Below are 45,024 nucleotides of genomic sequence, written 5' to 3' on the forward strand. Positions count from 1 at the left end.
ACCGCTCGTACCACGGCAACACGGGAGCGGCGATCGTCTCGACCGGCGACTGGCGCCGCATCCCCAACGAGTACTCCCGCGGGCACGTGCACGCCTTCGGGCCCTACCTGTACCGCAGCGAGTTCTGGGCCGAGACCCTCGAGCAGGAGTGCGAGCGCGCCCTCCACCACCTCGAGCGCGTCGTGCAGGCGGAGGGGCCGGAGTCGATCGCCGCGTTCCTCCTCGAGACCATCCCCGGCACCGCCGGCGTGCTCACCCCGCCGCCCGGCTACCTCGCGGGTGTGCGCGAGATCGCCGACCGGTACGGCATCCAGCTGATCCTCGACGAGGTCATGGCGGGCTTCGGCCGCACAGGGGAGTGGTTCGCCTTCGACGCCTTCGATGTGCGCCCCGACCTGATCACCTTCGCGAAGGGCGTCAACTCCGGCTACGTCCCGATCGGCGGCGTCGTCATCTCGGATCCGATCGCCCACCACTTCGACGAGCGCGTCTTCCCCGGCGGCCTCACCTACTCGGGCCACCCGCTCGCCGCGGCCAGCGTCGTCGCGACGCTCCAGGCGATGGAGGAGGAGGGGATCGTCGACAACGCGCGCACCATCGGCTCGGAGCACCTGGCCCCCGGCCTGGCGGCGCTCGAGGCGAAGCACGACCTGATCGGCGAGGTCCGGGGCTCCGGAGTGTTCTGGGCCCTGGAGCTGGTCACCGACCGGGCCGCGCGCACCCCGCTGCCGGCGGCCTCCGTTGCCCGCCTCAAGACCGACCTGCTGTCGCGCGGCCTCCTGCCCTTCACCGCCGACAACCGGATCCACGTGGTCCCGCCGGCCGTCATCACCCCCGCCGAGGTCGCCCGCGGCCTCGGCATCCTCGACGACGCCCTCACCGCCTTCAGCGGCTGACCGCACTCCGTTCCGCGGGAAGCGGCGTTCTCGCGGGGCGTATCCGGGGATCCGCGTTCCAGCGGATCCGCGTCGTCGTGCGCGACCCGCTCCTCGGGACCCGGCAGCGCGCTGGAGCCGACTGCGGGACGCCGCGCGGGGGGCGGCGTTCTCGCGAGGCGTATCCGGGGATCCGCGTTCCAGCGGATCCGCGTCGTCGTGCGCGTCCCGCTCCTCGGGACCCGGCAGCGCGCTGGAGCCGACTGCGGGACGCCGCGCGGGGAGCGGCGTTCTCGCGAGGCGTATCCGGGGATCCGCGTTCCAGCGGATCCGCGTCGCCGTGCGCATCCCGCTCCTCGGGACCAGGCCCCGCGCTGGAGCCGACTGCGGGATGCCGCGAAGGCAGCGGCGCCCTCGCGAGGCGTATCCGGGGATCCGCGTTCCAGCGGATCCGCGTCGCCGTGCGCATCCCGCTCCTCGGGACCCGGCCATGCGCTCGAGCCGACTGCGGGACGCCGCGCGGGGAGCGGCGTCCTAACCAGCACTGTGCAAGGCGAACGCCGTCACGAACCCGAGCACCGCGTACAGCCCGGTGAGCACGTCGTCGCGGTCGAATGCCTCGGGGATCATCGTGTTCGAGATCATGGCGAGGATCGCGCCGGCGGCGACGGTCGTCACGAAGGCCACGACCGCGCCCGGTGCGGTGGCGAAGACCAGGAAGCCGACCAGCGCCGCGGCGGCCGAGATCGCGGCGATCCCGCCCCAGACGGTGACGACGTAGCGGGCGGAGCGGCCGTCGGCTTTCATGCCGACCGTCGAGGACAGGCCCTCGGGGAGGTTCGAGATCGCGACCGCGGCGACGATGGGCACGCTGATCGCCGCTCCCGCTCCGCCCTGGGCGACCGAGAGGCCGAGCACGATCGATTCGGGGACCCCGTCGATCAGGGCGCCGGCCGCGATGGCCGCGCCTCCTCCTCCGCCCGACCCCTTCGCGCTCTTGCGGTTCCCCGCGCCGGCGCGGGTGAGCAGCGCGTCCGCGCCGACGAAGACGACGGCTCCCGCGAGCGTGCCGAGGATCGTCGGGAGCAGTCCTCCGTCGTCCGCCGCCTCCTGCACGAGCTCGTAGGCGAGCGCCGAGATCAGCACCCCTGCTCCGAACGCGGAGATCGCGGCGGTGAGCTTCGGGGGCACGCGCACGAACCAGGCGAGCGCGGCGCCGATCAGGAGGGTGGCGCCGCCGATGGCGCCGCTGGCGAGGGCGAGGGTCCAGGGAGGCACGGCTCCACCCTGGCACCGGCGGCGTCCCGTCGCGGCGGGCTTGACGGGGGCCCTCCGGCGGCGCTCGACCCGCCTCCGCCCGCCCCGACAGCTGTCGTGCAGGCGTCGGGCCGCGATGCCCGGCCGATCCTCGGCGATGGAGGGCCGCTCGGGCCGGGCGTCCCCGTAAACTGCCGGAATGGCGGAGTTCAGCGCGAGTGTTTTCCAGAACGAGTTCCTCTCGGACGGCGCCACCGACGTGCACGCCATCGTCACGGTGACCGCGTCCGGCACGGGGGTCGCCGGGTCCGACGGGGCCGCGGCCGAGATCATCATCGTCGACTGCTCCGGATCGATGACCGGCGAGAACATGACGGCCGCGAAGCGCGCCGCCGCCGTGGCCGTCGACCAGATCCTGGACGGCACCTTCTTCGCCGTCGTGGCCGGGTCCGAGCGCGCCGACCGCGCCTTCCCGTACCCCAACGCCACCGTCTCGATGGTGCGGATGGAGCCGGGGGCGCGGGCCGCGGCGAAGGAGGCGATCGGCTACCTCCAGGCCGACGGCGGCACCGCGATGGGCACCTGGCTGACCCTCGCCCGCCAGCTGTTCGCGACCGTGCCGGAGGCGACGCAGAGGCACGCGATCCTCCTCACCGACGGCAAGAACGAGCACGAGTCGCGGATGCAGCTGGACGCGGCGATTCGCGCGGCGTCGGGCGACTTCCAGTGCGACGTGCGCGGCGTCGGCTCCCGCTGGATCGTCGAGGAGGCGCGCACCATCGCGAGCGCCCTGCTGGGCACCGTGGGCCTGATCGCGAACCCGGCCGACATGGCTGCCGACTTCGAGTCGCTGATGCGGGCGTCGATGGGCCGGGGAGTCGCCAACGGCGAGCTCCGCGTCTGGACTCCGCAGGGCGCGCAGCTGCTCTTCGTCCGTCAGGTCGCTCCGAACCTCGAGGACCTCAGCTCCCGGCGGAACGCCGTGAACCCGCTCACCGGCGCCTACCCGACCGGCGCCTGGGGCGACGAGTCGCGGGAGTACCACGTGGCGGTCCGGGTCGCGTCGAAGCCGGTCGGCTCGGAGCAGCTCGCCGCGCGGGTGCAGCTCAGCGTGCGCGACGAGGTGGTCGCCTCCGCCCTGGTGAAGGCGCGCTGGACGGACGACTCCGCCCTGACCGCCCGCATCGACCCCGCCGTCGCCCACTACACCGGCCAGACCGAGCTCGCCTCCGCGATCCAGGACGGGCTCGCGGCCAAGGCGCGGGGCGACGAGGCGACCGCCACGGTCAAGCTCGGGCGGGCGGTGCAGCTCGCCTCCGTCACCGGGAACGACGAGGCGACCGCGAAGCTGCGGAAGGTCGTCGAGATCGACAACCCGAACGAGGGCACCGTGCGGCTCAAGCGCGGCGTGGACCGCCTCGACGAGATGGCGCTGGACACCGCGTCGACCAAGACCACGCGGGTGCGCAAGTGAGCTTCCGCTGCCCCGAGGGGCACACCTCGCAGTCCGGGGACTACTGCGACGTCTGCGGGGCGCCCATCGGTGCCGCTGCGGCCCCGTCGCCCGCTCCCGCCGCGCCGACCACCGCGATCCCGACCGGCCCCTCGGTCTGCCCGCACTGCTCGTTCCCGAACGAGCCCGGCGCCCTGTTCTGCGAGAACTGCGGCTACGACTTCACGACCGGCTCCCTCCCCGAGGCCGATCCGTTCACCTCCTCCGGCGCCGTCCGCGCTCCGGGCGAGGTCGGCGGCTCCGCGACGCCGTCGGGGGACCCGGCCCAGCACCTGGGCGAGGCGCCCGCGCCGCAGGCCGATCCCGCGGCTCCGACCGAGCTGGTCCCGGAGCAGGAGGCCGGCTTCGACACCCCCGTCGCGACCGCGCCGCCCGCAGCTCCGCCGACCGAGGTGATCCCGGAGGCCCCTGCACCCGAGGCCGCAGCCCCCGACGCGGCACCCAGGGCCTCAGCGTCGGAGGAGGAGGCCGCGTCCGCGCCTGCCACCGGCTCCGCCCACCCCGCCTCCGCCTCCGCGGACCCGGACCGCCCGTGGATCGCCGAGCTCTGGGTCGACCCGGAGTGGTACGCCGAGCAGCGCGCCGACGACCCCATGCCCTCGCCCGGCCCGCCCGCGACCGTCGTCCTCCGCGAGCGCACCCTGCTCGTCGGCCGCCCGTCCGTCTCCCGCGGCATCTCGCCGCAGGTGGACTGCGGCTCCGACTCCGGTGTCTCGCGGCGCCACTGCCAGCTGAGCACCGACGGCTACCGCTGGTGGGTCGAGGATCTGCAGTCGGCGAACGGCACGTACCTCGCCCCGGCCGGGGCTCCGCTCCCGCAGTCGCCGATCGCCGCCGGTCAGCGCCGCGAGGTCGAGGAGGGCGACCGGATCTACGTGGGCGCCTGGACGCGGATCGTGCTCCGTCCCGCGTTCCCCGGCGAGGCCTAGGGCCCCGCGCCCGGTCGGTCAGCGACCGGCGAGCGCTCCGAGCATCCACGACAGCGCCGCGATCGCGCCGACGCCGACCACGCTCGAGCCGATGATCACGGAGCGCCGGATCCGTGCCGCGCGCGAGTCCGAGGCGGTCGGCGCGCCCGAAGCCGAGCCCGTCGTCATCCCGCCGCGGAGCCGGTGCGCGACCTCGTCGGCGGTCGGCCGCTTCTCCGGGTCCCGCTGCGTCATCGAGGTCAGCAGCGCCCGCCACTCCGCCGGCAGGGTGTCGGGCACGGAGGGGCTGCGGTGGAGGCGGGCGATCGCCGCCTCGAGGACGGTGCCCGAGTACTCCCGGTGACCGGTGATCGCCTCGAGGAGGACCAGGCCGAGGGAGAAGACGTCGCTCGCACCGCTGATCGGCTCGCCCGCGACCTGCTCCGGGCTGACGAAGCTCGCGGTGCCGATCACGACGCCGTCGCTGGTGAGGCGGGAGCCGTCCATGAAGTGCGCCACGCCGAAGTCGGTGAGCTTGGCGGTGCGGGCGTAGCCGCTGGAGGCGACCTCGCTGACCAGGATGTTCGCGGGCTTCACGTCGCGGTGCACGACGCCGCGCTCGTGCAGGTAGGCCAGGGCCTCGGCGAGCTGCGTGCCGATCGCCGCGACCTCCGCCGCCGGGAGGAGGCCGGACTCAAGCCGCGCCTCCATCGTGGGGTCGGCGACGAGCTCCATCACGACGTAGCGGCGGACCTCGCCGCCGAAGTTGTGCAGCCCCGCGTCGAAGAGGTTGACGATGCCCGGGTGGGCGAAGGAGCTCAGCATCCGCACCTCGCGCTCCTGGCGGGCCACGTCCTCGGGGTTCGAGGCCTCCGCGCGGAACACCTTCACGGCGACCTCGCGCTGCACGGTCTCGTCGCGGGCCCGGTAGACCGAGCCCATCCCGCCGGAGCCGATGCGCTCGATCAGGTAGTAGCGGCCGGCCACCTTCTGCTGGGCGGCGTTCGCGGCGACGGTACTCATGGCGATCCCGCCTTCCGCTCGAACGGTGCGCTCCGGAGCGCACGAGGTGGGCGCCTGCGACGACGGTACCGCGGGGCGGCGCCGGCCGGGTCGGCGGAACGGGGGGATTGACACTCCCGGCCCCGGACGGGGGGACGAATGGCCGCTCAGCGCACCGATATGCATCTCCCGCCGCGGGGTCAGCGGAGGCCGCTGCGCGCGAAGCCCTGCACGAAGTAGCGCTGGAACACCAGGAACAGCACCACCATCGGCACGACGTTCACCAGGGCGAACGCCATGGTCGCTCCGTAGTCGCTGCCGAACTGCCCCTGGAGGAAGAGCAGCCCGATCGGGAGCGTGAACAGCGCGTTCTCCTTCAGGGCGATGAGCGGCCAGGCGAAGTCGTTCCAGGAGCCGAGCAGCGACATGAAGAAGAGCACGGCGATGAGCGGCTTCGAGAGGGGGAGGACGATGGCCGTGAACACGCGGAAGTGCCCGGCGCCGTCGATCCGGGCCGCCTCAATCAGGTCCCGCGGGATCGCGAGGATGAACTGCCGCGCCAGGAACAGCCCGAACGCCGACGCCGCCGTCGGCAGGATCACCGCCCAGTAGCTCCCGTAGAGGCCGAGGTCGGTGACGAGCCGGAACAGCGCCACCATGATCACCTGCACGGGCAGGGTGAGCGTCGACAGAGCCAGGAGGAAGAGCACGCCGGATCCGCGGAACCGCAGCTGCGCGAAGGCGTAGCCGCCGAGCAGGTTGATCGTCACGGTGATCAAAGCGGTGACCAGGCTGATCGCGAGGGAGTTGCCGAACCAGGTCGCCACGGGGAACGACGAGAACACGCGCTCGAAGTTCACCAGCGTCAGCTCGCGCGGCCAGAGGCGGAGGGTGCCGCCGAGCAGCTCGGACCGCGAGGAGAACGCGACGACGACCATCCAGTACAGCGGGAAGACGATGACCACCGAGACGGCGAGGGCGAGGGCGAGGCGGAGCAGGCGCGAGGTGCGCGACGTGCGGATCATTCGACGAGGTCCCTCGAGCGGTTGGTGCGCCACTGCACCGCGGTGAAGATCATGGTCAGGATCAGCAGCACGATGCCGATGGCCGCGGCGTAGCCCTGGTCGCGGGTGACGAACCCGGTGTCGTAGGCGTAGGTCACGAGCACCGAGGTCGCGTTCTGCGGTCCGCCGCCGGTGAGCACGAAGACGATGTCGAACACCTGGAACGAGTAGATGACGTTGAGGATGAGCAGGAAGAACGACGACGGGCCGACCAGCGGCAGCGTCACGTGGCGGAACTGCTGCCACGCGTTCGCTCCGTCGAGCCGGGCCGCCTCGTAGAGCGCCGGGTTCACCCCCTGCAGCCCCGCCAGGTAGATCAGCATGTTGAAGCCGGTGCGCCACCACAGGGTGACGAGCACCACGGAGGCGAAGGCCGCCGCTCCGCCGGACTGCCAGGCGATGCGGGGGAGGCCGATCGTCTGGAGCATGCCGTCGAGCACGCCGCTGTTCTCGTCGAAGATCAGCACGCCCATCAGCGCCGTCGCCACTCCGGAGACCGCCATCGGCAGGATGAGGATGCTGCGGAACACCGGCCGCGCGGGCAGCACCGAGTTCATCAGCACCGCCGCGCCGAGGCCCAGCGCCATCGAGAGCGGGGTCACGATCAGGGTGAACAGCGCCGTGTTCAGCGTCGAGCGCCAGAAGAGGCCGTCGCCGAGCAGCCGCGCGTAGTTGTCGAGTCCGATGAAGACGCCGTCGCCGAAGCCGTTCGTGCGCTGGAAGCCGATCAGGAACGCGCCGCCCAGGGGGACGAATACGAACAGGCCGAGCATCAGCAGGTTCGGCGCGAGGAACGCGTAGGCGGCCGCCGTCTCGCGGGCGGGGGCGCGGGAGGTGCGCCGGGGGCGGGCGGTCACCGCCTCCGGCGCGAGGACCGACCGGCTCACTGCGTCGCGGCCGCGATGCCGGAGGTGAGGCCGGCGATGGTGTCCTCGGTGCTGCGCCCGCCGACGAAGGCCTGCTCCAGCTGCTCCTTGAGCACCGTGATGATCGCGGCCATGTCGGGCGAGGCGACCTGCGCCGAGTCGGACGCCTGGACGGTGCCCGCCTGGCCGAGGAACACCTCGGCGAGCTCGGGGCGCACGGCGAACTCGATGCCCGACTCCGTGAGGTCGCGACGGGTGGGGAGGAGGGAGGCGCCGGCGCAGAAGTCGCGCATCGCCTCCTCCTCCGTCACGAACGCGAGGAAGGAGGCGGCCAGCTCCGGGTTCTTCGCGGCCTTGGTCGCGACGAGGGCGTTGCCGCCGAAGTCGCCGCCTCCGCGCACGTTGCGCGGGGAGTAGGTGGCGCCCCACTCGAAGTCGAGGGTGGAGTCGGCGTCGGGGATGAGGAACGCGCCGGCGAAGGTCATCGCGGTGGTCTGCGAGTACCAGAGGTCGCTGGCGTAGGTGGTCGCCTGCACGGAGCTGCTCGGCGGCACGAGGCCGTCGGTGAAGAAGCTGCGGCTGAAGTCGATCGCGGCGCGGCCGGCGGCGGAGTCGATCGCGGGCCCGGACAGGTCCTCGGTGAGGAAGCGGCCGTCGGCCTGGAAGAGCAGGCTCAGCCAGCGGGTGACGCCGTTGCCCTGCCAGTTGTAGGCGAAGGGGTAGCGCTCGGCGGGGAGCGAGGCGCGCAGCTTCCGCCCGACCTCGGTGAACTCCTCCCAGGTCCACGCCTCCTCGGGCGAGGAGGGGAAGGAGGTGACGCCCGCGTCGGCCAGCACCTGCGTGTTGTAGAGGATCAGCGAGGTGTCGGTGTGGTGGGGGACGCCGAAGGGGCTCCCGCCGCTCTGCACCGCGGCCCAGGCCGGATCGGTGAACCGCTCGGCGACGTCGGAGTCGAGGAAGCCCGACAGGTCCAGGAGCTGGTCGCGGCCGGCGTAGCTGCCGAACGTGTAGTACGGGACCCGGAAGACGTCCGGCGGGTTCCCCGCCTGCAGCTGCGCGTCGATGTTGGTGAACATCTGCTCGTACGGGACCGCGTTGAGGGTCACGGTGGCGCCGGCGTTCGCCGACTGGAACGCGTCGATCGCGCGCTGGAAGCCGGCCAGCTCGGCGTCGGTGCCCCAGGTGGTGAAGGTGAGGGTGTCGCTGCCGGCGCTCGCCGCGGGGCTCGCGGGGGCGAAGCCGCAGCCGGAGAGGACCGGGACGGAGGCGGCGACGCCAAGCGCTCCGAGGAAGCGGCGGCGGTCGAGGACCGCGCGTCCGAGCTGCGAGAGGTCGAGAGCCCCCGAGGGGAGCCCCTTGCTGGTCAGGCCCATGACGGCCTCCTTCCGGGGGCCAGCGGCAGGCTCCCGGGGGCAGGCTATTCCGGCAGGGCCGCGGGTATCGCGGCTGGACGGATCGGCCGATCCATGAGAGGAGCGGCCGATCCGCGCGGCGGGCGTTCAGCCGCGGCGGCTGAGCATCCCCTCGAACGAGCCGTCGAGCGCCCAGGGGTCGGGCGTGGAGCCCGAGCGGGAGGAGCGGGCGGCTTGATCGGCCAGCTCGCGTCCGGCGCGCTCGATGCGCGAGGGCAGCGCCCGTCCGTCCTCGGTCGCGCCGCCCCAGTCGTCCGTCGCCGCGAACACGGTGGTCGCGAGGGGCGCCGCGTGCAGGTAGGTGAAGAGCGGGCGCATCGCGTAGTCGACGGCCAGGGAGTGGCGGGGGGACCCGCCCGTGGCCGCCAGCAGCACGGGCAGGCCGCGCAGCGCCTCCGTGTCGAGCACGTCGACGAACGACTTGAAGAGCCCGCTGTAGCTGGTGGTGAAGATCGGCGTCACGGCGATCAGGCCGTCGGCGCCGGCGACCGCGTCGAGCGCGGTCTGCAGAGCGGGGCTCGCGAAGCCGGTGAGGAGGTTGTTCGTGACGTCGTGCGCGAGGTCGCGCAGCTCCACGACGCTCCGCTCGACGGCGAAGCCCTGCTCGGTGAGGGAGGACTCGGCGGCGTCGGTCAGGCGGTCGGCGAGCAGCCGGGTCGAGGACGGCTGGCTGAGGCCGGCCGAGAGGACGGTGATCCTGCGGGTGTCCATGGAGAGCTCCTGACTAGACGGTGACGGGCTCGGCCGCGGGCTGCGCGTCGCGCGCGGCCACGAGGGAGGCGTGGGTGGGGGCGTCGGGCACGTGCGAGGGGCGGCCCTCGGCGAAGCCGGCGCGGAGGGCGGGGAGGATCTCGCCGAGCATGTCCATCTGCTCCAGGACGGTCTTCAGCGGGAGTCCCGCGTGGTCCATCAGGAAGAGCTGGCGCTGGTAGTCGCCGACGTACTCGCGGAAGCCGAGGGTGCGGTCGATGATCTGCTGCGGGGAGCCGACGGTGAGCGGGGTCTGCTCCGTGAAGTCCTCGAGCGAGGGGCCGTGGCCGTAGACGGGGGCGTTGTCGAAGTAGGGGCGGAACTGCGAGACCGCGTCCTGCGAGTTCTTCGCCAGGAAGATCTGCCCGCCGAGGCCGACGATCGCCTGGTCGGCGGTCCCGTGGCCGTAGTGCTCGAAGCGCTGGCGGTAGAGCTGCACCATCTTCTGGGTGTGCGAGGCGGGCCAGAAGATGTGGTTCGCGAAGAAGCCGTCGCCGTAGTAGGCGGCCTGCTCGGCGATCTGCGGGGAGCGGATCGATCCGTGCCACACGAACGGCGCGACACCGTCGAGGGGGCGCGGGGTCGACTGGAAGCCCTGGAGGGGAGTGCGGAACTGGCCCTCCCAGTCGACGAAGTCCTCGGTCCACAGGCGGTGCAGCAGGTCGTAGTTCTCGATCGTCAGCTCGATGCCGCGGCGGATGTCCTTGCCGAACCACGGGTAGACGGGGCCGGTGTTGCCGCGGCCGAGCATCAGGTCGACGCGGCCGCCGGCGAGGTGCTGGAGCATCGCGTAGTCCTCGGCGAGCTTCACGGGGTCGTTCGTGGTGATGAGGGCCATCGCGGTGGAGAGCGTGATCCTCTCGGTCTTCGCCGCGAGGTAGCCGAGCGTGGTGGTGGGGGAGGAGGACCAGAACGGCGGGTTGTGGTGCTCGCCCAGGGCGAAGACGTCGAGGCCGATCTCCTCCGCCTTCAGCGCGATCGCGAGGGTCGCCTGGATCTTCTCGGACTCGGACGGGGTCCGTCCGGTCGTGGGGTCGGTCGTGATGTCGCTGACCGTGAAGATGCCGAACTGCATCAGGCGCTCCTTCTGTCCTCCGGCCCGGTGGGGCCTGGTCCATGCGTTTGCATGTACATCCTCATTCAACCACGTGCGGCCGGATCTATTCCCGAGGATCCCCGGGCCTCCGCCGGGCTGTCGCAGGACGGCGGAGGCGCCGTGCCCGGACGTCGCCGACCCGCCCCGCTCGCCCCGCGGCCGCCCGAAACATCCCCGCAATACGCCCCGCACTAGAGTCGTGCCATGGGTGACCTCTTCGACGGATACGGGTCCCAGAAGGTCGAGCGGCCCGACACGGGCGCCACCCCCTGGGACGAGATGTTCGCCGACGTGGCGTCGACCGGAGGCCCCGACGGGGTCCGCGGCGCCTACCGCGACATCTACTCCTCGCTCGCGCGGATGACCCAGGAGGAGCTGCGCGGCCGCACCGACGCGCTCGCCTCCTCCTACCTCGCGCAGGGCGTCACCTTCGACTTCGCGGGGGAGGAGCGGCCGTTCCCGCTCGACGCCGTCCCCCGGGTGATCGAGCGCGCCGAGTGGAACGAGGTGCAGACCGGCATCAAGCAGCGGGTCCGTGCTCTCGAGGCGTTCCTCGCCGACGTCTACGGCCCGCAGAACGCCGTGGCCGACGGCGTCATCCCCGCCGGGCTGATCTCGAGCTCGAGCCACTTCCACCGGCAGGCCGCGGGCATCGTCCCCGCGAACGGCGTGCGGATCCAGGTGTCCGGGATCGACCTGATCCGCGATGAGAAGGGCGGCTGGCGGGTACTCGAGGACAACGTCCGCGTGCCCTCCGGCGTCTCCTACGTCATCTCGAACCGCCGGGTGATGGCGCAGACGCTGCCCGAGCTGTTCGTCTCGATGCGGGTGCGCCCGGTCGGCGACTACCCGAACAAGCTGCTGCAGGCCCTCCGCGCCTCCGCCCCCGAGGGCGTCGACGACCCGACCGTGGTCGTGCTCACCCCGGGCGTCTACAACTCCGCCTACTTCGAGCACACCCTCCTCGCCCGCCTCATGGGCGTGGAGCTGGTCGAGGGCCGCGACCTGTTCTGCACGGGCGGCAAGGTGTTCATGCGCACCACCTCCGGCCCGACCCGGGTCGACGTGATCTACCGCCGCGTGGACGACGAGTTCCTCGATCCGCTGCAGTTCCGCGCCGACTCGATGCTCGGCTCGCCCGGGCTGATGCTCGCGGCCCGGCTCGGGAACGTCACGATCGCCAACGCGGTCGGCAACGGCGTCGCCGACGACAAGCTCGTCTACACCTACCTGCCCGACCTCATCCGCTACTACCTCTCGGAGGAGCCGGTGATCAAGAACGTCGACACATGGCGGCTCGAGGACCCGGGAGCGCTCGAGGAGGTGCTCGACCGCCTCGACGAGCTCGTCGTGAAGCCGGTCGACGGCTCCGGCGGCAAGGGCCTGGTCGTCGGGCCGGCCGCCTCGGCGAAGGAGCTCGCGGAGCTGCGCTCCCGCCTCCAGGCCGACCCGCGCGGCTGGATCGCGCAGCCGGTCGTGCAGCTCTCCACCATCCCCACCCTCGTCGACGACGGGATGCGCCCCCGGCACGCCGACCTGCGGCCCTTCGCCGTGAACGACGGCACCGACGTCTGGGTGCTGCCCGGCGGCCTGACCCGCGTCGCGCTCCCCGAGGGGCAGCTCGTCGTCAACTCGTCGCAGGGCGGCGGATCGAAGGACACCTGGGTGGTCGGCCTCGAGGAGGCGCGCAGCGCCGAGCCCGAGGCGCGCGACATCCAGGCGCTCGTCGCCGAGCAGGCCGCGGTCACCAGCTCCATCCCGATCGTCTACCCGCTCAACCACACGCCCGACCACTCGCCGCAGGACGCGCCGAACACCGACCAGGACCAGCAGCAGCAGCAGACGCTCGCGGCGGGGGAGGACGACTGATGCTCTCCCGGATCGCCGAGTCGCTGTTCTGGATCGGCCGCTACATCGAGCGGTCCGACGGCACCGCCCGCATCCTCGACGTCCACCTCCAGCTCCTGCTCGAGGACCCGTGGATCGACGAGGACACGGCCTGCCGCTCGCTCCTGTCGGTGATGGGCTCGACCCCGCCGGACGACATGCGCGAGATCACCCGCGCCGACGTGCTGGCGATCCTCGCGATCGACCGCACGAACCCCGCCTCGATCGCCTACTCGCTCGGCGCGGCCCGCGAGAACGCCCGCCGGGCGCGCGAGATCGTCTCGACCGAGCTCTGGGAGTGCCTCAACACCACGCGCACCCGGATGCCGCGCCGCGTCTCGGGCGAGCGGGTGTCGGAGTTCTTCAGCTGGGTGAGGGAGCGCTCCGCCCTCGCCGTCGGCATCATCGAGTCGGCGACCTCGCGCGACGAGGCCTGGCAGTTCTTCACGCTCGGCCGCTCGATCGAGCGCGCCGACATGACCGCCCGCCTGCTCGCCACCCGCTCGCTGACCGAGGCGAGCGGCCCCTCCTGGACCACGATCCTCCGCTCCTGCGGCGCCTACGAGGCGTACCTGCGCACCTACCGGGGCGTGCCGAGCGCGCGGAACGCGGCCGAGTTCCTCCTCCTGGACCGGCTGTTCCCGCGCTCGATCCTCTTCTCGGTCTCGCGGGCGGAGGCGTGCATGCGCGACATCGAGCCGCGCACCGGCCGCATCGGCCACTCCGGCGACGCGCAGCGCGTCCTCGGGCGGATCCGCAGCGAGCTGGAGTTCCGGCCGATCACCGACATCCTCGAGGACCTGCCGCGGCACATGGACAGCGTGCAGGAGGCGACCTCGGCCGCTTCCGAGGCGATCCGCCAGCGGTACTTCCCCACCAACGTCATGCCGAGCTGGATCGGGGAGGCGCTGTGAGCAGGCTGCGCATCAGGCACACCACGGGCTTCACCTACGCGGGGGACGTGGTCGCGTCCTACAACGAGGCGCGGATGCTCCCCGCCTCCTCGGACGGGCAGCTGGTGCTGTTCTCGAACCTCGACATCCGGCCGGTGACCTCGGTGCACGCCTACACCGACTACTGGGGCACCCGCGTGTCGTCGTTCGACGTGCTCGACGCCCACCGCGAGCTCTCGCTGACGGCGACCTCGCTCGTCGAGATCCGGCCGAAGCAGCACCCCGACCACCCGACCGGGTGGGATCAGCTGTCCGAGCAGGTCGAGACGCGCACCGAGTACGTGGAGCAGTCGAAGCAGACCCACCGCACCGCGCCGCCGGAGGACCTCGCGGCGATGGCGCGCTCGCTCGCGGACGAGGCGGCCGGCCCGTGCGAGGCCGCGCTCACGATCGCCGAGACGATCGGCCGGGCGATGACCTACCGGCAGGGCGTCACCGGCGTGCACTCCACCGCGACGGAGTCGTGGACCGCGCGAGAGGGCGTCTGCCAGGACATCACGCACATCGTCCTCGGGGCGCTGCGCTCGGTGGGCATCCCGGCGCGCTACGTCTCGGGCTACCTGCACCCCAAGCCGCGCGCCGAGATCGGCGAGACCGTGGTGGGGGAGTCCCACGCGTGGGTCGAGTGGTTCTGCGGAGGAGCCTGGCGCGGCTACGACCCGACGAACCTGATCGACATCGGCGACCGCCACGTCATCGTCGGCCGCGGCCGCGACTACAACGACATCGCGCCGCTGCGCGGGGTGTTCGCCGGGCCCCGCTCGTCGAAGCTCTTCGTCCGCGTCGAGATCACCCGCGAGGCCTGAGGGCGGGCGGCGGTCGCGCCCCGCGTCGGGGGCGACCCGTCGAGTGGGCGGTCCGCGGATCCGCCCGGCGTGCGGACCGGCCGACGGAGCCTAGGCGCGCGGGCGCAGCAGGGGGACTCCGCCGGTGGCGGGCAGAGCCTCCGGCCCGGGGGCCGCGAGCCGGGCGGCGCGGCGCAGGCGGAGGTGGAAGGCGAGTCCGATGGCGGCCGCCGCGATCCCGGAGGCGGCACCGACCAGCATCGCCTGGCGCGGACCGTAGGCGTTCGCGACCCAGCCGATCAGCGGTGCGCCGATCGGGGTGCCGCCGACGAAGATGGCCATGTACAGCGCCATGACCCGGCCCCGCATCTCGGGGGCGGTCGAGAGCTGCACGTAGCCGTTGGCCGAGGTCATCAGCGTCTGCGCCGCGATGCCGACGAAGGGGAGCAGGATCGCGAACGCCCAGACCGTCGGCATGACGCCGGCCAGCGCGAGCGCGACGCCGAACGCCGCGGAGGCGCCGACGATGAGCCGGAGCCTCGGGCGATCGCGGCGAGCCGAGAGGAGCGCCCCCAGCACCGAGCCGACGGCGATCGCGGAGGAGAGGAGGCCGAACTCGCTCGCCCCCATGTCGAACTCGACCGTCGCCATCGTCGAGGCGAAGATCGGGAAGTTCAGGCCGAAGGTGCCGATCAGGAACACGATCGCGAGCACCACGAGGATGTCCGGCCGCTTCGAGACGTAGCGGAACCCCTCCAGCAGCGCACCCGGGCCGCGGGTGGCCCGCGGGGCGCTGCGGAGCTGGTCGCGGTGCAGCGCGCGCAGCGAGAGCAGGACGGCGAGGAAGCTCGCGGCGTTGAGGAGGAAGACCCAGCCGGAGCCGACCGCGGCGATGAGCACGCCCGCGAGGGCCGGTCCGATCATCCGCGCCGAGTTGAAGGAGGCCGAGTTCAGCGAGACGGCGTTGGTGAGGTCGCGCTCCTCGACCAGCGCCGAGACGAACGTCTGGCGCACGGGCGCGTCGATCGCCGCGGCGAAGCCGAGCAGCAGAGCGAAGAGGTAGACCATCCAGAGCTGGACGACCCCGGTCACGACGATGAGTCCCAGGCCGAGCCCGAGCGCGCCCATCGCGCCCTGGGTGGCCATCAGGAGCTTCCGCCGGTCGAAGCGGTCGGCGATGAAGCCGGAGAAGGGGACCATCACGAGCTGCGGTCCGAACTGCAGTGCCATGGTCACGCCGAGCGCCGTCGCGTCGTGGTCGGTCAGGTCGTTGATCACGATCCAGTCCTGGGCCGTCCGCTGCATCCAGGTGCCGACGTTCGAGACCATCGCGCCCGCGAACCAGATGCGGTAGTTCGGCACGGCGAGGGAGCGGAACATCGCGCTCATCGGTCGGCCACCGCGCGCAGGACCGCCGCCGCGTCGTGGAGCAGGCGCAGGTCCTCGGGAGGGAGCTCCTCGAGGCGCGCCACGAGCCACGCGTCGCGGCTGCGGCGCACGTCGAGCACCAGTGCGGTGCCGGCCCCGGTGGGGCGGATGCGGGTGACGCGGCCGTCGGCGGGGTCGGCGAGGCGCTCCGCGAGTCCTTCGTCGACCAGGCAGCCGACCGTGCGGGTCATCGAGGGCGGGCGGACCCGCTCCGCCTCGGCCAGCTCGCCGAGGGTCTTGGCGCCCTCGCGGTGCAGGAGTGCGAGCACGCTGAACTGCGGATCGCTGAGCTCGTGCTGGGCCTTCTCCTGCCGGAGCCGCCGTCCGAGCCGGCCGACCGCTGCCCGCACCTCGCCCGCGAGGGAGGTCAGCGGGAGATCGGTCTGCAGGGTCTCGGTCTGAGGGGTCTCGGTCTGCAGGGTCTCGGTCGATGGCACATAGTTAGCCTAACAAAAGAACTGCCGCTCAGGCGGAGGTCCGCGCGGTCCGCACCGCCCCGATGCTCGCGGCGACCACGAGCGCGATCCCGACGGCCTCGACGGCGCTGAGGCGCTGGCCGAGCACGAGGAAGCCCGAGAGCGCGGCCGCCCCGGGGGAGAGCGACATCAGGATCGAGAAGGTGGAGGAGCGCAGGCGCCGCAGCGCCAGCAGCTCCAGCGCGTAGGGCACCGCGGAGGAGAGCACCGCCACGGCGAGCCCGAGGAGCAGCACCGGCGGCACCACGAGGGCGGGCCCGGCGGAGGCGAGGCCGAACGGCAGCGACACGATCGCGCCGGCCGCCAGCGCCAGCGCGAGCCCGTCGATCCCCTGGAATCGCCCGCCGGTGCGGCCGGCGAAGACGATGTACGCGGCCCAGAGTACTGCGGCCCCCAGCGCGAAGCCGACGCCGACCGGGTCCAGCGCCGAGAACCCGCCCTGCGACAGGGTCACCACCCCGGCCAGCGCGAGCACCGCCCAGACCAGGCTCAGCACGCTCCTCCCGGCGATCACCGAGAGCGTCAGCGGCCCGAGCACCTCGAGGGTGACGGCGGCGCCCTGCGGGATCCGGGCGATGGCCTCGTAGTAGCAGGCGTTCATCCCGCCGAGGGCGAGACCGTAGGCGGCGACAGTGGCCCAGTCGCTCCGGCTGTGGCCGCGCAGCCGCGGACGGCAGACCAGGAGCAGCACGACGGCCGAGAACACCAGCCGGAGCGTGACGGTGCCGATCGGCCCCGCGGCGGGGAAGAGCAGTACGGCGAAGGAGGCGCCCAGCTGCACGCTCGCGACCGACCCGAGCACCAGGCCGATCGAGCCCGCGCTCGCCGGGCGCCGCTCCGGAGCGACCGCTGCGCTCAGCTGGAGCGCCGCTGCGTCTGGACGGGCGGGACGTTGTATCCGAGCAGGCCGACGCCGGTCGCGTCCCAGCGCAGCGTGGTCAGCGAGACGTTGTCGACCACCGGGAAGGTGTGCCGATAGGTCTCGGGGTTGATGCCGAGGTAGGCGCACAGCAGGAGGCGGATGAGCGTGCCGTGCGCGACGACGAGCACGCGGCCGTCGGGGTGCTCGCGGTGGATGCGGGCGAGGGAGGTGTTCGCGCGGGCGACGGCGTCGAGGCCGGACTCGCCGCCGGGCATCGGCTGGATGGCCGGCGCCGCGACCCACGCGTGGTACTCGTCCGGGAAGCGCTTCTCCATCTCGTCGGTGGTCAGCCCCTCGCCGCGGCCGAAGTCGACCTCGACCAGGGCCGGGTCGGGCTGCAGCTCGAGGTGGGCCGCCCGCGCGGCGGGCACGGCGGTGCGCACGGCCCGGACCAGGGTGGAGGAGTACACCGCCTCGAGGTCGGCGTCGACGGCCCAGGCGGCCAGAGTCGCCGCCTGGTCCTGGCCCCGGGGGGTCAGCGCGATGTCGGAGGAGCCCGCGAAGCGGTTCTCGGAGTGCCAGACAGTCTCTCCGTGCCGGGCGAGGATCAGGGTCGTCACCCCCTGAGCCTACCGACCGCGCGGGCCCGCGGGCCCCGCGCTCAGGCGGCGGGAACGCCGTAGTGCGCGTCGACCATCACCGGGAGGTGGTCCGAGACGCCCTGGGGCAGCGTGGAGACCCGCTCGATCCGCACGGAGTCGCTGATCGCGAAGTCGAAGTGGCCGCTGAAGTAGCGGTAGCGCGCGTAGGTGGGGGAGTCGCTCCGCGAGACCAGGTAGCCGTTCCGGGTCATCCGGCGGTCGAGTCCGCGGAAGAACCACGGGTAGTTGTAGTCGCCGACCATCAGGGAGGGGGTGTCCGGCGCGTACTCGCGCAGCCGGTTGAGCGCCTCGTCGATCTGCTTGCGGCGCAGGGCGTTGCCGGCCGAGAGCGGGGCGGCGTGGAAGGAGGAGACCGCGATCGATCCGCCGTCGCGGTCGTCGAGGCGGACGGCCAGCAGGCGCTCGTGAGCGGGGGACATCACCCGGTCGTGCATGGACTTGCTGAGCTCGAAAGCGGCGCTGCCGGAGAGCTCGAAGCGGTCCTGCGAGTAGTAGACGGCCAGGCCCAGGCGGTTGCGGGCCGTGACGGACGCGAGCCGGAGCGAGCCCACCTCCTGCGGCAGCTTCGTGGTGTCGCACTCCTGCAGGCACAGGACGTCGATGTCGTGGCGGGCGGCGAGGGGGGCGATCTCGGCGTGCGCTCGGTGCTCCCGGAGGTTGTAGGAGATCACGCGGAGGGCGCGTTCGGTCGGCTGCATTTCGCCAGTGTAGGGCGCGCCGACCGAGCGCCGGCCGACCCTCCGGCGAACACGGAGGGACCTCCTCGGAACGCGGTCGGAACGTTCGCCGACCGGCCGGGGAGGTCCCTCGGGGAGCCGTGTCAGTGCTGCTCGGTGCCCGAGGCGTCGGTCTCGGCGTCGGTGCCGTGGACGCCGTCGGTGGGGCCCCAGTCGGGCAGCGGGGGGTTCTGCTCCTCGCCGTCGGCGCCGACGCCGTCGGCCAGGGGTGAGGCCGCGCCGCCGACCTCGTCGAGGCCCGCGGAGGTGCCGGTCTCGGTGGCGGGGTCGGGCGTGCGGGCGCCGTCGGTCGTGTCGGTGGGGGTGGGCTCGATGTCGTAGTCGGAGCTGCTCATGTCCCGACGCTACGACTCCGCCGCCCGCGGGGGCACCCCCTTGCGCTCCCGCGAACGACGGAGGCCCCCCGCACCGGGAAGGTGCGAGGGGCCTCCGAAGGGGGAGTGCTCAGCGTCCGTAGGCGGAGGCGGCGGGGCAGTCGAACGGGTCGCCGCCGGCCGACAGGCCGACCTTGTTGAGGTAGCGGACGACGATCGCGTACGACTCCATCAGCGAGGTCTCGGTGTAGGGGATCTGGTGGGTGGTGCAGTACTCCTTGGCGATGACCTGCGCACGGCGCAGCGCCGGGCGGGGCATGTTCGGGAAGAGGTGGTGCTCCACCTGGTAGTTCAGTCCGCCCATGTAGAGGTCGGTGAACCAGGTGCTGCGGATGCTGCGCGAGGTGAGGACCTGGCGGCGGAGGAAGTCGACGCGCGCCTCCTTCGGCAGCAGCGGCATGCCCTTGTGGTTCGGCGCGAACGAGGCGCCCATGTAGAGGCCGAAGACGCCCAGCTGCACGCCGACGAAGGCGAACGCCAGGCCGAGGGGGAGGGCCCAGAAGACGACGGCGAGGTAGAGGCCGACGCGGGTGACGAGCATGGTGATCTCGACCCAGCGCTTGTCGACCTTGCCCTTGCCGAACACGGTGCGGAAGCCGTGCAGGTGCAGGTTGAGGCCCTCGAGCAGCAGGAGCGGGAAGAACGCGTAGCCCTGGCGGCGGGTGAGCCAGGCGTAGAGGCCGCGCGAGCGGGCCGCGTCCTCGGCGGTGAAGGAGACGACGTCGCGCTCGATGTCCGGGTCCTTGCCCAGCACGTTCGGGTTCGCGTGGTGGCGGCTGTGCTTGGTCATCCACCAGGAGTAGCTGATGCCGACGAAGAGGTTCGCGAGGGTGCGCCCGGCGACGTCGTTGGCCCTGCCGGACTCGAACACCTGGCGGTGCGAGGCCTCGTGGGCGAGGAAGGCGAACTGCGTCAGCACGATGCCGAGGGCGGCGGCGAGCAGGAGCTGGAACCAGGAGTCGCCCAGCAGGACGAAGCCGGTGACGATGCCGCCGAGCGCGAGGACCAGCGCGCCGAACATCGTGTAGTAGAAGCCGGTGCGGCGGCGGAGGAGCCCCGCGTCGCGGACCGTGCTGAGGAGACCGGAGTACTCGGTCGTCGGGTTGACGCGGCCGTCGGCGCGGGGGCGGGTGCGGACGACGCGGGGGGCGCCTCCGGTGACGGACGTGGTGGTGGGGGTGCTCATCGGCGCCTCGCTCTTCGTGGTGACCGTCGGCGTCGACGGTCTCTCGGTGAGCGATCCCGACGGGGGCGGTCCGCTCATGGTTCACCGCGTCGGTAGGGGCCGGACGCGGCATCAGGGCGACCGGGGTCAAGGGCAACCTGGTGTGAACACTACGGGGACGGCGGCGGCACCGCACCATGGCGATTGCCAGCCTTCGCTCCGCGCGTGTCGGGAAGGGGGAGTGCGCCTCCGGCAGGACCGCCGGAGGCGCACGGGCTCAGGAGCCGATCGAGTCCTGCGGGCGGCCGGACTTGAGCGCGGCGAGGCGCGCCTCCACCTCGGTCATCTCACCGAGGTCCTCGAGCGACTCGAACTGCGCGTCCAGGCTCGAGGAGGCGAGCTCCTCCGCGCCGCGGACGCGCGCCTCCTCGCGGCGGATCTTCTGCTCGAAACGGCTCACCTCGCTCGTCGGGTCCATCAGGTCGATGCTCTTCACGGCGTCCTGGACCTGGCTCTGCGCCTCGACGGTCTTCGAGCGCGCGATCAGCTCGTCGCGCTTGCTCGAGAGCTGCTGCAGCTTCTCGCGCATCTGGTTCAGGCCCGACTTGAGCTTGTCGACGACCTCGGTCTGCGAGGCGATGGTCGGCTCGGCGTCCTTCGCCTCCTTCTCGGACTGGATCTGGCGCTGCAGAGCGACCTTGGCCAGCGCGTCGAACTTGTCGGCGTCGCCGGCGCTCCCGCCGGTGCGCAGCTCGTCGGCCTTGCGGCTCGCGGCGAGGGCCTTGCCGCCCCACTCCTGGGCGTTCTGCACGTCCTCGCGGTAGTCGTCCTCGAGCAGGCGCAGGTTGCCGATCGTGGTGGCGATCGCCGCCTCGGCGTCGCGGATGCTGTCGGTGTAGTCGCGGACCATCTGGTCGAGCATCTTCTGCGGGTCCTCGGCCTGGTCGAGGAGTGCGTTGATGTTGGCCTTCGCGAGCTGCGCGATGCGGCCGAAGATCGACTGTCTCTGAGCCATGGGTGTCTCTCCTTGCGTCGTGGGTGGTGCCGGATGTCGGAGGTGGTGCCGGAGTCGTGGGGGAGGTGGTGGTCGTCGGTCGTGCGCGGATGCCCGGGGGCGCTCAGAAGCGCCCGCCGCCGCCGCGTCGTCCGCCTCCGCCGCTGCTGCGCCCGCCGCCGAAGCCGCCGCCGCCGGAGCGCCGGGACGAGCCGCCTCCGCCGAAGCCGCCGCTGAACCCGCCTCCGCCGAAGCCGCCCGAGCGGTAGCCGCTGCGGCGTCCGCCTCCCAGGAGTGACTCGACCAGGATCCCGCCGAGGAACGCGCCGGTCGTGTCGCCTCCGTAGGGGCTGCCGACGGCGTTCGGGGCGGAGTAGGAGCCGGCGTCGGCCCGCGCCCGCTCGAGCGCCTGCTGGGCGAGCTGCGAAGCGCGCTGGGCGGAGGCGAGAGCCTCGCGGGGGTCGGTGGCGGCGATGCGCTCGGCGTACTCGGCCGAGCGGGCGGCCTCGGCGACGCGGGTGCGCGCCTCCGAGCCGACCGCGCCGCGGCGGGCCGCGATGAAGTCCTCGGCGGCCGAGACGCGGCTGCGGGCGGAGGTGAGCTCGGCGCCGAGGGCGGCCCGCTCGCGCTCGCGCTGGGCCTGCGCGTCGCGGAACCCGCCGACGGCGGCGTCGATCGTGGCGTCGGCGGCGGTGAGCGCCTCGAGCAGGGCGAGCGGGTCGTTCGGCCGCACGGAGGTGGCGCGCTCGACGTCGTCGAGGGCGGCCTCGGTCGAGGCGACCGCCGCGGCGACGTTCTGCGCCTGGGCGGCGGACTCCGCGTCCTGGGAGGCGGCGAGCGCTCGTCCCTGCGCCACGTCGGCGCGGATCTCGGCGATGCGGCCGGCGAGCGACGCCTCCGCCTTCTGCAGCTCGTCGCCGCGCGTCGCCACCGCGTCGACGAGCCCGGAGGCCTGCTCGGCGGCCTGCTGCCCGGCGCGCAGCAGCACGGCGGCGCGGCCGGAGTCGCCGGCCTGCAGCGCCTGCTGGGCGCCGGCGAGCTGGTCGCGGGTGAAGCGGAGGCGGTCCTCGGCCTGGTCGGCGTCGTCGCCCACGTCGTCGATCGCGGTCGGCGCGTAGCGGGAGGCGAGCTCGGCGAGGCGGGCGCGGGCCGAGGGGAGGCGGTCGCCGACCTCGGCGGCGCGAGCCGAGAGCGCGGCGGCGACCTGCGGCGCGTTCTTCTCGAGGTCGCGCAGCTCCTCGAACGCACTCGCGCGCTCGTCGAGCGTCTGCTCGGCGTCGGCGCAGAGCTGGAGGATGCGCTGGTAGCCGTCGCGGCGCTCCTGATCGGTCTCCGGCTCGGCGTCGTCGAGGCGCTGCTGCAGGGTGAAGGCCTCGCCGAGCAGGCGCTTCGCGGTGACGAGCGCCTCGCGGAACGCGCCGGTCGCGTCGGCGCCGAACTGGGCCTCGGCGAAGCCGACCTCCTGCTCGCTGGTGCGGACGGCGTCGTCGGCGTGGACGAGGGCCGATCCGGCACGGGTGGCGAGCTCGTCGATCGAGGCCTCCACCGCCTCCTGGGCGCGGCGCTTCCGCGCGCGGCGGACGAGCAGCAGCACCACGAGGCCGACCACGACGAGGGCCGCGAGCACGCCGAGCGCGATCAGCAGCCCCGAGCCGAGGGACTCGCCGGCGCTGGGCGCGTCGAGGCGCTGCCCGATCCCGTCGGCGGCGGCCACCGCGGCTCCGGCCCAGTCGCTGTCGGCGAGCCTCGGCTCGATGTCGTCGGACTGGAGCGAGGAGACCTGCGCGTCGTCGAGGGCGAAGCCCTGCGCGACCGACACCTGGTACTGGCGGGCGTCGACCGCGACGGCCAGGAGGACGTCGTCGGTGCCCAGTCCGTTGCGGGTCGCGGTCTCGTCCGCCCACGCGGCGCGGTCGGACGGATCCGTGAAGGAGTCGACGAAGGTGACGAACAGCTGCACGCGGTGCTGGTCGTAGAGGGCACGCGAGGCCTGCTCGATCTCGGCGGTCTCTCCGGAGCTCAGCACCCCGACCGAGTCGAGGACGGTGGAGGAGGAGAAGGAGACGGGCGATTCGGCCGTCGCCGCGGTCGCGGGGACCAGCGCGAGGACCGCGGCGATCAGGAGGGCCGCGAGCGCCGGCAGCAGCCGGGAGCTCACGGGGTGGTGGGGTCTCGCCGGCATCGCGCACACTCCTTCGTCGTCGCCTCCCGAGTGTAGACAGCCCGGATGTCCGAGCAGGAGTCGGGAGGCGGCAGGCCGTCGACCGCGTGCCCGGGGCGCGGGGGATGGGAGAACGCCGGGAGGAGGAATGACCGTGCTCCGCTCGCGGTTGCCGCCCGGAGTGCGCCGCAGGTGCACGTGCCTCCCCGCTCAGGGCAGCCCCCTGAGACAGCTCCGTAGAAAGGCGATCCCGTGGATCCGTTCTCCCCCCTCACCGCCGGCGACCTCGACCTCCCCAACCGCATCGTCCTGGCACCGATGACGCGACTGCGCTCCGACGAGCAGGGCGTGCCCGGCGCGATCGTCGCCGAGTACTACGCCCAGCGCGCGAGCATGGGCCTGCTGATCAGCGAGGGCGTCTTCCCCAGCGCCGAGTCCAAGGGCTACGCCGGGCAGCCCGGCATCGAGACCGACGCGCAGGCCGCGGGCTGGCGCGCCGTCGCCGACGCCGTGCACGCCGCGGGCGGGCGCATCGTCATGCAGCTGATGAACGCGGGCCGCGTCTCGCACACCGAGATCACCGGCACCGACCGCATCGTCGCCCCGAGCGCCGTCGCCATCGACGGAGAGGTGCACACCCCCTCCGGCAAGAAGCCCTTCCCGGTGCCGCACGCGCTGACCACCGAGGAGCTGGCGACCGTCCGCGACGAGTTCGTCGCCGCCGCCCGCCGCGCGATCGACGCCGGCTTCGACGGAGTCGAGGTGCACGGCGCCAACGGCTACCTGCTGCACGAGTTCCTCTCGCCCGTCTCCAACGTGCGCACCGATCAGTACGGCGGGACCCCGGCCGAGCGCGCCGCGTTCCCGCTCGAGGTCACCCGCGCGATCGTCGACGAGGTCGGAGCGGGCCGCGTCGGCATCCGCCTCTCGCCGGCCCACAACATCCAGGACGTCGTCGAGACCGACGCCGACGACGTGCGCGCCACCTACGAGGCCGTCGTCGACGGGCTCGCCCCGCTCGGCCTGGCCTACCTCAGCGTCCTGCACGCCGAGCCCGCCGGCGAGCTGGTCCAGGACCTCCGCTCGCGCTTCGACGGCGTCTTCATCGCCAACAGCGGCTTCGGCTCGCCGACCAGCCGCGAGGAGGCGACCGAGCTGATCAGCGAGGGCCACGCCGACGCCGTGGCCGTCGGGCGCCCGGCGATCGCCAACCCCGACCTGGTCGAGCGCTGGCAGGGCGGGCACCCCGAGAACGAGGTCGTCCAGGAGACGGTCTACGGCGGAGGAGCCGAGGGCTACACCGACTACGAGCCCCTCTCGGCGTAGTCGCGACTCACGCGGAAGGCCCGCTCCCTCGAGGGGGAGCGGGCCTTCCGCGTACCGGGGGGATCAGCTCTCGCTGCCCCGGCTCTTCAGCTCGGACTCGATGCGGGCGTCCTGCTCGGGCGAGAGCTCGTGGTCCTCGTCCTCCGGGCCGGCCGTCTCGCCGACGCGGCCCTCGCCGAGGGCGTGGATCGAGGTGATCTCGTCCTCGAGCGCGGCGTCGCGGTCGTGCTCGCTCACGAGCCGGTCTCGATCTCCCCGGCGGAGACGGCCTCGGCGTACTTGCGGAGGTCCGGGCCGGGCTCGAAGTCGATGAAGCGATCCTTGAGGCGCGCGTTCAGCTCGGCGAACACGTCCTCCCAGGGCTCGCCCTTCTTGCTCGTCGCGAGGTCGAGCACCGCCTCGCGGAGGACCCTGTCCGAGTCCTCGAGGATCTTGTCGCGGGCTTCGTCGTTCCAGCGGATGTCCTGTGCGTCCATGCTCCGACCGTAGGCGCGGGGCCGGGACGCCCCAAGGACTTGCGGGCGGGGGGCGGGAGGCGTAGGAGCCCCCGCCGCTCCGCGCTCAGGAGAGCGCCGGCAGCACCTCGCGCTCGAACAGCTCGATGCCGGACCGGTCGTAGGCGGCCTCCGGGAAGTAGAGGATGCCGTAGTCCATCCCGCGCGACTGCATGCCGGCGAGCCGGTCGACGATCTGCGAGGGAGTGCCGACCGCGAGCGCGCCGGGGTTGCGGTACTCGGCGACGAAGGACGCCGCTCCCTCCGCGCCGAGGTACGGGACCACGCGCTCCTCGAGACGCTGCAGCGCCGCCTCGACCTCCGCCTCCGTCTCGCCGATCACGACGTTGTAGTTCGAGCTCCGGGTGATCGCCGAGAAGTCGGTGCCCAGGCGCTCGCAGTGCCCGCGGAGGACCGAGCTCTTGTGGTCGAACGCCTCCGGGGTCCCGGCGAAGTTCGTGTACTGCGCGTACTGGGCCGCGATCCGCAGCGTGACCTTCTCGCCGCCGCCGGCGACCCACAGCGGGATGCCGCCCTCCTGCAGGGGCAGCGGCCGGTTCTGCGCGCCGTCCACCTGGTAGTAGCGGCCGTCGAGGGTCGCGGACCCGGTCGTCCAGGCCTGCTGCAGGATCTGCACTCCCTCGTCGAGCCGGCCCAGCCGCTCGGCGATCGGCGGGAAGCCGTAGCCGTACGCGCGCCACTCGTGCTCATACCAGCCGCCGCCGATGCCCATCTCGACCCGCCCGCCCGAGACGATGTCGACGGTCGTCGCGACCTTGGCGAGGTAGGCGGGGTTCCGGTAGCCCATGCAGGTGCACATCTGGCCCAGCCGCACGCGCGACGTGGTGGCGCCGAACGCGCTCATCAGCGACCACGCCTCGTGCGTCGCCTCCTCCGTCACCTGCGGGACGGTGTGGAAGTGGTCGTAGACCCAGATCGACTCCCAGGCGCCGTCGTCGGCGTGCCGGGCGAGGTCGCTCATGGTGCGCCACTGGTCGGCGGCCGGGACGCCGACGAGGTCGTGGCGCCAGCCCTGGGGGATGAAGAGTCCGAATCGCATGCCGCCGACCCTAGGGCGGCCCGCCCCCGAGGTCGAGGGGGTCGCGGTGCTCGCGTACGCTTCCGACCGATGCTGACCTTCACAGAGGATCTCGGACTCCCCGTCCTCGCGCTGATGATCCTCGCCGCCTTCGCGGCCGGCTGGATCGACGCGGTCGTGGGCGGCGGCGGCCTCCTCCAGCTCCCGGCCCTGCTCCTCGTGCCGGGGATCTCGCCCGTGCAGGCGCTCGCCACGAACAAGCTGGCCTCGATCTTCGGCACGACCACCAGCGCGATCACCTACTACCGGCGCGCGAAGCCCGATCTGCGCACCGCGCTGCCGATGGCGGCGGTCGCCCTCGCGGGCAGCTACGGAGGCGCGACGCTCGCCGGCCTCCTCCCGGCCGCGGTGTTCAAGCCGATCATCGTCGTCGCGCTGATCGTGGTCGCCGTCGTGACGATCGCCCGCCCGGCACTGGGCAGCGTCACGGTGCTCAAGCACGCGGGCCGGCGCCACCTCGTCACGGCGGCCGTGCTGGGACTCCTGATCGGCTTCTACGACGGCCTGATCGGACCGGGCACCGGCACCTTCCTGATCATCGCCCTGATCACCGCGCTGGGCTACGACTTCCTGCTCGCCAGCGCCAAGGCGAAGATCGTCAACGTCGCGACCAACCTCGGCGCCCTGCTCTACTTCGTGCCGGGCGGGCACGTGATCTGGCTGCTGGGCCTCCTGATGGGCGCCGCCAACGTGGCGGGCGCGTACCTCGGCTCGCGGATGGCCGTCGCTCGTGGCAGCCGCTTCATCCGGGTCGCGTTCCTCGTCGTGGTCGGCGCCCTCATCCTCAAGGTCGGCTCCGACGTCTGGACCGAGAACCTGGCGCCGCTGCTGCGCTAGCGCGGGCTGCGGGACCGAGCCGCGGAACGAGGACGGGACCCCCGCCGCAGCAGAAGGTCCCGTCCTCGTTCCGATCGCTCGGCGCTCCGCTCCGCCGACCTCAGCCGAAGGGGATCGAGCCGACCAGCACGCCGACGGCGAGCATGACCAGCGAGACGACGACCGCTCGCCACAGCACCTTGCGGTGGTGGTCGCCGAGGTTCACCGCGGCGAGGGAGACGAGCAGGAGGATCGCCGGGACCAGCGGGCTCTGGAGGTGCACCGGCTGCCCGGTGATGGAGGCACGCGCCATCTCGACCGGCGAGATGCCGTAGTTCGCCGCGCTCTCGGAGAGCACGGGGAGGATGCCGTAGTAGAACGCGTCGTTCGACATGAAGAAGGTCATCGGGATGCTGAGCACGCCGGTGATCACGGCGAGGAACGGTCCGAGCGCCGGCGGGATCACCGCGACGACCCACTCCGCCATGGCGTCGACCATGCCGGTGCCGTTGAGGACGCCGATCAGCACACCGGCCGCCAGCACCATCGACACGACGCCCACGATGCTCGGCGCGTGCTTGACGATCTCGGCCGCCTGGTCCTTCATCTTCGGGAAGTTGATCAGGAGGGCGACCGCGGAGCCGACCATGAACACGTAGGGCAGCGGCAGGATGTCGGCGACCAGCAGCGTCATCACCGCGAGGGTCAGGACCAGGTTCACCCAGATCAGCTTCGGGCGCAGCGTCTCGCGCTCGGGGTCGAGCATCGTGTCGGCCATCGCGGTGTCTGCGTCGTCGGCCTGCACGCGGGCGGCGACCGCCACCTGGGCTCCGCGCAGGGCCTGAGGGCCGCGGAGGAAGGAGAAGCGCTCCCGGGCGACGGTGCGGATGCCCCCGGTCAGCGCCGCGAGGCCGCCGGTGCGGGCGCCGCCCGAGCGGGAGGAGGAGCCGCGGCCGGCGCCGACGAGCTCCTGCTCGAGCATCGGCTCGGCCAGCGCGAGCGAGCCGAGGCGGCGGCGCTCGCCGAGCCCGAGGAACCAGGCGAAGACGAGCGTGACGACCAGGCCCACCGCGAGCGAGGGGAGCATCGGCACGAAGATCTCGCTCGGCGAGACCTGGAGGGCCGCGGCGGCGCGCACCGTCGGTCCGCCCCAGGGGACGATGTTGAGCGTGCCGTTGGCCAGGCCCGCGACGCAGGTCAGCACGACCGGGTTCATCCCCAGGCGCAGGTAGATCGGGAGCATCGCGGCGGTGGTGACGATGAAGGTGGTCGAGCCGTCGCCGTCGAGCGAGACCGCGCCGGCGAGCAGCGCCGTGCCGAGCACGACCTTCGCCGGGTCGTCGCCGAGCGCGCGGACGATGAAGCGGATCAGCGGGTCGAAGAGCCCGACGTCGATCATGATCCCGAAGTACATGATCGCGAACATCAGCAGCGCTGCCGTGGGCGCGAGGCTGCCGATCGCCTCGAGGACCATGTCGCCGATGCCGATGCCGGCGCCCGCGAAGAGGCCGAAGATCGTCGGCACGACGATCAGGGCGACCATCGGCGTCAGCCGCTTGGTCATGATCAGGGCCATGAAGGCCAGGATCATGGTGAAACCGAGTACTACCAACACAGCTGACTCCTTCGTCCAGTGCCTCCGCCCGCGCTCGGCGGGAGAGCCGGCCGGGAGATGGTGGAAACCCTAGGCAGCTCCGCGTCCGGCGCCGGGGTATCGCTCATTACGGCGACATCTGCGCATAGTGTGGCTTCTGCGCATTCTGCGCACGACGACGGCGAGGAGGCCCCGATGCGCTTCGCGACCCACGTCCTGGTCCTGCAGCTCGCCACGGTGTCGGCCGCCGTGCTGGTCTGCGCCGGCCTCGTCACCGCGCTCAGCGTCCAGCAGCTGCGCGGCGAGGCGGAGGGGACGGCGCTCGCCATCGCCCGCACCGTCGCCGAGGACCCCGACGTGCGCGACGCGGTCGCCGAGTCCTCCGCGGTGCCCGGCGCGCCCGCCGCCTCGGAGCTGCGCGGCGGACCGCTCGAGGACGTCGCCGCCGCCGTCGAGCAGCGCACCGGCGCGCTCTTCGTCGTGATCACCGACGATCAGGGCATCCGCCTCGCCCACCCCGACGAGGACCGCCTCGGCGAGCGGGTCTCGACGAGCCCCGACGAGGCGCTCGCCGGGCGCGAGAGCGTCTCGTGGGGCACCGGCACGCTGGGCGAGTCGGCACGGGCCAAGGTCCCGGTCTTCGCCGAGGGGGAGCAGCGGGTCGTCGGCGAGGTCAGCATCGGCTTCGCGCGCTCCAGCGTCTTCACCGACCTGCCGACCGCGCTGCTCGGCGTCCTCGCCGCGGCGCTCGCCGGGCTGGTGCTCGCCGCCGTCGCCTCCGTCTTCATCCGCCGCCGCCTGCTGCGCCTGACGCTCGGCCTCGCTCCGGAGGAGCTCACCTCGCTCGTGCAGGACCAGGCCGCCGTGCTCGACGGGGTCGACGAGGGCGTGCTCGCGCTCGACCGCGACGGGCGCGTCGGCGTCTGCAATGCGCGGGCCGCCGCGATCCTCGGCTCCGACGACCCGACCGGCCGGGCGCTGCACGGGCGGCCGCTCGCGGAGCTCGACCTGCCCATTCCGCTGGCCGACGCGATCGGCGCCGCGCTGCACTCCGTCGAGCCGCCCCGCCCCGGAGGCGAGGAGGGCTTCGTCGTCCGCTCCCGCATCGTCTACGTCGACATCCGCCGGGTGACCCGCGGCGACCGCGACCTGGGCGTGGTGGTGGTGCTGCGCGACCGCACCGACCTCGCCGCGCTGAGCCGGCGCCTCGACGCGGTCGGCGCGATGACCAACGCGCTCCGGGTGCAGCGGCACGAGTTCGCCAACCGCCTGCACGTGGTCGCGGGCCTGCTGGATGCGGGGCGGACCGCGTCGGCGCGCGACTACCTCGACGAGGTGCTGACCCGCGGCCCGCTCAAGTACCCGGTGCAGCACGCCGACCGGCTGCAGGAGCCGTACCTCCAGGCGCTCGTCGGCGCGAAGGGGATCGAGGCGGCCGAGCGCGGCGTGCTGCTGACGCTCGGTGAGGAGACGCTGGTGCGCGGCACCGTCGTCGAGCCGGAGGACGTCGCCACGGTGGTCGGGAACCTGGTCGACAACGCGGTGCGCGCGGCGGTCGAGGGGCGGCGCGACGTGCGCTTCGTCGAGGTCGAGCTGCTCGACGACAGCGACGCGCTCTTCGTGACGGTCGCCGACTCCGGCGACGGAGTGCTCGATCCGGACTCGCTGTTCGACCGGGCCGGCGCGGGCGACCCCGTCGAGGACGACGGACGCGTGCACGGTCGGGGCTTCGGCCTGCCGCTGTGCCGTGAGGTGGCCGCCCGCCGCGGCGGCGAGGTCTGGCTGGCGGACGCCGGCGGAGCGGAGTCGGGGGCCGTGCTGTGCGCGCGCCTCCCCGGAGCGGTGCTGCCGCCGGAGCAGGACGGGGACGGGTCATGAGCGCGGACACGGCGCGGGAGCGCACGGTGCTGGTGGTGGACGACGACTTCCGGGTCGCGCAGCTGCACGCGGACCTGGTCGAGGCGCGGCAGGGGCTGACGGCCCTTCCTCCGGTGCACACGGCGCGCGCGGCGCGGGCGGCCGTCGCCGAGCACGCGCCCGATCTGCTGCTGCTCGACGTGCACCTGCCGGATCAGAGCGGGATCGCGCTGCTCCGCGAGCTCGACACCGACGCGTTCATCGTGAGCGCCGCCTCCGACGGGGCGACGGTGCGGCGCGCCCTGCACGCGGGGGCGCTCGGGTACCTCATCAAGCCGTTCGAGGCGCGCCTGCTCGGCGAGCGCCTCGACGCGTACGTGCGGTTCCGGAACGTGCTGCGGGAGGACCGCGCGGCCGATCAGGAGGCGGTGGAGCGGGCGCTGCGCATCCTGCACTCGGGCGACGCGACCGCCGCGCAGCCCTCGCGCTCGGCGACCGAGCAGCTCGTCCTGGCGCGTCTGGCCGAGTCGGGCGCCGAGCTGTCGGCCCTCGAGGTGGCCGAGCGCGCCGGCATCTCGCGTGCCACCGCCCAGCGCTACCTCTCGGGTCTCGCGGGCCGCGGCCTCGTCGAGATGACCCTCAGCTACGGCACCACCGGCCGCCCGGAGCACCGCTACCGCGCCCGCTGACCCTCCGCGAGCGGAGTCCGCGATCGAGCCGGCGGGACGTTCTCGGCGGTCGGGACCCGCTCTCGGGGACCTGAGCGCCTAGGGGAGCTGACTGCGGAGCACCGGCGTGCGGTGCTCGGTCGAGCCGAACGGGGGATCCGCGTGTCAGCGGATCCTCCTAGGCGGTCGGGACCCGCTCTCGGGAACCCGACCGCCCGTGGGAGCCGACTGCGGTGCGCCGCCCTGCGGCGCACGAGACGGCCCGTCGAACGAGCGATCCGCGTGTCAGCGGATCGTTCTAGGCGGTCGGGACCCGCTCTCGGGAAACCGACCGCCTAGGAGAGCCGACTGCGGTGCGCCGCTTCGCGGCGGTCGGTCGAGCCGAACGGGGGATCCGCGTGTCAGCGGATCGTCCTAGGCGGTCGGGACCCGCTCTCCGGGACCCGACCGCCTAGGGGAGCCGACCGCGGTGCGCCGCTCCGCGGCGCACAGGACGACTCAGTGCGTCGCGTCGACGTCCGCGCCCGCGGCCTCGGCCACGCGGCGGCGCTCGGCGGCCTCGGCGGCCATGCGGCGGCCCTTGGGGCTGACGAGGGAGGCGATCACCGTGATCACGAGGACGCCGATGATGACCGAGAGCGACAGTCCGGTGCCGATCTCGAAGACCTCCACGTGCTCGCCGTTGTTGATGAACGGCAGGTTGTTCTCGTGGAGCGCGTGCAGGATCAGCTTCACGCCGATGAAGGCGAGGATCGCGGCGAGGCCGATGCTGAGGTAGACGAGGCGGTCGAGCAGGCCGTCGATGAGGAAGTACAGCTGGCGCAGGCCCAGCAGCGAGAACGCGGTCGCCGTGAAGACGAGGTACACGTCGCTGGTGAGGCCGAAGATCGCCGGCACGCTGTCGAGGGCGAACAGGATGTCGGTTCCGCCGATCGCCGCCATGACGAGGATCATCGGCGTGAGGACCTTCTTGCCGTCGATGTGCGTGTAGAACTTGTCGCCGTCGTACTGGTCGCTCGTCTTGAAGATCCGCTTGGCCAGGCGCACCATCACGTTGTCGCTGGAGTGGTCGTCGCCCGGCTTGACCAGGTTGAACGCGGTCAGCAGCAGGATCAGGCCGAAGATGTAGAAGACCCAGGCGAACGAGTTGATCAGTGCGGCGCCGAGGAAGATGAAGCCGGTGCGGGCGATCAGCGCGAAGACGATGCCGAAGAGGAGCACCTTCTGCTGGTCGGCGCGGGGCACCTTGAAGCTCGCCATGATGATGAGGAAGACGAACAGGTTGTCGACCGAGAGGGCCTTCTCGGTGATGTACCCCGCGAAGTACTCCGATCCGGGCGTCGCTCCGCCGAAGACGAGGACGCCGAGCCCGAAGAGCACGGCGATGCCGACGTAGAGCGCCGACCAGATCGACGACTCCTTCAGCGTGGGCTCGTGGGCCTTCCGGACGTGGAAGAAGAAGTCGAAGAGCAGGAGCAGGACGATGAAGACGATCGTCAGGGTCCAGATCAGGGGCGATACGGTCATGAAGGGGCTGGCCTCGCTCGTGAAGGGGGGGGTCGGGGGACGGTCGCGGGGGTCGCTCGTCAAGGGAAAAGGTAGCGAGGCACCGTGACGAGCAGGGTGCCCGCCGATGGATCGTGAGTATCTTCTCAGTTCTCCGCGGGTCCCTCGCGCCCAGCGGCCGGAGCGCCACACTGGTCACCATGACCGGCGCCGCTGTCGACAGGACCTTCCAGGACGCCTCCGGCGTCGTCATCCACTACCGCTGGTGGCCGCACCCCTCGCCCCGCGCGATCGTGCAGCTGGCCCACGGGGTCGGCGAGCACTCGGGGCGCTACGTCGAGCTGGCGGAGGCGCTGGTCGCCGCCGGGTACGCGGTCGCGGCGGACGACCACCGCGGGCACGGCCGGACCGGCCTCGAGCAGCACGGCGGCGACTCCTCCCGGCTCGGACTGCTGGGGCCGGGCGGCCTGCGCGCGACCGAGGCGGCGATCCTCCGGCTGACGGAGCTGCTCGCGGAGGAGAGCCCGGGAGTGCCGATCGTGCTGCTCGGCCACTCCTGGGGGTCGCTCATGGCGCAGCGGATCGTCGACCACCACTCCGGCGCCTACGCCGCGCTCGTGCTGAGCGGCACGGCCTACCGCCTCCCGGGGCACATGAACGCGGGCAACCTGGCGAAGCGGCACCGCGTCGCCGGCGGTCTCGGCCTCGAGTGGCTCTCCCGCGACCCGGAGGTCTGGCAGCGTTTCCACGACGACCCCCTCACCTTCACCACGCCGCTCGCGAAGCGGATCGGGCTGGTCGAGACCCTGCGGCTGGTCGGCCGCCCGAAGCGCGGGCCCGAGCATCCGCTGCCCCTGCTGCTGGTCGTGGGCGCCGACGACACCCTCGGCGGCGAGCGGTCGGTGCGCGCGCTCGCCCAGGCCTACCGGCGGCGGGCCGGGTACACGGACGTCTCGGTGCGGGTGTACCCGGAGGCGCGGCACGAGCTGTTCCAGGAGCTCAACCGGGCCGAGGTCACGGCCGATCTCGTGGAGTGGCTGGGCGAGCGCTTCCCCGCCCCGGCTCGCGCCTAGGCTGGCGTCATGCATGGCGAGTACAAGGTCCCCGGCGGAAAGCTCGTGGTCGTCGACCTCGACGTGGTCGACGGGAGGTTCGCCGGGTTCCGCCTGGCGGGCGACTTCTTCCTCGAGCCCGACACGGCCCTCGACGACATCGATCGCGCGGTCGTGGGCCTCCCGGCCGAGACGGACGCGAAGTCCATCGCCGCCGCCATCCGGCAGGCGCTCCCGGCCGACGCGGTCCTGCTCGGCTTCACGCCCGAGGCCGTCGCGGTCGCGATCCGCCGCTCGCTGCAGAAGGCGACCAGCTGGCGCGACTACGACTGGCGCATCGTGCACGACCGGGCCGTCCCTCCCGCGACCCACCTGGCGCTCGACGAGGTGCTGACCGCCGCGGTCGGCGAGGGCCGCCGGGAGCCGACGCTGCGGATCTGGGAGTGGGACCAGCCCGCCGTCGTCATCGGCAGCTTCCAGTCGCTCCGCAACGAGGTCGACCTCGACAACGCGGCGAAGTACGGCGTCGACGTGGTCCGCCGCATCTCGGGCGGCGGCGCGATGTTCATGGAGGCGGGCAGCGTCGTCACGTACTCGCTCTACGTCCCCGGCGACCTCGTCCAGGGGCTGACCTTCGCCGACTCCTACGCCTTCCTCGACGAGTGGGCCGTCAGCGCGCTGCAGTCGCTCGGGATCGACGCGGTCTACCAGCCGCTCAACGACATCACCTCGCCCTCGGGCAAGATCGGCGGCGCCGCGCAGAAGCGCCTGGGCTCCGGCGCCGTCCTCCATCACGTGACCATGAGCTACGACATCGACGCCGAGAAGATGGTGCAGGTGCTGCGGATCGGCCGCGAGAAGCTCTCGGACAAGGGCATCGCCTCCGCCGTGAAGCGCATCGACCCGCTGCGCAGCCAGACCGGGCTCAGCCGAGCCGAGATCATCGAGCGGATGAAGGCGACCTTCGTGCAGCTGCACGGCGGCGAGGCGGGGACGCTGACCGAGGAGGAGTACGCGGCGGCGGAGGAGCTGGTGCGGACGAAGTACTCGACTCCGGAGTGGCTGCGGCGCGTCCCCTGACCGGCGGGTCCGGGGCGGCGGTCGCCGGCGCGTGGACCCGGAGCGGAACGCGGCGGGCCGGTCCGGCGGGCGCCCCTCAGCTCGCGAGGAGCTCCTGGTAGTCCGGGTGCTCGGCGATGAACTCGGCGATGAACGGGCAGGCCGGGACGATGCGCCCGCCGAAGCGCTCGTGCGCGTCGTCGAGGGCCGCCTCGACGAGGGTCTCGCCGAGGCCCTCGTGGCGGTGCTCGGGCGCGATCTCGGTGTGGAGGAAGACCACGTCGCGGCCGCGGACGGCGTAGTCCGCGACTCCGACGGTCTCGCCGTCGAGCCAGAGCGTGTAGCGGGACGAGTCCTCGTCGTGGCGCACCTCGGAGATCATCGCGCCACTCTACGCCGGAGCCTCCCCGGCACCCGTCGAGCGCGGGCGCGAGGCGCGGAGCGTGTCGCCGGGCTCGCGCGCACTGGCACAATTGCCGGGTGCCCAGGACGATCCAGATCGCGGACGGCGTCCCGGAGTCGCGGAGCGCGGTGTTCCACGCCGACAACCTCGAGGTCCTGCCGCAGCTGGCCGACGGGGCCTTCACCGTCGTCTACCTCGACCCGCCGTTCAACACGGGCCGGGCGCAGGTGCGCACCTCGACCACATCGGTGCGCTCCACCACCGGCACGATCGCCGGCTTCAAGGGGCGCAGCTACGAGCGGATCCGCGGCGACCTGCTCCGCTACGACGACCGCTTCGACGACTACTGGTCGTTCCTCGAGCCGCGTCTGGCCGAGGCGTGGCGGCTGCTCGCCGACGACGGCACCCTCTACCTCCACCTCGACTACCGCGAGGCGCACTACGCGAAGGTGCTGCTCGACGCGCTCTTCGGCCGCGAGTGCTTCCTCAACGAGATCATCTGGGCCTACGACTACGGAGCGAAGGCCACGCGCCGCTGGCCGACCAAGCACGACACGATCCTCGTCTACGTGAAGGACCCGCGCGGCTACCATTTCGACTCCGCCGCTGTAGACCGCGAGCCGTACATGGCCCCGGGCCTGGTGACCCCCGAGAAGGCCGAGCGCGGCAAGCGGCCGACCGACGTGTGGTGGCACACGATCGTCTCGCCGACAGGCCGCGAGAAGACCGGGTACCCGACGCAGAAGCCGGAGGGGATCCTCCGCCGCATCGTGCAGGCGTCCAGCCGCGAGGGCGACGCCGTCCTCGACTTCTTCGCCGGCTCCGGCACGACCGGCGCCGTCGCGCACGCTCTCGGCCGCCGCTTCGTCCTCGTCGACGAGCACGCCGACGCGGTCGCCGTCATGCGCCGCCGCTTCGCCGCCCTCGACCCGGCGCCGCTCTTCCTCTGACGCGGGCCCTCTCGACTCCTCAGACGTCGCCGTCCTCGCTCGCCACCCCCGCGACTCCTGCGCACCAGCCGGCTCCCACTGTCCAGAAGGTGTCGCACTCGACATCGATCGCTCCGACTGTCCAGGAGTTGTCGCACTCGACGCCGACTGCGACAACTCCTGGACAGTCGTGGTGGGAGGCGCGCCTCCCCAGGTGCGGGATCAGGGGTTCGTCCACAGAATGCGGATCGCGGGAGTCGGACGAGGATCACGGACCGCCAGAATCGCGGCATGTCCAGCACCGACCTCGGAGCCTTCACCCGGCGAGCGGCACTCCGCGCCGGGATGACGGACGCCCGGCTGCGCACTCCCGCCCTGGCCAGCCCCTTCCACGGAGTGCGCACCCGGGTGGCGCCCGTCACGCACCTGGAACGAGCCGCCGCCTATCTGCCGCGGCTGCGGCCCTGGCAGCTCTTCTCCCACCTGACCGCGGCCGAAGCCTGGGGAGTGCCGCTCCCGGCGCGACCCGGCGAGGACGATCCGATCCACGTGGCGGCGACGATGCCGCACCGGCCCCCCAGGACCCGGGGTGTGATCGGCCACACCCTCACGGAGACGGACAGGGTCGAGCGGCACGGCCTGCCGGTGACAGGAGCGGTGTCGACGTGGATCGCGCTCGCGCCACTGCTGTCCGCCCGCGATCTCCTCGCGGCGACGGACCACCTCCTGTTCGAGCCGCGCTACCCGCGCCGGGACGATCCGCGTCCCCATGTCCGGCTTCACGAGCTGCAGGACCGCCTGGCCTCCCATCGGGGCCGGGGCCGACGCGGCCTGGCTGAGGCTCTGCGGCTGGCATCGACCGGAGCCGCCTCGCGGAGGGAGACCTGGCTCCGCGCTCTCGTCGAGGAGGCGGGACTGCCCGCGCCCGACGTGAACGCCGAGATCAGGATCGGCGGCCGACTGCTCGCGGTCGGCGATCTGGTCTTCGAACGGTGGAAGGTGGTGGCGGAGTACGACGGCGGCCAGCACCGGACGGACGACGCGCAGTTCTCACGCGATCGTGAACGGCTCCTGGCCCTGCACCTCGCGGGCTGGATCGTCGTGGTCGTCCGCGCGGAGGGTCTGACCCGGGGCAGGGCGCGCACGATCGCCGAGCTCCGTGCCGCTCTCGTGGCCCACGGCTGGCGACCGTGATGCACCTCGTCGACGGATCGACCCGCTCGTCCATCCCCGCCCCGCCGCCCGCGTCCGCCTCACCGTCCGGATCCGTTCGCCCGTCCGCATCCGATCGAGCACGTGGAGTTCTCCGACTGTCCAGGAGTCGTCGCACTCGGCGTCGACTGCGACGACTCCTGGACAGTCGCGGGCCGGGGTCAGCTGCTGGCGCGGATGACCAGCGACGTCGGCATCAGCGTGCGGTGCTCCACGGGGAGCCCCTCGATGCGGGCGGTCAGCAGCTCCACCATGCGGGCGCCGAGCTCGTCGGGGAGCTGGCGCACCGTGGTCAGCGCGGGGACGGCGTTCCGCGCGAAGAGATCGTCGTCGAAGCCCACGACGGACACGTCCTCGGGGATCCGGCGGCCGGCCTCGCGGAGGGCGGCGTAGGCGCCGACCGCCATCTGGTCGTTCGCGGCGAAGACGCCGTCCAGGTCGGGGTCGCGGGCGAGGAGGCGGCGCATCGCCTCGGTCCCGCTGGCCGGCGAGAAGTCTCCCCACTCGACGAGGTCGTCGGCGAGGCCGGCGTCGGTGAGTGCTCCGCGCCAGCCGATCAGGCGGTCGACGCCCGGCGGCATGTCGGCGGGGCCCGCGATGGTGGCGATCCGGCGCCGGCCGCGCTCGATCAGGTGCGCGGTGGCGACGGCCGCCCCTTCCGTGTTGTCCACGTCGACGAAGTAGGAGCCGCGCTCGTCGGGCGAGAGCGGTCGGCCGCCGAAGACGATCGGCAGCGTGCCCGAGAGCGCCGCGTAGGAGTGGTCGCCGGAGTGGTGCGATACCACGAGCGCGCCGTCGACGTTGCCGCCGAGCAGGTACCGCCGCGTCTTCTCGCCGTCCGTCTCGGACGCGATCAGCATCGAGAGCGTGTAGTCCGTGTCGGCCAGGCGCATCGCGGCGCCCTGCACGATCGAGGCGAAGAACGGGTCCGCGAAGACGCGCGCGGTCGACTCCGGCACGATCAGCGCGATCGACTGCGTGCGCCGCGAGGCGAGCATCCGCGCCGCGTGATTGGGCACGTAGTCGAGCTCGCCGATCGCCTTCTCGACGGCGGCCACGATCTCGGCCGCCACCTGCGGGGCTCCGTTGACCACCCGCGAGACCGTCGCGCGCGAGACTCCGGCCCGCGCCGCGACCATCTCGAGGGTGGGGGAGCGGCCCCCGCCGCGGACGCCCGTCGGCTCGCTCACGGGTCAGTCCAGGATTGCCGCGGCGCTGCCGCCGAGCAGTCGGGAGTAGACCAGGCCCGAGTCCTTCACGATCCGCTCCTGCGTGTCGTAGTCGACGCGCACGATGCCGAAGCGCTTCTCGTAGCCCCAGGCCCACTCGTAGTTGTCGAGGAGGGACCAGACGAAGTAGCCGCGGACGTCGGCGCCCTGGTCGATCGCGTCGGCGACCTTCTCGACGTGGTCGAGCACGTACTGCGTGCGGTCCGCGTCGTGCACGCGGCCGTCCTCGACGACGTCGTCGTAGGCGGCGCCGTTCTCGGTCACGTAGAGCGGAGGGAGGTTCTCGTACTCCAGGCCCAGGCGGGTCAGCAGGTAGCGCAGCCCGTCGGGGTTCACCTCCCAGTCCATCGCGGTGCGCGGCAGACCGCGCGACGGGAAGGTGATGAACTCGGAGCCGACCCAGGGGGAGCCGACCTCGCGGTCGGTCGCCTGGGCGAAGTCGTCGGCTCCGGCCGGCAGCGGATGCGCCGAGACGTTGTCGTCGTGGTAGTGGTTCACGCCGAGGAAGTCGAGCGGGAGCGAGATGAGATCGAGGTCGCCGTCGACGATCAGCTCGTCGAGCCCGAGCCCTTCGACGTCCTCGAGCAGGTCCTCGGGGTACTCGCCGCGCAGCAGCGGGTCGAGGAAGATCCGGTTCTGGAGCGCGTCGAAGCGGCGTGCGGCGTCGAGGTCGGCCTCGTCCTCGGGGTCGTCGGGGACGGCGTTCGAGAGGTTGAGCGTGATGCCCAGGTTCTGCGCTCCGAGCTGCCGGAGCGTCGAGACGGCCAGCCCGTGGGCGAGGTGCGTGTGGTGCACGGCGGCGAGGGCCTTCTGCTGCGAGATCACGCCGGGGGCGTGCACGCCCGCGCCGTAGGAGAGCAGGGTCGAGCAGAACGGCTCGTTGAACGTCGTCCAGTGCTGCACCCGGTCGCCGAGGCTCTCGTAGACGGCCTCGGCGTAGTCCCGGAAGCGCTCGGCGGTGTCGCGGTTCGCCCAGCCGCCGGTCTCCTCGACGGCCTGCGGGAGGTCCCAGTGGTAGAGGGTGAGCCACGGCAGCACGCCGGCGCCGAGCAGCTCGTCGACCAGGCGGGAGTAGAAGTCGAGGCCCTCGGGGTTCACGGCGCGGTCGCCCGGCTTCACGCGCGCCCAGCTGACCGAGAAGCGGTAGGAGCCGAGCCCCAGCTCCTTCATCAGCCGCACGTCCGCGGGCATCCGGTGGTAGTGGTCCACCGCGACCTCGGGGGTGTCGCCCTTCGCGACCGCTCCGGGGACGCGGGAGAACGCGTCCCAGATGCTGTCCTCCTTGCCGCCCTCGTGGCCGGCGCCCTCGATCTGGGCGGCGGCGGTCGCGGATCCCCAGAGGAAGCCGGCGGGCCAGTCGCGGACGGCGAGCCGGTCGGCGCGGGCGATCTGCTCCGAGAGGCTCGGGGTCGCGGGGGAGGGGGTGGGGGCGGCGCTCATTGCGGACTCCTTCGGCAGCGGTCCGACCATCCTAGAGCCCCGGTGGAGCGCTCTCTCGCCCCGGAACGCGGGACATTGCGCCCCGGACGACCGCGAGGCGCCGCCTCCCCGGCCGGACACCGCGGTGAGGGCGGTGTCCGGGCGGCGGAGGCGGCGCCTCGGAGGAGAGGAGCGGAGCGCAGGACGCGGGCCGGTCGGCGCTTCCCGATCAGGCCCGGTGGGCGCCGTGCCCGTCGCGGGGAGGAGCGGTGCGGATCGAGTCCGTCCGGACGTCCGGCTCGATGCTGCCCGCGGCCAGGTCGGCCCCGGCGCGCGCGGCCAGCTGCGGGTCCGTGCGGCGCAGCTCCTCCGCGCTGTCCTCGGCCGCGAGGTCGTGCGCCTCCTGCATGGCCGACTTCGCCCGCAGCGGCGGGGTCTTGAGGAACCACGAGAGCACGAAGGCCAGCAGGACCACGCCCAGCGCGACCTGGAACACGGTCACGGTCGCGTCGTTGAACCCGGTCAGGAACGGGGCCGACAGGGCGCGGTCCGCGGTGTTCAGGAACGACGTGTCCCCGTCGAGCGCGGAGCCGATCGCGGCGGTGTCCTGCGACTGCAGCAGCTTCAGGATCCCGGCGTTGGCCGGGTCCGCGGCGACGGCGGGGTCGGTGACGGCCCGCTGCAGATCCGCCGCGAGCGCCGGGTTCTTGAAGGCTGCGGCGATGGTGTCGGGGATGCGGCTGAAGAGCACCGAGAAGATCACGGCGGTGCCCAGGGTGCCGCCGATCTGGCGGAAGAACGTGGAGGCGCTGGTCGCGACTCCCATGTTCGCCACGTCGACCGAGTTCTGCGAGGCCAGGGTGAGGGTCTGCATCATCTGCCCGAGCCCGAGGCCCAGCATCAGCATCCCGCCCATCATGAAGATCACCGGCTTGTCGATCGTCACGAAGGTGAAGTAGAAGAACGCGGCCGACATCAGGAAGGTGCCGACGATCGGGAAGGCGCGGTAGCGGCCCGTGCGCGAGATGATCTGACCCGAGACGATCGAGGCGATCATCAGGCCGAGGATCATCGGCAGCATCAGGAAGCCGGACTCGGTCGGCGTGGCGCCGTTCACCAGCTGCAGGTACAGCGGGATCGCCATCATGCCGCCGAACATGCCGAAGCCGACGAGGACGCCCAGCACGGTCGCCATCGAGAAGGTCGGCGAGCGGAAGAGCTTGAGGGGGATGAGCGCGTCGTCGCCCATCATCCGCTCGGCCGCGATGAAGCCGATGACGCCCAGTGCGCCGACGATGTAGCAGACCCACGCGATCGGCGAGCCCCAGCCCCACTCGCGGCCCTGCTCGGCGATCAGCAGCAGCGGTCCCGCGGCGATGACGACGAGGGAGGCGCCCCACCAGTCGATCCGCACCGAGCGCTTGCCGGCGGGCTTGGGCAGGTGGAGGAACCGCACGACGATGAAGAGCGCGACGGCGCCGATCGGGAGGTTGATCAGGAAGACCCAGCGCCAGCCGGTGATGAAGAGGATCTCGGGGGTGCCGGCGAGCAGGCCGCCGATGAGCGGTCCGACGACGCTGGAGATCCCGAAGACGGCCAGGAAGTAGCCCTGGTACTTGGCGCGCTCGCGCGGGGGCAGGATGTCGCCCATCACCGTGAGCGCGAGCGACATGAGTCCGCCGGCGCCGAGGCCCTGCACGGCGCGGAAGCCCGCGAGGCCGAGCATCGAGGTCGAGAAGCCGGCGAGCGTCGAGCCGATCAGGAACAGCACGATCGCGATCAGGTAGAGCGGGCGGCGTCCGAAGATGTCGGAGAGCTTGCCGTAGATCGGCGTCGCGATCGTCGAGACGATCAGGTAGGCGGTGGTCACCCACGCCTGCTGCGAGAGGCCGTCGAGGTCGTCCGCGATGGTGCGCATCGAGGTGCCGACGATGGTCTGGTCGAGCGAGGAGAGGAACATCCCCGCCATCAGCCCGAAGATGACGAACAGGATCTGCCGGTGCGACATCACGGCGCCGGACGGCGTCGAGGTCGGAGCGGATGGAGCGGAGGCGGAGTCGGCCACGGTGGTCCCCTTGTCTGGCGGACGCGTCCAGGCACGGCGATCCGCCGCAAACGTTGCGTGCTGCGCAAAGTTACACCGCGTGCGGAGAGCGCGACAGAGCGTCCGGCGAGCCTGAACGGGATCTCAGGGCCGCCGTGCCGGGGCCGTGCATCAGGCCGGAGCGGGGACCGCCTCGTCCGCCCAGCCGGCCTCACGGAGCGCTGCCCGGGCTTCGGCTCGGGCCGAGTACGGCGTGCGCACGCCGAGGATGTCGCGGTAGTTCTGGTGCCCGGGACCGGCCCAGAGGATGGCGTCGCCCTCGTGCGCCAGGGAGACGGCGACGCGGATGGCGCGCTTGGGGTCGTCGACCTCGTGGATCTCGGCGTCCGGACGTGCGGCGCGGGCGGCGTCGACGAGGGTGCGCCGGATCGAGGCCGGGTCCTCGAAGCGCGGGTGGTGGTCGGTCACGACCAGCACGTCGCTGCCCACGACGGCGGCTTCGGCCATCGCCGGGCGCTTGAGCGCGTCCCGGTCGCCGTCGGCTCCGAACACCATGATCACTCGGCCGGGCGTGACCTCGCGGACGGCCTCCAGGGTGCGGGCGAAGGCGTCGGCACTGTGGCCGAAGTCGACGTACACCGTGGGGCCGCGCTCGCCCGAGACGCGCTCGGTGCGGCCGGGGAGGGAGGCGTCCACTCCGCCGTCGCGGTGCAGCGCGGCGCGGATCTCGCCGATCGGCCGACCGGACTCGATCAGCATCACGATCGCCAGCCCGGCGTTGGCGGCCATGTGGGTGCCGATGATCGGGACGGAGGTCGTGATGGCACGGCCCTCGCGGTTGCCGATCCGGAAGCGGGTGCGGCCGAACTCCTGCTCGAGCACCGTCACGGTCCAGTCGGCGTCGACGCCCGGGAGGGAGGTGATCGTGGTGACCGGCACGCCGGCGACCTCGACGAGGCGCGCGCCCGCGGGGGAGTCGAGCGAGACGACGGCCCGGCGCGCGCGATCGGGCTGGAACAGCTGGGCCTTCTCGCCGAAGTAGGTGTCCATGTCGCCGTAGTCGTCGAGGTGGTCGTGGCTGAGGTTCGTGAAGCCCGCGACGTCGAAGACCACGCCGTCGACGCGGTGGCGGGTGAGCGCCTGGGCGCTGACCTCGATCGCGGCCGCGCCGACGCCCTCCTCCTCCATGCGGGCGACGAGCGCGTGCAGCTCCGTCGCCTCCGGGGTGGTCAGGCCGCTGGTCACCGAGGTGTCGCCGATGTGACGCTCAGCGGTCGAGCTGAGGCCGGGCACGACGCCGAGCTGGCGGAGGATCCCCTCGAGCATGTGGACGGTCGACGTCTTGCCGTTGGTGCCGGTCACGCCGAGCAGCACGGGGGAGCGCTCGGCCGTCCCGTAGACGGCGGCGGCGACGGCGCCCAGGCGGGAGCGGGGGTCGTCGACCACGAGGACGGGCAGACCCGTCGCGCGCGCGGCATCGGCGCCCGCGGTGTCGGTCAGCACGGCGGAGGCGCCGCGGGCCACGGCCTGCTCGACGAACTCGGCCCCGTGGCGGTTGACCCCGGGCAGGGCGACGAAGAGGTCGCCGGGCTCGACGTCGGAGGCGATCAGCGTCACTCCGCTGATCTCGGCCGTCAGGCCGCCCTCGTCGCCGATCTCGAGCGTCCGAGCGAGGGCGGCGAGAGGGACGGAGGGTGCGGTGAGGGGTCGGAGCATGGGGTCCTTCCATCGACGGCTCCGTGGGGGGCCGTGCGGCCGAGGGGGCGGTCGCACACGGAGTCGTGGCTGTCACTCAAGCTAGGGGGTCTGCTTATGTGAATCCTTAGAGGATATGCGCGACCCGCGTGGAGGGGCACGGGTGGACAGAACCGATCGCCGGTGCTTCAGCAGATGCGCAGGAACGGGTCTGTCTAGGCTCGGAGGATGACGTCGAACGAGAACGAGCCGACCGATGGGCGCCCCGTCCGCCGCCGAGCCCTGGTCATCGGGGGTGTGGCCGCCGCGGCGGGCCTGACCGCGCTGGGGGTCGGAGCCGCCATCGGGAACGGAGCGCCGGCGCCCTCGCCGACCCCCTCGACGGCGCCGCCCGCTCCGTCGCCCTCCGCCGCCGCGACCACTTCGGCGCCCACAGCGGAGCCGACCGCCACTCCGACTCCCACACCCACTCCCACCGCCTCCGGGATCGACCTCACCGCGCAGTCCGTCGACGACCCGGCGAGCACCTGGGTCGTCGTCAACAAGCTGCGGACGCTCGCGCCGGTCGACTACGTCCCCGCCGACCTGACCTTCCCCGACGTGCCCTACGTCAACCGGCAGCCGATGCGCCAGGCGACCGCGGACGCCCTCGTCCCGCTCTTCGCCGCCGCCCGCTCCGAGGCCGGCCTCTCGCTGGCGGTGCAGAGCGCCTACCGCTCCTACGACACCCAGGTCAGCGTCTACGCGGGCTGGGTGTCCTCGCGCGGGCAGGCGGGAGCGGATGCGACGAGTGCGCGCCCGGGGCACAGCGAGCACCAGACCGGCTGGGCGGTCGACGTGGTGGGAGCGTCGGGCGCGTGCGCGCTCGAGATCTGCTGGGGCGACACTCCGGAGGGGCAGTGGGTCGGCGCCAACGCCCATCGCTTCGGCTTCCTCGTGCGCTACAAGCCCGACGCCACTCCGATCACGGGGTACGAGTCGGAGCCGTACCACCTGCGGTACGTCGGGACCCAGCTCTCCGGGTACCTGCACGACTCCGGCATCGAGACGCTCGAGCGCGCCTTCGGCCTTCCGGATGCGCCCGATTACGCACCGGGGACCACTTCCTAGGCAGTCTAGCGATCACAGACGGACACGATCGGGCGTGACACGCGCCGCTCGTTACCGTACTGTTATTCAGAGCGCTTTCGGAGGCCCGTCTGACGGATCTCCCACCCCCGCCTGGTGACATAGCGGCTTCCCCTGCTCCCGAGCCCGGTCCCCCGCCGAGCCGCCGACCCGTGAGACCTCTCTGTGCCCCCTCGCTCCACCCGCTCCACCCTACCCGCGCGAAGACACCCATCCCGCCCAGACGCTGACCTAGGTGTCGTAGGAGCGGTAGGCGCTCTGCACCGC

The 45,024-nt window shown here is 72.6% G+C and carries 41 protein-coding genes (1 of these 41 running past the window's edge); 15 read left to right on the top strand and 26 right to left on the bottom strand.

The features are described 5' to 3' along the window. A protein-coding gene (locus C5C30_RS04645; RefSeq protein WP_104267132.1) for an aspartate aminotransferase family protein crosses the window boundary here: on the top strand, positions 1-896 show its 3' portion. The gene continues 430 nt to the left of window position 1, outside the view; only the last 896 of its 1,326 coding nucleotides appear in the window; its start codon lies beyond the left edge, outside the window; the stop codon is at positions 894-896. A gap of 513 nt (positions 897-1,409) precedes the next feature. Here the strand turns inward: C5C30_RS04645 and C5C30_RS04650 are convergent. Beyond that, a complete protein-coding gene (locus C5C30_RS04650) occupies positions 1,410-2,153 on the bottom strand; it encodes a ZIP family metal transporter (protein WP_104319146.1) in 744 nt (247 codons plus the stop codon). A 178-nt stretch (positions 2,154-2,331) separates the two neighbouring features. On the opposite strand from C5C30_RS04650, the gene C5C30_RS04655 reads away from it, so the two are divergent. Together C5C30_RS04655 and C5C30_RS04660 are read left to right on the top strand one after the other, a co-directional pair. Beyond that, positions 2,332-3,606, top strand: coding sequence for a VWA domain-containing protein (locus tag C5C30_RS04655; RefSeq protein ID WP_104238603.1), 1,275 nt, complete (start codon positions 2,332-2,334; stop codon positions 3,604-3,606). Continuing rightward, complete coding sequence (locus C5C30_RS04660; RefSeq protein ID WP_104333260.1) at positions 3,603-4,574, top strand: FHA domain-containing protein; 972 nt, start codon at positions 3,603-3,605, stop codon at positions 4,572-4,574. Before C5C30_RS04655 ends, C5C30_RS04660 begins: the two co-directional genes overlap by 4 nt. An 18-nt stretch (positions 4,575-4,592) precedes the next feature. On the opposite strand, the gene C5C30_RS04665 is transcribed toward C5C30_RS04660, so the two are convergent. From C5C30_RS04665 to C5C30_RS04690, 6 genes are all read right to left on the bottom strand, one after another. Beyond that, on the bottom strand, positions 4,593-5,576 hold the full coding sequence (locus C5C30_RS04665) for a serine/threonine-protein kinase (RefSeq protein ID WP_181131448.1): 984 nt from the start codon (positions 5,574-5,576) through the stop codon (positions 4,593-4,595). Between the two features lie 179 nt (positions 5,577-5,755). Continuing rightward, positions 5,756-6,580, bottom strand: a complete 825-nt coding sequence (locus C5C30_RS04670) for a carbohydrate ABC transporter permease (protein ID WP_104233145.1) — start codon at positions 6,578-6,580, stop codon at positions 5,756-5,758. Then, positions 6,577-7,476: a carbohydrate ABC transporter permease gene (locus tag C5C30_RS04675; RefSeq protein ID WP_258065793.1), complete on the bottom strand. Its 900-nt coding sequence runs from the start codon at positions 7,474-7,476 to the stop codon at positions 6,577-6,579. Before C5C30_RS04675 ends, C5C30_RS04670 begins: the two co-directional genes overlap by 4 nt. Before the next feature lie 26 nt (positions 7,477-7,502). After that, positions 7,503-8,858 carry a sugar ABC transporter substrate-binding protein gene (locus C5C30_RS04680; RefSeq protein WP_104333262.1) on the bottom strand — a complete coding sequence of 452 codons (1,356 nt, stop codon included), beginning with the start codon at positions 8,856-8,858 and terminating at the stop codon, positions 7,503-7,505. A 126-nt stretch (positions 8,859-8,984) separates the two neighbouring features. Beyond that, positions 8,985-9,608, bottom strand: coding sequence for an FMN reductase (locus C5C30_RS04685; protein ID WP_104333263.1), 624 nt, complete (start codon positions 9,606-9,608; stop codon positions 8,985-8,987). 13 nt (positions 9,609-9,621) lie between these two features. After that, positions 9,622-10,722, bottom strand: a complete 1,101-nt coding sequence (locus tag C5C30_RS04690) for an LLM class flavin-dependent oxidoreductase (RefSeq protein WP_104223849.1) — start codon at positions 10,720-10,722, stop codon at positions 9,622-9,624. 225 nt (positions 10,723-10,947) lie between these two features. Between C5C30_RS04690 and C5C30_RS04695 the strand changes: the two genes are divergently transcribed. The 3 genes from C5C30_RS04695 to C5C30_RS04705 are packed head-to-tail and all read left to right on the top strand — an operon-like array spanning position 10,948 to position 14,389. Beyond that, positions 10,948-12,612, top strand: a complete 1,665-nt coding sequence (locus tag C5C30_RS04695; RefSeq protein ID WP_104226201.1) for a circularly permuted type 2 ATP-grasp protein — start codon at positions 10,948-10,950, stop codon at positions 12,610-12,612. After that, positions 12,612-13,544, top strand: coding sequence for an alpha-E domain-containing protein (locus tag C5C30_RS04700; RefSeq protein ID WP_104223851.1), 933 nt, complete (start codon positions 12,612-12,614; stop codon positions 13,542-13,544). Before C5C30_RS04695 ends, C5C30_RS04700 begins: the two co-directional genes overlap by 1 nt. Beyond that, positions 13,541-14,389: a transglutaminase family protein gene (locus C5C30_RS04705; RefSeq protein ID WP_104333264.1), complete on the top strand. Its 849-nt coding sequence runs from the start codon at positions 13,541-13,543 to the stop codon at positions 14,387-14,389. Before C5C30_RS04700 ends, C5C30_RS04705 begins: the two co-directional genes overlap by 4 nt. Positions 14,390-14,479: 90 nt before the next feature. Here C5C30_RS04705 and C5C30_RS04710 read toward each other — a convergent pair whose 3' ends face one another. From C5C30_RS04710 to C5C30_RS04750, 9 genes are all read right to left on the bottom strand, one after another. After that, positions 14,480-15,757, bottom strand: a complete 1,278-nt coding sequence (locus C5C30_RS04710; RefSeq protein WP_104223853.1) for an MFS transporter — start codon at positions 15,755-15,757, stop codon at positions 14,480-14,482. Continuing rightward, positions 15,754-16,233 carry a MarR family winged helix-turn-helix transcriptional regulator gene (locus tag C5C30_RS04715; RefSeq protein WP_258065794.1) on the bottom strand — a complete coding sequence of 160 codons (480 nt, stop codon included), beginning with the start codon at positions 16,231-16,233 and terminating at the stop codon, positions 15,754-15,756. Before C5C30_RS04715 ends, C5C30_RS04710 begins: the two co-directional genes overlap by 4 nt. Before the next feature lie 28 nt (positions 16,234-16,261). Then, complete coding sequence (locus C5C30_RS04720; protein ID WP_244229480.1) at positions 16,262-17,074, bottom strand: DMT family transporter; 813 nt, start codon at positions 17,072-17,074, stop codon at positions 16,262-16,264. A 53-nt stretch (positions 17,075-17,127) separates the two neighbouring features. Then, positions 17,128-17,754 carry a histidine phosphatase family protein gene (locus tag C5C30_RS04725; protein ID WP_104223854.1) on the bottom strand — a complete coding sequence of 209 codons (627 nt, stop codon included), beginning with the start codon at positions 17,752-17,754 and terminating at the stop codon, positions 17,128-17,130. A 41-nt stretch (positions 17,755-17,795) separates the two neighbouring features. Continuing rightward, positions 17,796-18,494 (bottom strand): endonuclease/exonuclease/phosphatase family protein, encoded by a 699-nt coding sequence (locus C5C30_RS04730; protein WP_104223855.1) that lies wholly within the window; start codon positions 18,492-18,494, stop codon positions 17,796-17,798. Between the two features lie 122 nt (positions 18,495-18,616). Beyond that, positions 18,617-18,868 (bottom strand): hypothetical protein, encoded by a 252-nt coding sequence (locus tag C5C30_RS04735; protein WP_104246865.1) that lies wholly within the window; start codon positions 18,866-18,868, stop codon positions 18,617-18,619. 109 nt (positions 18,869-18,977) lie between these two features. Beyond that, positions 18,978-20,093 carry an acyl-CoA desaturase gene (locus tag C5C30_RS04740; protein WP_181065694.1) on the bottom strand — a complete coding sequence of 372 codons (1,116 nt, stop codon included), beginning with the start codon at positions 20,091-20,093 and terminating at the stop codon, positions 18,978-18,980. A gap of 256 nt (positions 20,094-20,349) precedes the next feature. After that, on the bottom strand, positions 20,350-21,087 hold the full coding sequence (locus C5C30_RS04745) for a PspA/IM30 family protein (protein WP_104223858.1): 738 nt from the start codon (positions 21,085-21,087) through the stop codon (positions 20,350-20,352). A 103-nt stretch (positions 21,088-21,190) separates the two neighbouring features. Continuing rightward, positions 21,191-23,248, bottom strand: a complete 2,058-nt coding sequence (locus tag C5C30_RS04750) for a TPM domain-containing protein (protein ID WP_104333265.1) — start codon at positions 23,246-23,248, stop codon at positions 21,191-21,193. A gap of 231 nt (positions 23,249-23,479) precedes the next feature. Here C5C30_RS04750 and C5C30_RS04755 point away from each other — a divergent pair, with 231 nt between their 5' ends. Beyond that, a complete protein-coding gene (locus C5C30_RS04755) occupies positions 23,480-24,553 on the top strand; it encodes an alkene reductase (protein ID WP_104238614.1) in 1,074 nt (357 codons plus the stop codon). Positions 24,554-24,616: 63 nt separating this feature from the next. Here the strand turns inward: C5C30_RS04755 and C5C30_RS17560 are convergent, their stop codons facing one another. From C5C30_RS17560 to C5C30_RS04765, 3 genes are all read right to left on the bottom strand, one after another. Further along, the gene (locus C5C30_RS17560) at positions 24,617-24,790 is read right to left on the bottom strand and encodes a hypothetical protein (protein WP_160035225.1); all 174 of its coding nucleotides are present in this window, start codon (positions 24,788-24,790) and stop codon (positions 24,617-24,619) included. Further along, entirely contained in the window at positions 24,787-25,029 is a 243-nt protein-coding gene (locus C5C30_RS04760) for a hypothetical protein (RefSeq protein WP_068251275.1), read from the bottom strand. Before C5C30_RS04760 ends, C5C30_RS17560 begins: the two co-directional genes overlap by 4 nt. 85 nt (positions 25,030-25,114) lie before the next feature. Continuing rightward, positions 25,115-26,107 carry an LLM class F420-dependent oxidoreductase gene (locus C5C30_RS04765; RefSeq protein ID WP_104333266.1) on the bottom strand — a complete coding sequence of 331 codons (993 nt, stop codon included), beginning with the start codon at positions 26,105-26,107 and terminating at the stop codon, positions 25,115-25,117. 69 nt (positions 26,108-26,176) lie between these two features. Here C5C30_RS04765 and C5C30_RS04770 point away from each other — a divergent pair, with 69 nt between their 5' ends. After that, entirely contained in the window at positions 26,177-26,983 is an 807-nt protein-coding gene (locus C5C30_RS04770) for a TSUP family transporter (protein WP_104223862.1), read from the top strand. A gap of 100 nt (positions 26,984-27,083) precedes the next feature. Here C5C30_RS04770 and C5C30_RS04775 read toward each other — a convergent pair whose 3' ends face one another. Further along, positions 27,084-28,553: a CitMHS family transporter gene (locus C5C30_RS04775; protein ID WP_104333267.1), complete on the bottom strand. Its 1,470-nt coding sequence runs from the start codon at positions 28,551-28,553 to the stop codon at positions 27,084-27,086. Between the two features lie 198 nt (positions 28,554-28,751). Here C5C30_RS04775 and C5C30_RS04780 point away from each other — a divergent pair, with 198 nt between their 5' ends. Both C5C30_RS04780 and C5C30_RS04785 read left to right on the top strand, forming a co-directional pair. Further along, positions 28,752-30,434: a sensor histidine kinase gene (locus C5C30_RS04780; RefSeq protein ID WP_104333268.1), complete on the top strand. Its 1,683-nt coding sequence runs from the start codon at positions 28,752-28,754 to the stop codon at positions 30,432-30,434. Further along, on the top strand, positions 30,431-31,102 hold the full coding sequence (locus C5C30_RS04785) for a response regulator (protein ID WP_104262727.1): 672 nt from the start codon (positions 30,431-30,433) through the stop codon (positions 31,100-31,102). Before C5C30_RS04780 ends, C5C30_RS04785 begins: the two co-directional genes overlap by 4 nt. 477 nt (positions 31,103-31,579) lie before the next feature. Here the strand turns inward: C5C30_RS04785 and C5C30_RS04790 are convergent, their stop codons facing one another. Next, a complete protein-coding gene (locus C5C30_RS04790) occupies positions 31,580-32,608 on the bottom strand; it encodes a TerC family protein (protein ID WP_104223866.1) in 1,029 nt (342 codons plus the stop codon). A gap of 179 nt (positions 32,609-32,787) precedes the next feature. Between C5C30_RS04790 and C5C30_RS04795 the strand changes: the two genes are divergently transcribed. Together C5C30_RS04795 and C5C30_RS04800 are read left to right on the top strand one after the other, a co-directional pair. Then, positions 32,788-33,660 carry an alpha/beta fold hydrolase gene (locus tag C5C30_RS04795; RefSeq protein WP_104333269.1) on the top strand — a complete coding sequence of 291 codons (873 nt, stop codon included), beginning with the start codon at positions 32,788-32,790 and terminating at the stop codon, positions 33,658-33,660. Between the two features lie 9 nt (positions 33,661-33,669). Further along, the gene (locus C5C30_RS04800; RefSeq protein WP_104333270.1) at positions 33,670-34,719 is read left to right on the top strand and encodes a biotin/lipoate A/B protein ligase family protein; all 1,050 of its coding nucleotides are present in this window, start codon (positions 33,670-33,672) and stop codon (positions 34,717-34,719) included. A 76-nt stretch (positions 34,720-34,795) separates the two neighbouring features. On the opposite strand, the gene C5C30_RS04805 is transcribed toward C5C30_RS04800, so the two are convergent. Then, entirely contained in the window at positions 34,796-35,080 is a 285-nt protein-coding gene (locus C5C30_RS04805; protein ID WP_104333271.1) for a GNAT family N-acetyltransferase, read from the bottom strand. A 98-nt stretch (positions 35,081-35,178) separates the two neighbouring features. On the opposite strand from C5C30_RS04805, the gene C5C30_RS04810 reads away from it, so the two are divergent. Together C5C30_RS04810 and C5C30_RS04815 are read left to right on the top strand one after the other, a co-directional pair. Next, positions 35,179-36,051, top strand: a complete 873-nt coding sequence (locus C5C30_RS04810) for a site-specific DNA-methyltransferase (protein WP_104225160.1) — start codon at positions 35,179-35,181, stop codon at positions 36,049-36,051. Positions 36,052-36,321: 270 nt separating this feature from the next. After that, positions 36,322-37,224: a hypothetical protein gene (locus C5C30_RS04815; protein ID WP_104226212.1), complete on the top strand. Its 903-nt coding sequence runs from the start codon at positions 36,322-36,324 to the stop codon at positions 37,222-37,224. A 179-nt stretch (positions 37,225-37,403) separates the two neighbouring features. Here the strand turns inward: C5C30_RS04815 and C5C30_RS04820 are convergent, their stop codons facing one another. From C5C30_RS04820 to C5C30_RS04835, 4 genes are all read right to left on the bottom strand, one after another. Next, positions 37,404-38,381, bottom strand: coding sequence for a LacI family DNA-binding transcriptional regulator (locus C5C30_RS04820; RefSeq protein ID WP_104233173.1), 978 nt, complete (start codon positions 38,379-38,381; stop codon positions 37,404-37,406). 54 nt (positions 38,382-38,435) lie between these two features. Continuing rightward, positions 38,436-39,911 (bottom strand): GH1 family beta-glucosidase, encoded by a 1,476-nt coding sequence (locus C5C30_RS04825; protein WP_104327321.1) that lies wholly within the window; start codon positions 39,909-39,911, stop codon positions 38,436-38,438. A gap of 208 nt (positions 39,912-40,119) precedes the next feature. After that, entirely contained in the window at positions 40,120-41,898 is a 1,779-nt protein-coding gene (locus C5C30_RS04830; RefSeq protein ID WP_104246965.1) for an MDR family MFS transporter, read from the bottom strand. Between the two features lie 207 nt (positions 41,899-42,105). Next, on the bottom strand, positions 42,106-43,650 hold the full coding sequence (locus C5C30_RS04835; protein ID WP_104333272.1) for a Mur ligase family protein: 1,545 nt from the start codon (positions 43,648-43,650) through the stop codon (positions 42,106-42,108). 207 nt (positions 43,651-43,857) lie between these two features. Between C5C30_RS04835 and C5C30_RS04840 the strand changes: the two genes are divergently transcribed. Then, on the top strand, positions 43,858-44,739 hold the full coding sequence (locus tag C5C30_RS04840; protein WP_104226215.1) for a D-alanyl-D-alanine carboxypeptidase family protein: 882 nt from the start codon (positions 43,858-43,860) through the stop codon (positions 44,737-44,739). The last annotated feature ends 285 nt before the right edge of the window (positions 44,740-45,024 follow it).

It is taken from the genome of Rathayibacter sp. AY2B5 (assembly GCF_002931645.1).
Classification (GTDB): domain Bacteria; phylum Actinomycetota; class Actinomycetes; order Actinomycetales; family Microbacteriaceae; genus Rathayibacter.

Coding starts and splice junctions, on each gene's coding strand:
- C5C30_RS04655 (WP_104238603.1), top strand. CDS start 2,332: ATGGCGGAGTTCAGCGCGAGTGTTTTCCAGAACGAGTTCCTCTCGGAC.
- C5C30_RS04665 (WP_181131448.1), bottom strand. CDS start 5,576: ATGAGTACCGTCGCCGCGAACGCCGCCCAGCAGAAGGTGGCCGGCCGC.
- C5C30_RS04670 (WP_104233145.1), bottom strand. CDS start 6,580: ATGATCCGCACGTCGCGCACCTCGCGCCTGCTCCGCCTCGCCCTCGCC.
- C5C30_RS04680 (WP_104333262.1), bottom strand. CDS start 8,858: ATGGGCCTGACCAGCAAGGGGCTCCCCTCGGGGGCTCTCGACCTCTCG.
- C5C30_RS04685 (WP_104333263.1), bottom strand. CDS start 9,608: ATGGACACCCGCAGGATCACCGTCCTCTCGGCCGGCCTCAGCCAGCCG.
- C5C30_RS04690 (WP_104223849.1), bottom strand. CDS start 10,722: ATGCAGTTCGGCATCTTCACGGTCAGCGACATCACGACCGACCCCACG.
- C5C30_RS04695 (WP_104226201.1), top strand. CDS start 10,948: ATGGGTGACCTCTTCGACGGATACGGGTCCCAGAAGGTCGAGCGGCCC.
- C5C30_RS04700 (WP_104223851.1), top strand. CDS start 12,612: ATGCTCTCCCGGATCGCCGAGTCGCTGTTCTGGATCGGCCGCTACATC.
- C5C30_RS04710 (WP_104223853.1), bottom strand. CDS start 15,757: ATGAGCGCGATGTTCCGCTCCCTCGCCGTGCCGAACTACCGCATCTGG.
- C5C30_RS04730 (WP_104223855.1), bottom strand. CDS start 18,494: ATGCAGCCGACCGAACGCGCCCTCCGCGTGATCTCCTACAACCTCCGG.
- C5C30_RS04735 (WP_104246865.1), bottom strand. CDS start 18,868: ATGAGCAGCTCCGACTACGACATCGAGCCCACCCCCACCGACACGACC.
- C5C30_RS04740 (WP_181065694.1), bottom strand. CDS start 20,093: ATGAGCACCCCCACCACCACGTCCGTCACCGGAGGCGCCCCCCGCGTC.
- C5C30_RS04745 (WP_104223858.1), bottom strand. CDS start 21,087: ATGGCTCAGAGACAGTCGATCTTCGGCCGCATCGCGCAGCTCGCGAAG.
- C5C30_RS04750 (WP_104333265.1), bottom strand. CDS start 23,248: ATGCCGGCGAGACCCCACCACCCCGTGAGCTCCCGGCTGCTGCCGGCG.
- C5C30_RS04760 (WP_068251275.1), bottom strand. CDS start 25,029: ATGGACGCACAGGACATCCGCTGGAACGACGAAGCCCGCGACAAGATC.
- C5C30_RS04765 (WP_104333266.1), bottom strand. CDS start 26,107: ATGCGATTCGGACTCTTCATCCCCCAGGGCTGGCGCCACGACCTCGTC.
- C5C30_RS04770 (WP_104223862.1), top strand. CDS start 26,177: ATGCTGACCTTCACAGAGGATCTCGGACTCCCCGTCCTCGCGCTGATG.
- C5C30_RS04775 (WP_104333267.1), bottom strand. CDS start 28,553: ATGATCCTGGCCTTCATGGCCCTGATCATGACCAAGCGGCTGACGCCG.
- C5C30_RS04780 (WP_104333268.1), top strand. CDS start 28,752: ATGCGCTTCGCGACCCACGTCCTGGTCCTGCAGCTCGCCACGGTGTCG.
- C5C30_RS04785 (WP_104262727.1), top strand. CDS start 30,431: ATGAGCGCGGACACGGCGCGGGAGCGCACGGTGCTGGTGGTGGACGAC.
- C5C30_RS04790 (WP_104223866.1), bottom strand. CDS start 32,608: ATGACCGTATCGCCCCTGATCTGGACCCTGACGATCGTCTTCATCGTC.
- C5C30_RS04795 (WP_104333269.1), top strand. CDS start 32,788: ATGACCGGCGCCGCTGTCGACAGGACCTTCCAGGACGCCTCCGGCGTC.
- C5C30_RS04800 (WP_104333270.1), top strand. CDS start 33,670: ATGCATGGCGAGTACAAGGTCCCCGGCGGAAAGCTCGTGGTCGTCGAC.
- C5C30_RS04805 (WP_104333271.1), bottom strand. CDS start 35,080: ATGATCTCCGAGGTGCGCCACGACGAGGACTCGTCCCGCTACACGCTC.
- C5C30_RS04815 (WP_104226212.1), top strand. CDS start 36,322: ATGTCCAGCACCGACCTCGGAGCCTTCACCCGGCGAGCGGCACTCCGC.
- C5C30_RS04820 (WP_104233173.1), bottom strand. CDS start 38,381: ATGGTCGCGGCGCGGGCCGGAGTCTCGCGCGCGACGGTCTCGCGGGTG.
- C5C30_RS04825 (WP_104327321.1), bottom strand. CDS start 39,911: ATGAGCGCCGCCCCCACCCCCTCCCCCGCGACCCCGAGCCTCTCGGAG.
- C5C30_RS04830 (WP_104246965.1), bottom strand. CDS start 41,898: ATGTCGCACCGGCAGATCCTGTTCGTCATCTTCGGGCTGATGGCGGGG.
- C5C30_RS04835 (WP_104333272.1), bottom strand. CDS start 43,650: ATGCTCCGACCCCTCACCGCACCCTCCGTCCCTCTCGCCGCCCTCGCT.
- C5C30_RS04840 (WP_104226215.1), top strand. CDS start 43,858: ATGACGTCGAACGAGAACGAGCCGACCGATGGGCGCCCCGTCCGCCGC.